Genomic DNA, 57,554 nt, shown 5'->3' with positions numbered 1-57,554 from the left:
CTGCGTGAGCTCGACGAGCTGGCCTTCGAGATCGACGAGCTGCCCGGGGTGCGCCACGCCGTGCCCGCCGACCGGCCGGACCTGCGCCCGATCATCCTCGTGACCAACAACGAGGAGAAGGCGCTGCCAGGTGCCTTCCTCCGCCGCTGCATCTTCCACTACGTCGAGTTCCCGTCCTCGCTGGAACAGCTCGACCAGATCCTTGAGCTGCACGGTATCCGCCACCCCGAGATGCGGCGGGAGGTGCTCGATGTCCTGCTGCGCCTGCGGGAGATCGATCTGGGCAAGAAGCCCGGTCTCAGCGAACTGCTCGACTGGGCTGGGTTCCTCCAGGCGGTCCAGGTGCCCGCCGGCGAGGTGGCCCAGCTCCCGTACCTCGGCGCGCTGCTCAAGCAGCGCGGCGACCAGGGTCGCGCGATCGAGCGGCTCGGCCACCCGTGACCGCCCGGCGCCCCACGCCGTCCTTCGTGTACGACGTGGCTCATTCCACGCCGTCCTTCGTGTATGAACTCGTCACGCGCCTGCGGCGGCGGGGACTGTCGCTCGGGGTTGACGACTGCGAAACGCTGCGTCAGGCGCTGGCCGCCGGATTCGGGCTCTCCTCCACCGGCGACCTGACCGAACTGTGCGTGGTGTTGTGGGCCAAGTCGGTCGGCGAGCGGGAGATCGTCCGGGCCGCGTTCGCCAACGTCGACGTCCCGGTCTGGGAGGCCAGCGCGATCACCGGGGAGGTCACGCCGACCGGCTCGACCGGCGGGGATCTGCTGTCCGATGCCGCGCTGCTGGCCGACGCACCGGAGGACCTGCGGCCGGTGGACGAACAGCCCGCGGACGGCCAGGTCCCACCCGCCGCCCAGCACGTGTCGGGCCTGACCACGCAGCCGCCCGCCACCGGCAGCTTCGACCGGTCCCTGGTGACCGTGCCGCAGTACCCGCTCAGCGAACGAGAGATCGCCCAGGTCTGGCGGCGGCTTCGCCGGCCGGTACGCACCGGCCCACCTGTCGAACTCGATGTCGCAGCCACCCTCGACCGCTACGCGCGCACCGGAATCGCCGGCGCGCCGGTCCTGATCCCGGCCAGACGCAACACCGCCCGGCTGCTGATGCTCGTGGACCGACAGGGCTCCATGACCCCGTTCCACAACTTCGTCGACCATGTCGTCGACGCGATCAGGAGTGCGGGTCGACTGGAGCTGATCACCGTCCGGTACTTCCGCAACGTCCCCGGCCGGAGCCGCGACCAGGCGCTGCTTGCCGAGCTGCCCGACCCCTTCAGCCCGGCGCTCGACCCGGTGCTGGCCCGCGTCGCGCCGCTGCCGGCGGGCCGCCTCTACCGGGACCCCGACCTCACCGAACCCCAGCCGTTCGCTGCCGCGGTCGAGCAGCTCGTCCCCGGTACGGCAGTGACGATCATCAGCGACGGGGGAGCGGCGCGGGGCGGCTTCGACACGGGCCGGCTGCTTGACACCACCGCCATGCTCAAGGCGCTGCGCGTCGCCGGGTGCACGGTCGCTTGGCTCAACCCGGTGCCGGCGGCCCGCTGGGCCGGCACGACCGCCGGGCAGATCGCCCGGCACATTGCGATGTACCCGCTCACCAGGGAAGGCATGTACCAGGCGGTGGACGTGCTGCGCGGCCACCCCGCGCGTACGGAGCAGCCGCTGTGAAGACGTGGACCGCGTCCTCCCCGGCCAGCAGCCGACTCTCTGCCGCCCGCGCCACCCTGCCGGCCGGCGCCCTGGAGCTGGCCAGCCACGCCGCGGTGCCGGTCGTGCTGGACCCCGGCTTCCTGCACCTGCTGCGGGTCAACTTCTTCCTCGACCCGCCCATCGTGCTCGGCCACCCGGTAGAGGCCGAGCTGCTGACCTCGCCACTGTTCCGGGAAGTCGGCGACGGCCTCTACGAGATCGAACCCGCGTTGCGCAACCGGCTGCTGGTGAGCCTGCAGACCCGGTTCGGCGCCGCCCGGCTGACCCGGGTGGCCACCCTGCTGGAGCAGTACACGGATCACGGCGCCCCGTGGCGGGCGTTGCCCGAGCTGGAGCACGCGCAGCGGCTGACCGCGCTGAGCATCGTCGACCCGTCGCGGGCCGACGACTGGCTCGCGCGGGCGCAGCGGCTGCCCGCCGGCGAGGGCCAGCTGGGCCGGGAGTGGTTCGTCGCCATGCGGGAGCGCCTCGAACAGCAACCGCCCGCGTCGGCCCGCCTCAACCAGGAACTCGCCGACGTCCTGGAGCGGGCGCGAGGCGGTACCGGGTCCCAGCGCGTCACCGCGGTGCACCAGCTCGGGCAGCTCGGCCTCTTGCCCGGCGCGGACGTGGCCACCATCGCCCGCACCCTCCACGAACTAGCGGACCAGGTGCCACCGCCGGTGGCGGGCCTGGTCCGCGAGGTGCTGGACACGCTGGTCCTGCTGGTGCCTCCGCCCCCGGTTGCCAGCGACGACAGCGCGGAGATGGGGCACCGTGACGATCACGTATCGCTGCTCGACCTGCTCGGTATCACGGACCCCCGCCACCCGGACCTGCGCCGGCAACGCCGGGCCCGCGACCGGTTGCGGGTGCCCATCGGCGTCGGTCCTGACGGGCAGCCGGTCGAACTGGACCTGAAGCAGTCGGCACTCGACGGCATGGGCCCGCACGGCCTGATCGTGGGGGCTACCGGGGCGGGCAAGTCGGAGCTGCTGCGCACCATCGTGCTGGGCCTGGCGGCGACCCATCCCTCCGAGCTGATCAACTTCCTCCTGGTCGACTTCCAGGGCGGTGCCACGTTCGCCCCGTTCGCGGGTCTGCCGCACACGTCGGCCATCGTCACCGATCTGGGCGACGAGCCCGATCTGCTCGACCGCCTGGCAGCCGCCATCCTCGGCGAGCTGGCGCGCCGCCAGGAACTGCTACGCCAGGCCGGCAACCTCGCATCCGTCCACGACTATGAGATGGCACGGGAGCGGGGGAGGCAGCTCGCGCCGCTGCCGAGCCTGCTGATCGTCTGCGACGAGTTCTCGGAGTTGCTGACCGCTAGACCGGACTTCGTCGACGTCTTTGTGCAAGTCGGCCGGGTTGGCCGGAGCCTCGGGGTGCACCTGCTGCTGGCCAGCCAGCGGCTGGAGGAGGGCCGGCTGCGCGGTGTGGACACGCACCTGAGCTACCGGATCGGGCTGCGTACCTTCAGCAGGCACGAGTCGCAGGTCGTGCTCGGCGTACCGGAGGCGTTCGATCTGCGCCGGCCGGGGGAGGGGTACCTGCGGTTCGGCGTAGAGCCGCTGGTCCGCTTGCGGGCGGCCTATGTGTCGGGCAGCCATCAGCCCTCGACCCCAGCGTCCTGGGAGGACGTGCTGTCGGCATCCCACCGGCCCGGTCTGCGGTCCAGCGTAGCTGAGGTGCTCGTGGACGCGCTGGCCGGTCAGGGACCGCCAGCGCACCAAGTGTGGCTGCCACCGCTGACCGTGTCACCTGCCATCGACGAGCTGGCCGGTGGGCTGGCCGTCCAGGGCAACCGTGGCCTCACCGTCAACGATCCCCAGCTGATCGGCACCCTCCAGGTGCCGATCGGGCTCGTGGACAAGCCGCGTGAGCAGCGGCTTGACGTGCTGTCGCTGGACCTCGCCGGCCCGTCCGGGCACGTGGCCGTCGTCGGCGCCCCGGAAAGCGGCAAGGCAACGGCCCTGTGCACGCTGGTCACCAGTCTCGCGCTCACCCACACCCCGGCCGAGGTGCAGGTGTACTGCCTCGACTTCGGCGATGGCCAGCTCGCGAGCCTGCGCGGGCTGCCGCACGTCGGCGGGGTCGTCACGCGCCGCGACGACATCGCCGTCCGGCGCACCGTCGCTGAGCTGCGGACCCTCTTGGACCAACGACGCCGGTCCTTCACGACCATTGGGGTCGAAAGTATGGCGGCCTACCGCGGGCATCGCGCCCGGGATCGGGTCGACGACTCATTCGGGGACGTGTTCCTGGTCGTCAGCGGCTGGGACCGGCTGCTCGCCGAGCACGGCGACCTGGAGGACGTCCTCAGCCTCATCGCCCTCGACGGCCTGCGGTACGGCATCCACCTGATCGTCGCGACGAACCGCTGGACGTACCTCCGGCCGAAGATCCGTGAGCGCTTCGGCTCCTGCCTGGAGCTGCACCTCGCCGATCCCACAGAATCGGCGATCTCCCGTCGCGCCGCGGCGAGTGTGCCGGCGGGCAAGCCAGGCCGCGGCATCACACCTGACGAACGGCACTTCCTGACCGCGCTGCCGGCGCCGCGGGACGGCGAGCCGGCCGAGCTGGTCAACGCGATCGCCGCCGCGTGGCAGGGACCGCCGGCGCCTCGGGTACGCATGCTCCCCGCCGTCGTGCCGTACGAGACGGTCGAAGGCGTGGGCGACCACCAGCACCCGTGGGCGGTGCCCATCGGCATTGCCGAGGCCGACCTGCGACCGGTGCTTGCGGACTTCGGGATCGACCCGCACTTCCTGGTGATCGGCAACCCGGATTCGGGCAAGTCCAGTTTCCTGCGGCTGCTGGCCACCACCATCACCACCCGGTTCACTCCGCAGCAGGCGCGCCTGGTCATCGTCGACTACCGCGCGAGCCTGCTGAACGTGGTGAAGACCGAGCACCTGGTGGCGTACCACACGTCGCCGGCGCGGGATTCGGGACTGCACCAGCTGGCCGAGGTGCTGAAGGAACGCCTGCCGCCCGCGGATGTCACACCCGAGCAGTTACGCCGCCGCTCCTGGTGGACGGGCCCGGAGATCTTCGTGCTGGTCGACGACTACGAACTGGTTGTTGCCCCGGGTGGGAACCCGCTAGCGCCGCTGATGGAGCTGCTGCCGCAGGCGCGGGACATCGGCCTGCATCTGATCCTGGCGCGTGGCGGTCGCGGTGCCGCTCGGGGCATGTTCGAACCAGTCATCGGGCGGGTCCAGGAGCTCGGCTCACCCGCGTTGATGCTCTCTGTCAGCCCCGACGAGGGCCCGCTGTTCGGCAAGATCCGCCCGTCGATCCAGCCGCCCGGCCGCGGCTGGCTGATCACCCGCCGCGAGGGTGCCCGACTCGTCCAGCTCGTCATGCCGCCGGAGGCCGGCTGACCCGGGTCGGTGCCCGGCCGACCCGGTTCACCCGTCGGACGAGCGCGACCGGGTCGCCGTCCGCGGCCGGGTTTGGCAGGTGGCTGTACGGCACCCCTCCGGTGTCTCCGGGGGGTTGAGCCGAGATGAGTGCATCGAGGGTGCCGGGAGCATCGGTGGGGCCTGTCCAGGCGATCGCCCTCGTCCATCATTCTCGGATGCCTTCGCCTGGCCCGGATGTCAAACTGCGGCAGTGGAGGGCTTTCGGTGTGCGAGCTGCGGGAACACGCTGAGCGTCCCGGTCCGGTTGGTGGAGCTGCCGGCGGGACCGCACTGGTCGCTCCTGGATTGTCATCACGTGAACCCGCCGCTCCTGGACCCCGGGACCTATGCAACAGACGAGGCCGCGTATGGCCGCGATCAGGTCGTCGGCACCTTCGTCCTCTCACCCGGCGACGTACGTGGGACACGCTTCATCCACGACCTTGTTCGCACGGGCTGCTGGTCCATGGTGGGGTGGAACCCGTCCGTGGCATGCGAAGACTGTGGCGCGGTGGTCGCCTCCCGGACGGATGACTGCAGGGTGGCTCAGGAGACGCGTTTCTACCCGGCGATGGTTGTCCGCGAGCCGCGCGACGATGAGCCTGGCCGCGACAAGGATCCTTTTTCGCGAGTCGCCGACTGGGACAGCGCTGCGCCCGACACCAGACAACACGGCTGGGTCCCCAAGCCGGTCCGCCCTCGTCCCGAACTCGTTGCGACTCGCTGGGGATCAGGTGTGAGAGAGCACCTCTTTCGAGATGATCCGCCAGCCTGACCAGTTGACCAATCGAAGTCTGCACGAGATCTCGCCACCCGTGTGACGAGGGGATGCCGCCGGGCTGTGGCTCACCGCCTGGCTGAATGGCCATGCGGGAAGCGGTGCCGGGCTGTTGGGCGCTGTGGCCGTTGCCGACGAGTCAGGGGATGAGCCACGTGGGTTCGACCCAGGCGGCGGCTTTGGTTGCCTGGGTCGAGTCGACGATCCGGGGGAGCGGCTGGTGGTCGAGGACGAGGCACCGCAAGCGGTTCGCCACGAGAACGCTGTCGCGTACGGACGCGGACCCGGTCTCCATGGCGAGCATCGACATCTCCCGCTACGATCCGACATCGACAGATTGCTGAGCGTTGGTGGTGCTGTCCGCAAGCCCTGAACGTTGGCAATCCGGTGCCGCTGTGCACCTGGCGCCGGCCTGAGGATCAGGCCGTCTCGACGAAGGGAATTCGGCGAAGATCTGCCGGACGATCGGCGCGGTCTGATCGGCAGGTGTGAGGCCCTTGAGGTGCTTGCCGTCGGCGGTCTTGGCGGGGTTGGGGTGGGGCCCAAGATCGCGGAAGGTGTGGCCGTAGGGCGGGCGCCCGCCCAGGTAGCGGCCATCGAGGAGAGTCTGAGCGGCCATGGCGGTGCGGACGCGGAACTGGCGTCCGGTCGAAAACGCCACGATCATCAGGGATCGCGCGAAGCTGACCGACATCCTTCAGGTTCCCGTGGAGGAGATCCTCGCGACGGTTCAGTGGTTCACCACCGATGACGCCACGATTGTCTCGCCCGCCGGCGCTGTCATCATCGCGGAAGCCGCCTGCCGAGCCCACTCGCACACCATCCTCGAGCACATGATCGAGGAGGAGGCCGAAGCCCGACACAAGTGCAACACGGCAGCCCGCACTTATCCACAAGGGCGAGGAGTCCAATCCGGAATGGGAGTATCGGTGGTATCGCAAGCATGTCCGGCCCGAGCACGAACTTCTGCGGCAATGGTGCGGCCACCGGGCTGTCGTAGCCCACGAACGCCCCACGGCCGCTGAAGCGGAGAACCACCGCTCGACCTCCTCGTCGTGCAACTCATCAAAGCCCTCGACCTCGCCGGTGACACCATGCAAGCTGAGCGACTCGCCGAGGAACACGAACGCGACCGGATCACCCCCTACCTCGCCCGACCCGTCGTCGACCGGCCGCTGTACTGGTCCGAGATGCCGGTGCGTGAAGTCCCGGTTCATCGGCGCCGCCGATGGGGGTAGACGCCCATCACTGCCTCGCGCAGCAGCCACCCGAAGCGGCCCCGTGGTGGGGCGTCCCGGTGATTGCCGGTGCCTTTCTCCTCATCGGCGCCTTGATCGCTTTCTTGTCCATGGCCGCTAGCGATCGCCGCAAATTAGCCCGCGAGGACCGGCGCCAATGGGACAGGGAAATCCGCGATGCCTACGTGGACATCGCGGCCGAGGTCAACAAAATAAGCGAATATCGAGGCCTGGTCCTCCCAGAAGGCGAACGCGGTGCCAGGTACCAGGCCGGGTCCAAGGCTAGCCAGAGAATCCGCAGTCAGGGCGACCTGCTTCGGATCATCGGAACAAGGGCGCTGGTCGAACGCGTGGAGAGGCTTGAGTACGCCAGTTCCCAGATCGTCGCGCACTGGCACGACCTGCAGGACGCCGGTAAGGTCGAATACCGTGCCCTCAACGCCGCGCGAGGCGAATTGCTCAACGCCGTCAAGAGTGAGCTCAGAGTCGAGCGATACAAGCCCTACGTGCGTCCTCCGATGTCGCGAATCACGCGATTCCGAGTGGCGACCGCAGTCAGGCTGAAAGCCTTGCGAAGGGGCTGATCGGTGCTGGAGCGGACCTGACGGATCCGTCACGTCAGCGGCTCGACCACCGATACGGCGCCGATCGACCGGCCGCGCACGGATCTGCCGCCGCCGAGCGTCACTCCTTCGGCGTGCTCGAAGCGGTCAGCGCTGGCGCCGCGGGGAGGCGGTCGGGCGGCGTCCGCCCATGTCGGAGTGAGTGCGTCGGCGTCGCGGCGTTGGGGCGGGGTTAACCGATGTCCCAGGACGCGAGGTGGGTTCCGCAGCGCAGGCATTTACAGGCGAGGGGCACCATGCTCGTCGCCATCCTTGGCCACGCGCTCGACCATCGCCGTGGCGATACCCCGACGTCGTGCCTGCGGGTCTACGAACAATTCTGCCGGGTAGCGTCTCCCGGCACCCCAGACGCTGGCGTGGAACAGGTAATGCGCGATGCCAACCATCTTGCCGTCGAGCTGTGCACAGATGCCACGGACCTGCTCTCCGTTGACCAGACGCTGCCATGTCCGTTCGTAGCCGCCGTCGTCAACCTCAGTCGCGGGCCGACCCGGCCGGCCCAGTGGGCGTGAAAGCTCCGGGTCAGCCCTTCCCACCGCCGCGTTCCCCCGCGGTTCGACTCAACGTCTCGGGCGCTCCGCTGCACCTCTTGAGGCGGCTCTGGAAGTTCGTCCTCCCCGCAGGGCGGCGTCGATGCGCGCTTATCGTCTGCAGGGCGCGCCTATCGCTAGCCCCAGTCCTCCGGTGCCTCGGCGAGTTTGCATCGGAGCGCGTCGCGGATTAACGACGCATCCTCCCCGAACGGACTGCTGAGATGCCAGTACTCGTGGCTGAGCGCGTCATCTGGTTCGAGACGGCCGATCAGGTCGGCGATGTCGTCGAGTGCGAAGTAGGTTGCGGCCGCGGCAAACGCGGCGATCTGCTTGGCGGTGCACTCGTCCAGCGGCCAAGCGGCGCCGTTGGCCATCGCGCCGTTGTGGAACCACATCAGGTAGGACAGATGCACCAGGCCAACCGGGCCCGCCGGCACCGCCCACGGTTCCATGTCGAGCGCACGGTCGACGATCGCCTCGACTCGGTCGCGGTCGAGGTATTCGCCTGCGCCCCAGCGCCAGTCGAGGGAGTGCACCCAGCGGTAGTCCGCGCCGGGCACGCGCAGGATCTCCAGGCCACGGGCGCGGGGCAGGACGTTCGTGCCGGACTCGACCAGGTGAAAATCCCGGCCGCGGACGCGCCGCTCGACCCGGCAGTGGTCGGGGTCGCTGATCCACACCATGACGCCGTCGTGCTCGAAGACCGGTTTGGTCTCGGGGTCGACCGCGAAGTAGGTGATTTCGAGATCGGCAGGATCGATGACGCGCTGCCGTTCGCGAGCCTTGTACAACCGCAGTCTGATCACGTTTCTAGTGTGCAGGCCGTCCGGCGAGGCGGTCCTGTGCCGCACTGTGGTCGGGTGAGCGGCCCGACAGAATGACATTTCGTCGATCGAGTGCAGTCTCATGCCGCTTACCGCGCTGCATCGAGCGTGATGCCCAGGGGGTGCTGCGGCGCACGCTCGACGGTCGGCGGGGTTCTCGGGACGGGAGGATGAGACGGGGCCGTGGAGTGCTCTGGATCATTCACCGCGCCGTACGAAGCTGGCCACCGAGGCCGGCAGTTCACTGGCACCGGCGGCGTCCTTCAGCCGAGCGGAGGCGAGGGCTCGATGCAGGCTGCCGTGTGGCACTGATGCTTGCCAATTCCATCGAGAGCGGGTTGTGGTCTACTCGGGCACGGGAATCCCCATGCCCGAGTAGACATCACAACAATCGTCAGCTGGTCACCGGCGGTCGGACTTGTCGACCGCCTGTGGCGCTGGTCAGACGCGCACGAACTGCCACTGTTGGTTGGTCCCGCTGTTGGCGGTCCACTGGACGACCTGCGCGCCGTCACTTGTCGCTGCGGCGTAGACGTCGGCCGCCAGTCCGCTGGCCTGGCTGACGATGGTGTAGTAGCCGTCACCGGTGGGCCGCAGGTACCACGACTGGTTGGTGCCGCCATTTGCCGACCACTGCTGCAGTTGCAGGCCCTGCGTGGTGCTGCCGCCGTTGACGTCGAGCATCTTTCCGGAGGCGGTGTAGCGCAGGGTGTAGGCGTCCTGGGTGGCGCTGATCGTCCAGGTGGGGGTGCCGCTCTGCTGGATCGCCTTGGCGCCGTCGGCGGTGGAGTTGCCGGCGATGGCGAGGGGCTTGCCGCTGTTGCGGTTGACGATGCGGTAGGTGCCTGCTGCGGGCCCGGTTCCGCCGCCTCCGCCGAGGTTCAGGTATTCGACCGAGTCGGTGAAGACGGTGCTGCCGGACTTCGCGGTCGACAGCTGTAGGTACACGCGGCTGCCGGTGGCGGGGGCGGTGAAGGACACCGGTTGGGTGACCCGTGAGCCGAGTGGGATGGTCAGGGTGTTGTTGCCGGACGCGACGACAGTGCCGGTCGGGCTGTCGAGGCGGGCGGTCCAGGTGAAGTTCACCGAGGTGTTGGTGAAGTCGTCGTTGAACACTGTGATGTTGCGGGTCACGGTGGCGTTGCGGGCGTAGCTGGGTACCGCCTGCGGCAGCGGGAAGGTGCCGTTCGAGTCCGAATTGCCGGAGGCGGACCAGTAGGGGAGGTCTACTGCGGCCACCGGGTTGAACGCCGCCTGCACGCGCTGGATCTGCGGGTTGCTCCACGGGTCGGGCAGGTTGTCCGCGCCGTAGACCGGGCGAGTGTTCTCCTCCGTGGTGAAGTCGGTGGTTCGCACGCCGGGCACGACGCTGGCCCAGGCGGACAGCAGCGTGTACGGACGTAGGTCGCTGGCGTCCTTGCCGCGCTTGGCAGCAGTCGCGGTGGCGAACCACGTGAAGCCCTGCTTGGTGCTGCAGGCAGGCCAGATGTACTCGCCTTCACCGTCCGGGCGCCCGGTATGGCGATTCAGGGCCTCGCCGTAGCGGCCGACGCCGTCCAGGTAGTGCGCGAAGATGGCGAAGTTGGGGTAGGTCATGGCCGGGTACCGGCTGGGCGAGTCCGCGCCAATGCCGGCGTCGATGCTGATCGGCCGGGTGCCGTCGTTGCCGTTCATCGCCGCGTACAGGTCCTGTTGGAACTGCTGCGAGTCGTTGCTGTTGGAACTGGGCTCGTTGATCTGGCTCCAGCGGATGATCGCCGGATGGTTGCGGTCGCGCAGGGTCAGCGCACGAGCGTGGGCCACCATGTTGGTGCGTCCGGACACGAAGTCCTGGGAACCACTGCGGATGGCGGTCTCGTCGATGACCATCAGGCCCATCTCGTCGGCCACGTCGAGCATGTACGGGCTGGCCGGTTCCATGTGCATGCGTACCACGTTGTAGTTGAGACGCTGGTAGTTGTCCACCGCCGCGGGCCAGCCGCCGTTGCCGGACGACGGCGGCAGGAAACCGGGCAGGGTGTCGTACGCGTCGCCCTTCCCGCCGTAGTTGACCCGGTCGTAGTCGGCGCCCTGCAGGCTGTCGCCACGGAAGTTCACCCGCACGCCGTTGAGGTAGTAGTACTCGCCGTTCTGCGTGCTCTCCCGGAACCCGAAGCGGTATGTGGCATCACTGGTGCGGCCGTCGTCAGCGGTGGCATGGATCGCCAGTCGGTGCAGTTGGGCCCGGTACCCGGACCGGTACGGCACATTGGGCCACCAGTACGAGGTGGCGCCGAGGTCCCACGCCACGGGGCCCACCGTGACCTTCGCCGTCGAACGGGCCGCCACCGTCACGGTCCGCTGCGGCAACTGCGGGTAGCTGAAGGAGCCCGCGCCGTCGGACGTGATCGACCCGCTCAGGGTGACGGTTCTGGTCGCGGCCGAGGAGTTGGTCACCGACACGTCGTAGCTGAGGGTGCGGTTCGCCACCGAGGTACGGACGAACGCGTCGCTGACATACACCGCCGGGTACACCCGCAGGGACGCGGACCGGTAGATGCCCTGCGGTACCGCCTCGGACCAGTCGGCGGCTATGGGGACCAGGTACTTGCCGTCGGACGACCTCAACGCACCGCGGCCCTTCACCTGCACGCTGATCGTGTGAGTGGTGCCCGGTGCGGCGTAGCTACTGATGTCGAAGTTCGACGGGGTGAACGCGGTGGTCTGGGTCGCGACCACCCGGCCGTCGACCGACAGTGTCGCCTGGTGGTTGACGGCGCCGAACTCGATCCAGGTCGACTGCGGCTGCCCCGAGTCCGGGACGGTGATGCTGCGCGAGTACACCGCCTCGTTCACGTCGGTGAAGCCCTGCTTGTACCAGCCGCCACCGGGCACCGTGATCGAGGTCGTTCCCCGGCCCGAGGGCGTGAAGCTCCACGTCCCGCTCAGATCCACCGAGGCGATCGCGCCGTTACCGGCCGCCACACCGTCAAGTCCGGCGGCCGCGACGCTCTGCTTCGCGACCGGCGCGGCCAGGGCCGACCCGGGGGTCGCCAGGGTCAGGCCGCCCAGCGTCAGGGGCAGGGCGAGCGCCACTGTCGCGGCCAGCCCTCTGGCCGACGCCGACAATCGGCCACCCCAGCGGACGTTCGTACGATGCACGGTAACCTCCTGTGACTCACCCGACAGCCTCACGACTCCGGGTCAGGGCTTCGTTGCTGACGGTAGTCGAATCGATTCGACGGCCCGCCGGCGTCGTCGGCCACCCGAAAGGGTGAACACGGCGGACACGTAGATGTGATTAACCGGCAACACGGGCACTGAGTCAAGGATTTGGACTCATCTATCTTGTGCCGAGCCTGGAATTCCATTCATTTCCCACAAAAGCCGCAGCGAAGGTAGGACGAAAGGCTCGTCGGCACCACCGTCGACGCAGCGGCCTCCGACTGATGTGCCTGCGGGATGACGGGTGCGTGTTGGTGCGGCCGAGGCGTTCGCCGTGTTGAGCAGAGCCGGGGCTGGGTGGATCTTCGCCGGGTTGGTTCCTGCACGACCGCCCCTGACCGGTGCCTCAGCATGATGCACCGTTGGCCGGGATTGAGCCGTTCGGTGCCGGCGGTCACATTGCCGTCGGGGAAATGGCAGATCCAGGTGCTGGAAGGTGCGCTCGTTGAGACTCCGACGGCCGACGCCGGAGGGATGGACCGGCTGTCGTTCTGACCAGGGCTTCTTGCGTGGTGACCTCCTCGGCTTCGGCCGAAGCCGAGGAGGTCACCACCACCGCCAGACTTGCGTGAGCTTCAGAATTGCGCCGAGCCTCATCGGCGGCCCGGTATCGGGCGAGCTTTGCGTCCCGAGCCGCGATCGTGGCCTGGGCTGCGGCCGCCTGTGGCGTTAGATGGTCCACTGGTTGGGCATCGGTCATGGCGATGATCGTCGGCTCACTCACAACCATCATCAGCGATGTGGCCGCCAGGGATCCCTCGCGGTGGCGCGGATGGCTGGAAGCCGTCTTGGTTCGCGTGTCGCGGTGCGCGGGAGCCCATCCCACGAGATCGGAGATGGGCTCCCGTGCGGTGCGGAAGGATCAGTTGACGGCGCCGATGGAGACGGCGCCGCGTCCGACGACCGCGCCGTCGTTGGTGACGACAGCGAGTTCGCCGTACAGCTCGCGCCCGGCGCTCGGGGCGGCTTGGGCGGTCACCGTCCCGGTGAGGGTGGCGGTGGCGCCGTTGGGCAGGGTGAGCGGGGTCGCCGGGGTGTCCAGCGTGCCCAGCGACGACGCCGAGACCGAGTCCCGGTAGTCGTAGGCGGTGCTGGTGTTCGGTCCGTCGACGGCGTACCCGTCGACGACGACCCGGTAGGTGCCCGCCGGCGGGTCGGCGATGGTGACCGCTTCCTCGGAGTCACCGTCGGCGGACTGACCGACCTGCACGTCGCCGTTGAACACCGTCAGATCCAGGTCGGCGCCCAGGTTGGCGGTGTTGCCGATCCGCGCGGTGAAGCTGCTGGCACCGGCCGGAACGTCCACCAGGTACTCCTGCTGGGCTCCCTCGGCGATGGTGGGCCGCTCGGCGTGCACGCTGGACAGCGGACCGCCCTGGCCGGTCACCGCGACCGGACCGAAGGTGTTGGTCAGCGTCCAGGTCGCCGGGGTCGGCTGACCGGCGGTGACCGCGGGCAGTTCGATCACGGACGGCTCGACCTGCACACCCTGCACCCGGGCCTGTAGTTGGAACGGGTTGTTCAGCGCCGGTGAGGTACGCCGTGCCTCCACCTCGATCTCCCAGACCCCGGCGATCGGGTTCTGGTAGTCGCGCTCCTGTGGCTTGCAGGCGGCGGCGTCGGAGAAGTTGGTGTAGCAGGCGGTGCTCGCCGTGCTCTCCACCGGCACGCCGTAGGGGTTGATGGCGATGAACCGGGTCTGCGACCCGGTGGCGATGCCGGACAGGTTCACCTGTAGCGCCCCCGCGCCGGACGGAACGGTGACGAAGTACGAGGTGAAGCTGTTGCGCGCCACCGAGCCCTCAGCAGAGAACGAGTAGCTGGGCTTGGTGACCGCGGTGGCGGCCACCACGACGGCGGAGACCTCGAAGTCGAGCACCGAGGTCTTCGGGTCGTCCACGGTCAGGATCGTGCCGTGCGCGCCGGTGGTCGACGGCTTGGCGGTGACCGGGATCGTGACGCTCTTGTTCAGCGGCAGCGCGACCGTTTTGGGTGCGGTGAAGGTGCCGTCGTTGCCGCGCAGGGCCAGCTTGTGGCTGATGGTGCCGGCCGGGCCGCTGGTCCGGGTGACCTTGACCGGGTAGGTGCGGCTCTGGCCGACCCGCTGTCCGCCCTCGGCCGGGATGCAGCGGTTGTAGACGCCGGCGCCGCGGTTGGGGTTCGGGACGAACCGGTTCAGGTCGCGGTCGTAGCGGGTGAGGTTCTCCGACAGTTCGGTGCAGACCGGGGCGTCGGAGATGTACGAACGGGTCTCGACGGTCTTGGCGAGCAGCTTCCACGCGCCGGGGACGTTGAACATGCCGTAGCCCTGCGCGTACGTCGCCACGTCCGCGATGGGCTTGGCGGAGGTATAGATGGCCCGGCGCAGCGCGGCCGGGGTGACACCCTTGTCGGTGGCCTTGGCGGCGGAGAGCAGCAGCGCGGCGGCGCCGGCGGCCTGTGGGGAGGCCATCGACGTGCCGTTGAGCATCTGGTAACCCGGCGGCAGCGCGTAGCCGGCCTCGGCAACGGGGTTGCCCGGCTGCCAGGTCGGCGCGGTGGAGATCGCCGATCCGGGGGCGGTGATGTTCGGCTTGAAGCCACCATCCTCGCGCGGGCCGCGGGAGGAGAAGTTGAACAGCGCGTTCTTCTTCGTGACCACCGAGCCGTAGTTGGCCAGCCAGGTGTCCTTGCTGATGTTCGCGGCGACGCTGACGACGTTCTCGGCGACCGAGGGATCGCCGACGGTGTTCAGGCCCGGTCCGGAGTTGCCGGCAGAGATGAACATCTGCACGCCGTAGGTGGTGATCAGGTCGTTGTAAAGCTGCGCGCGGGCGTTCGCGCCGTCGTTGAGCGTCGGCAGGCCGCCGATGGACATGTTGACCACATCCACGTGCCGGTTGATGACCAGGTCGGCCATGCCGGTGGTCAGCGCCGCGGCCGTGCAGCCGCCACCCCAGGAGCAGGCCCGGGCGGAGACGAGCTTCGCACCGGGGGCGGCACCGTCGAAGGCGGTGTTGCCGAGCATGTCGTTGGCGGCGGTGATGCCGGCGACGTGGGTGCCGTGGGTGGCCTCGATGATGCCGATGTTGACGTAGTCGGCGTACGGGCCGGGCTTGCCGTCGCTCGGGTCGATGTCGACGTCCTCGCGGTACTCCACCACGAAGGGCATCTGGTCCCGCACCGCAGTGGCGGGGTTGTCGGTGCCGAAGTGCCCCACGTCGAAGCGCTCCCGGTACGGGCGCATCAGCGTCTCGTCGGTGAAGCTGTTGTCCTGGTCGACGTCGACCCAGATGTCGTGGGTCTGCGGGTTGTACAGCACGCCCCACGCGTCGGTGGTGTCCCCGTCGCGGTTGACGTCACCCGCCGGGTCGCTGGCGGCGGTGATCGACTCGCGGAACAGGTTGAACGTGTAGGTCCCCGCCGGCGCGGTCCACGTCGCGCCGCCCGCGCTGAAGGAGGGGCCGGTCACCGCGGTGACCATCCGCCGCCAGGTGCCGTCGTTCTCGGTCACGGGGTCGGTGGCGGTGACCCAGTCGACGATCTTCCGCTCACCTGTCGTGGTCTTCTGCAGCGCCGGCTGGTCCAGGTCGATGCCGGAGTCCATGATGCCGATGGTCACCCCGCGGCCGTCCCACTGCGGGTGAGCGGCTTTGAAGGACTCCGCGCCGGTCTCGTTGGTCGGCATGTACGGGTTCACGGCGCTGGTGCCCGCGCCCGGACCACTGAGCGTCGCGCCCTGCCTGGCGGCCTTCGCGCCGGAGATCGTGGTGCCGGCGGTCGGGTCCGGCAGCTGGATGACCTCGTCCAGGTCGATGGCGGCGACGCCTGGCAGCGAGGCGGCCTTGAGTACCTTGCTGGTGGGCACGGTGGCCAGGACGTAGCCGATCTGGTCGAAGCGCCGGTTGACCGCGCCGCCGAGGGCCTCGACGCCGTCGACGACAGCGTTGCTCTGGCCCTTCTCGGCGGCGACGATCAGGGTGACCGTCGGCGCGTGCTTCGCCTCGGCCTGGGCGAGCAGCTTGGCGTCGTGCGAGCCCAACGCCTCGGCGGGGGTGGCCTGCGGAATGTCGGGGGTGGAGGGAGCGGCGCTCGCGGTGGCGGTACCGCCCGTCACGGTCATGGCGCCGGCGGCCAGGACCGATGCGAAGAGCGCGGCGGAGGTACGCCTGCTCAAGTTGCGGGGTCTACTCACGTTCTCTTTCCTCCAGAGAACAGGGCCCTGAGATGACAGGGCGCGTGTGAGCGAATCCTTCGTGGTGTTGGTAGTCGATGTCGATAGATGGTTCGACGTTGTGATCTCTCCGTGACATCGTCAGTGGGCCCTTCATCTTTGAGGGCGAGGTTGGCCGCCACGGCCTCGAAGGACGGGTTCCCTGACCAAAATCGGCCATGGCCACGCCGCGGGAAATCCGGCGTCGGATCGCCGCTCATCGACCGCCGTGTGCCAGCAGGGTGGCGCGGATGTCATTCCGAGCGAACGGAGTCGGTGACGTCGACCGGACCGACTTCGCCGGCCGGGCTGACGCCGCAAAGCTCCGCCAGCAGGCCGCCTGCGGAGACCGCATGCCGTCGGCGTTGCCGCCTGTCGCTTATGCTGCCCTATCGGCACTCGTTCCGGTTTTCATTACCGCGTCCCGGTGGGCTCCGCTCCTCCCGCCACGGGCTGATCCGCACTGCCCCGCATCGGCAAAGAGGCGGGGTCGGGAGTTGGCGCGGCGACGTACATGCGCAACGACGCATAATGGTCCGACGGGCAGCGAGGCGACGTATCGGAAGCGGTAGGCCGGCGGCGCCCGAAATCACGGGAGGATGGCGGCCACGGTGAACCAGGCGATGCCGAATGTGACCCGGAACACCCGACAGCGGGCAGAGGTGCTGGCGCTGTTGCGCGAGGTGGAGGGCTTCCACTCGGCGCAACAACTGCACCAGATGCTGCTGGCGCGTAAGGCGGGCGTCGGCCTGACCACCGTCTATCGAACGTTGCAGCTGCTTGTGGACGCCGGTGAGATCGACTCGACTCGACTGCCGGGCGGCGAACAGCTCTTCCGCCGGTGCAGCCAGAGCAAACACCACCATCACCTGGTCTGCCGCGACTGCGGACGCACGGTCGAGGTGGCCGGTCCGGCCGTGGAACGGTGGGCCGACCAGGTTGCCGCCCAGCACGGGTTCGTCGACGTCGGCCACACCTTGGAAATCTTCGGCACGTGTGCCGAGTGCGTTCGCTGAGCGATCGACGGGTCGTCTCCTGAGGCCAGGGCGGGAAGTTTGGAAGAACCCGGCCCTGGTCGGTCCGTGGTAGCCGAGCGCCTCGACGTGGCCTCTCATCCATCAGGCGGGTCCGCGGCGGGGTGTGTACCTGCGGTTGCCTCGCGGTCTTCGGTGTCCGTCGCGGTGCGGGCCGAGACGGCGCCCGGCTGGGTCGCCGAGCTCGACGGCGGGCACGTGCCGGAAACCGAGGAGTACGGCATCTCCAGCATCGTTTTCCGCGACCATCGGCCCCTGCACCCGCAGCGACTGTGGGACCTGCTGGCCGGCGGGCTGGATGTGTTCGGTGTGGTGCGGTCGAAGGGATTCCTGTGACTGGCCAGCCGCCCGGACGTGCAGGCACTGTGGTCGCAGGCCGGCCCTGCGGGCCGCCCTGACCGCCTGCCTGCTCACCGACAGCGAGCTCGTGGAAGACCGTCAGGTGCCAGACCTGCTCGTGCCGGGCGGGCCCCCACCAGGTGCGGCGCTGGTCGGTCCAGTCGACCGGCACCCCGATGGTTACGTGCTCTGCGGTCCGCGGCGGGCGTACTTCTGGCGGAACCTCTCGACTCGGCCCGCGGTGTCGAGTAGGCGTTGCCTGCCCGTCCAGAAGGGGTGGCTGGCGGAGGAGATCTGGACGTCGATGACGGGGTAGGTGTTGCCGTCGGTCCAATCGATGGTTTGGTCACTGGTGGCGGTGGAGCGGGTGAGGAAGGCGAAGTCGGCGCCCTTGTCGCGGTAGACGACGGATCGGTAGTCGGGGTGGATTCCGGGCTTCATTCGGATTGCGCTCCTTGGGTGGCGGTGTCGGCCAGCTCCTCGGTGTGGAGGGGGAAGCAGCCGGCGAACGGGTCGTGGTAGGTGCGCCAGGTCTCTTCGCCGTCGGCGAGTTCGGCGTCGGTGAGCAGGCAGCGGGTGACGGTGCGGTGCAGCTCGACGGGGTCGACGTCGAGGCCGATGAAGACCAGGTGCTGGTGGCGGTCGCCGTAGTAGGGGTCCCACTCCAGGGCGGCGGCGAGGCGGCGTTGGTCTTCGACGTGCTCCCAGCGGTCCTCGGGCAGGCTCACCAGCCAGTGGCCGAGCGAGCCCATGGCCAGACCGCCGCCGGCGAACTCCCAGGCCACCACGGTGTCGGGTTGGCTGGCCAGCCAGAGGTGGCCTCGGGAGCGGATCATCTCGGCGTTGACCTGCTCCAGGACGTCGTGCAGGCGTTGCGGGTGGAACGGGCGGCGAGCGCGGAAGACGGTGGAGACCACACCACAGTCGGATTCCGGCTCGTGTGTGCCCAGCGTGTAGCCCTGCAGGCCACGGGCGAGCAGCCCGGGGGTCTCCGGTCGGTGCCGATGGGTGTGGCGCAGCTGGCGGGTCAGCGTGCTGGCGTCGACGAGGTCACCGTCGACGCGGATGTGCACCGCCCAGGGCGCAATCCGTTGCAGCAGGACCGACAGCCGGCTGGTGTCGAAGTCGCCTTCTCGGGACTGCCCCCAGAGCACCAGGGTGTCGGCGTACTCGATCTGGCGGACCACGACGTCGGCGAGCGCGCGGTCGTCGTCCTCTGCTGCCTGGATGCCGAGTGCGGTGAGGTCGTCGGTGCTGGCGAGGCCGTCGAGCAGGTGTTCGGCGTCCAGGACGGTGACGTAGGAGTCGATGTGGATGAGCTCGGTGATCGGTGCGCCGTCGACGAGGCAGTGGGCGCAGGCGGCGGCGACCGCCTCCGGTTCCACCACTTCGGGCAGCATCAGCACCAGGTCGCTGCCGGGATGGCTGCGGGCGAGTCGGACGAGGGTGGGCAGCACGTCTTCACGCAGCGTGCAGGAGCTGCAGCCGTGCCGCAGGTCGACCTGCTCGTCCTCGATGATGCCTGCGCTGGAACGCACCACGCGGCGCACGACGCCGTCGCGGATCCCGGTGAGGTCGTGCCGCACCAGCAGCAGTGACTCGTCGGCGGCGAGCAGCGCCCGGGCGAGGGCGAAGGTCGCCGCTGGCCAGAACCCGGACACCACCGTCAACGAGGGGCGGGTATCCGCGTCCGTTGTCACGACGTGGGTCGGGGCCTGTGGTGACGACGACATCGCACTCCTCTCGAGGCTTACTGAAAACGATTGTCATTTTAGGCACACGAGGGCTGGCGAGGCGAATGGCGGTCCGGGGGCGCGACGGACTCCGGTTGAGGTCATTGGGAACGACCCGGGGTGGATCTGGCCGAACGGGTGATGTAAAACTGAAAACCGTTGTCGTTATCGTCAACCTAGGCAAGGAGCGTTCACTGTGTCCCGACGTTGTGACGTCACCGGCGCGAAGCCGAGCTTCGGCAACGCCGTGTCCCACTCCCACCGGCGCACCCGCCGCCGGTGGAACCCGAACCTGCAGAACCGCCGCTACTGGCTGCCGTCGCAACGGCGATGGGTCAGCCTCACCCTGACGACGAAGGCGCTGAAGACCGTGGACCGTAAGGGCATCGAGAAGGTCGTCGCCGAGCTGCGCGCTCGGGGGGTGAAGCTCTGATGGCCCGCCAGACCGACGTGCGACCGATCGTGCGGCTGCGCAGCACCGCCGGCACCGGTTACACGTACGTCACCCGCAAGAACCGCCGCAACGACCCGGACCGGCTGGTCCTGCGCAAGTACGACCCGGTCGTACGCCGGCACGTCGAGTTCCGTGAGGCCCGCTGATGGCCAAGAAGAGCCTGGTCAATCGGCAGGCGCGCCGCGAGGAACTGGTAGCCCGGCACGCCGAGGGGCGGGCGGAGCTGAAGCGGGTGGTCGCCCATCCGGATACCGACCCAGGGGTACGCGGCGAGGCGGTGCGCCGGCTCAGCCGGCTGCCGCGGGATTCCAGCCCGGTGCGGCTGCGTTCGCGCGACCAGGTCGACGGCCGCCCGCGCGGGGTGCTGACCCGGTTCGGGTTGTCCCGGGTGCGGTTCCGGGAGCTGGCGCTGCGTGGCGAGATGCCCGGGGTGCGCAAGGCGTCGTGGTGATGTCACCACAGCTACCACCGCGCGCGGGTACGCGCGGTGCTGAAAGGGGAGGTATGAATGCGATTCTGAGGGCTCGCGGGTTCGCGGCCCTGGTTGCCGGGGCGGTGGTGGTAGTCGGCACGGTGCTGGCGCCGAACGCTGCGTCGGCGGCCGAGAAGGTGGTGTTGTCCAAGGGGCACACCGATGCGGTCGACGTGCACTACGAGGGTGGTGCGCTGTCGTTGCAGGTGCACGACGACACGGTCAGCCCTTCCGTGACGCGGGATCCGGCCGATGTGACGTTCCAGGTTCTGCCGGAGGCGGCGATGGCCGTTCCGGATGATCCTCGGTTCGCCTTCCTCGGGCCGGCGGGCAGTCAGGTCTGGTTGCTGCCGTTGACCCAGGATCCGGATCTGCTCTGGCCGGGTTGGAACACCACGACGCTCGGCTCGGGGGTGTTCGAGGGGGACAAGGTGCGACTGAGCCTGGTCGATGTGCAGGGGCCGGGCACCGTCACGCTGTTCACGCAGGACTCGTTCGGCGGTCCGATCATCAAGTTCCGCTCCGACGACGGCCTGCCTGACGCCATCGATGTGCCGGTGCACACCCACGCCCACTCGAACTGGGCGTTCAGCGCGCTGGGCACCTACACCCTGACGTTCCAGGCCGACGCGACCTTGACCAACGGCACGACGGTCAGCACCGGGCCGGTCGACTACTCGTTCGTCGTCGGCGAACTGTCCGACGGGGGGCCGCAGGTCGGCCTGTCTATCAGCGGCCTGGCCGACGAGTACCAGCCCAACGACACGGTGACGCTCAACGCGGTGCAGACGCCGCAGACCGAGCTGGACCACTACCACTGGTTCAGCAGGTGCCCCGGCACGGACGACTGGGCCATCATCGCGGGTGAGGTGGGTGCGAGCTACTCGTTCACCGCCATCAGGGAGCTGAACGCCTGCGAGTACGTGGTCAAGCTGTACGGCGACGCCCACGACGTGGTGGCGACCAGCGAACCGGTTGCCCTCTGGGTGGCGTTCCCGCCGCAGGAGCCGGGCACCTCACAGACGATCACCGCGTCGATCGACGAGACGCAGGGTTCTCTGGTGATCAGCGTCAACCCGGACGACCGTGCGGTGGTGCTGCCACCCGCGCAGCTCACCGCCGGTGGTGACCGGTGGGAGAGCAATGGTGAACTCCGCCCGGTCACGGTGACCGACACCCGCCCCAGCCGACCGGGATGGAGTGCGTCCGGGCAGATCCCGGCGGACTTCGCCGGGCCGGACGGCGTCACGTTCAGCTCCGGCTACCTCGGCTGGAACCCTCGCGTGATCGCCCAGGGCTCCGGGCAGGGCGTGGTCGCTGGTCCGGAGATTGCGCCGTACGTCGTCGGAGCCGGCGGCGGCCTCGGCAACAGCGCGGTGCTGGGAGCGGCGCCGGGCGGTGCCGGGCGGGGCACCGCCCAACTGGGCGCGGGCCTGCGGCTGAGCCTGCCCACCGAGACGGCCGCGGGGACCTATACCGCGACCCTCACCCTCACCGCGATCTGATCGCCCGAACCCGTCCGGTGGCCCGGCGCTGAACCGGGTCACCAGATGGTCCCGGGGTGGGCGGGCCGTTGCCGCGACCCGCCCACCCCTCGCATCCAGGAACGGAATTCATCCCCGCCATGCGCCTGCTCGCCGCCATCGCCATCGCCACCGGCATCGCCCTGCTCGCCGCGGCACCGCCTACGCCGACTCCTCCTGCGCCGTCGGCACCGCCCGCCGTGACGTGGGGAGTGGCACCGTCGAGTGCGAAGGGCCCGAACGGCCGGCCAGCATTCACCTACAAGCTCGACCCCGGCGCCACCCTGACCGACTACGTCGCGGTCACCAACCACTCGGCGCGCCCGCTCACCCTGAACCTCTACGCCAGCGACGCAGTCACCACCGCACAGGGCGGGTTCGACCTGCTGGCCGGTGGTCAGAAGTCCACTGACGCCGGGGCCTGGGTCCGCTTCACCGGCGCCACCGTGACCATTCCGTCCACGTCCCGCCTGGACATCCCGTTCACGCTCACGGTGCCGAGCAACGCCACGCCCGGGGACCACGCCGGGGGGATCGTCGCCTCGCTCGCCGCCACGACGGCGGACACGCAGGGCAACCAGGTCGCCGTCGACCACCGGGTCGGCGCACGGATCTACCTGCGGGTGACCGGCGAGCTGCGACCTGCGCTGACCGTCGAGGACCTCCGGGTACGCCACACCGGCTCGCTCAACCCCCTCGCCGGCGGCACGCTCACCGCCACCTTCACCGTTCGCAACACCGGCAACGTCCGGCTCACCGGGCAGCCCACGCTCGCCGCGTCCGGCCCGTTCGGCCTCGGCCGGCGCTCGACCGACGGGGAGGCCCTGACGGAGATCCTGCCCGGCGGCGAACTGACCACCACCGTACGTATGACGGGCGTGCCGCCACTGTTCCGGTTGACCGCGAGCGCCGCCGTCACACCCGCCGCCGTGGGCGACCAGGCTCTCGACCCGCAGCCGCCGAGCGGCACGGCGCGTACCGCTGTCTGGGCGGTGCCCTGGCCACAGACGGGCCTGCTGGTCCTGCTCGCCCTCGTCGGCTGGGCGCTGATCGCCGCCCGTCGGCGCCAAACCCGGGAGATCGCCCGGGCGGTCGCCGCCGCTCGGGAGAAAGGTCGTGCCGAGGCCAGCCGGGAGACCGAACGGACCACGGACGGCCGAGAGGCCGCGGTCGCCGTCGCGCTCGGTGCGAATCCGCGGCCCAGCGGTGACAGCGGGCCGCCGGATCGCCCGGTGTCGGACGCCGATCGTCGCAGCCCGGGCCACCACAACCGACAGCCGAACATCGACCGCAGGGTGCGGGACGAGCGATGACGCGGCTCTGCCGAACAGCGGACGCCGCGCCGGCCCTCTCGATCGTGTCGGGCGGCCCCAACGCCGCGAGGCACGTCGTCACAGAGCGACACGACACCGATGAACTACTACGAAGCCGTCTGGGGAGCAGGCAATGAGGATGAGAACCATGCGCGCCGGCGCCGCCGGTCTTGCGCTAGCCGTACTGGCGTTGGCCGCTGGGGGTGCGCCGGCGGCCGCAGAACCGGCGGAGGTCACCGCGGCCGGTGCGGACCTGGTGTCCGTCGCGCTGAAGGGTGACTCGATGTCGCTGCGGCTGCGCGACGCCGCGCAGGTGTCCCGCGACGCGGCCGGACACGACCCGGCCGAGGTGGTGCTTGGCCCGGATGGCGGGCTGGCCGGCCGAGTGCCGGCAGACAAGAGCTTCGCCTTCCTCGGTTCGCCGGGGCACGCCGTGTGGTCACTGTCCGCCGGCGACAGCGGGTTCCCCACGCTGGACACCACCGAGGTACGCCCCGGCGTCGTCACCGACGACACGGTGGCCCTCACCGTGCGTTCGGTCGAGGGCCCGGGAACGTTCACGGCGTACACCCTGTCCGGCCTCGGCACGGCGACCCCGCTCTTCGGCAGCGGCCCGGCGCTGAAGCGAACGGTGCGGCTGCCGGTGGCGACACGTGCCGGCGGCGTGGTCTGGGCCTTCGACGCGGCCGGCGACTACCAGCTGACCCTGACCGGCTCGGCCAGCCTGCGCTCCGGCCAGAAGGTCAGCGCAGAAGCGACGTACCGGGTGCGTGTCCCGGCCATCAGCCCGGCCGACCAGGCGCCGCTACCGGCTCCGGCCAAGCAGGCGCCGCGGCCCGGCGGGCAGTCGGCAGCACGCGCACTCGCCGCGCCGGCCGCCGCGCCGGGACCCGCCGCAGCCCCACCGGCGGCAGCGAAGGCGGCGGCCACCACCGCCACGGGTGCCCGTCAGGTGATTGCCGACGGGCACGTCGACATGGGCCCGCAACTGTCCGGGGACAACTGGACGATCCGGATCAAGGACGATCGGACCAGCCCTCCGGTCTGGCGGGAAACCGACGACGTGGTTCTGCAGGTCAAGGACAACGCGAAGATCACGGTGCCGGCCGGCGCCGACTTCCTCGGCAGGCAGGGCGACGCCGTGTGGTTGCTGCCGCAGTCGCAGCAGGCGGGCATCGTCTGGCCCGGCTGGAACACCCAGCACGAGTCCGTCGTCTCGGGGGTCAAGGGCAACGTCACGTGGATCCTGAAGGGCGTCGACGGGCCCGGCCGGTTCGCCCTCTTCCTGACCGGCTCGTTCGGCAAGGCCGACGTTCTGTTCGACTCGGCCAAGGCGTTCCCGCAGCAACTGAGCGTCCCGCTGAACACTCACGCGCACGGCAACTGGGCGTTCAGCAAGCCCGGCCGGTACCGCCTCAGCGTGCAGATGAACGGCACCACCAGCGCCGGCAAGGCGGTCACCGACACGAAGACGCTCACCCTCGCCGTCGGCGACAGCACCGACCCGAACAGCGGCTTCGGCTCCGGCAGTGGCAGCGGTGCCGACGGTGGTGGGAACGGTGACGGCGGTGTGGACCAGAGCGGCGGGGGACCGCTGCCCCGCACCGGTGCCGGCTGGGTGCTGACGGCCGGAGCGGTCGGCATCGTCCTCGTGGCGGTCGGGGTTCTGCTCGTGGTGTTGGGCCGTCGTCGCCGCGCTGGTCTTGCCACCGCCATGAGCGGCGGTGGTTCCACCTCCGCGCTCGTGCCGTGATGTCGGGGGAGGAGAGGGTGCGGATGCCGTGTGTCGGAACCGGCGTGGCTGGGGCCGCCGCTCGCCGGCCGAATCCACGGCTGTGGCTGGTGTTGCCCCTGCTGATCGCCCTGCTGAGTGCGGGCTGTCGGTCGGAGGTGGCATTGACCGCCGACGACGATCGGGTCCAGGTCATCACGACCACCGGAATCCTTCGAGATCTGGCGAGCAACGTCGGTGGTGGGCGGGTGGCTGTCAGTTCCCTGGTGCCGGACAGCGCCGACCCGCACAGCTATGAGCCGTCGCTGCGGGACGTCCGGGATGTCGTCTACGCCGACGTCGCGTTCAGCAACTACCTGCTTCTGGAGGAGCAGTCCGTCGTCAAAGCGCTGGACGCGAACCTGCGCGACGGTGTACCGAACATCTCGCTGGCCGAGGGCGCGGTGAAGTACGCCGCGGAGATCATCCCTCTGGTCGAGGACCTGTCGCTGGACACCATCTGGTTGGGCATGAGGGTGCGCGGCGCCGGTGGGGTGCAGGGGGCGAACCGTTCCTCCGACGTGCTGCTCAGCGCGACCGCCGTGGACGGTCCGGGGCGGATGCTCGGGTACCTGACCGAGTCGTTCGGCAACCCATCGTTCTCCGTCGACTCCGGCGACGGGTTCGACGCCACCAACGGGTACCGGGACGATACCGCCACGCTGCCACCCGACGCGCACACGCACATGAGCTGGGCGTTCACCAGGCCCGGTATCTACCGGCTGAGCATGCGGGCGCAACTGGCGGTCACCCCCGAAACCGCCCCCGTCCCAATGGGCGAGCAGGCTTTCACCTTCGCCGTCGGGGTGGACCCGCACTCGGTGCCAGGCATGGCGGGCGCGGAGGTGCTGAACTCCGGCCACGCCGACGTCACCGTCGACCTCGACGAGCAGCGGCTCTACCTGTTCGCCGACCCGGAGAGCGGCGGCGAGGCCAACCAGCGGGTGTACGACCCGGCCAGCACCGTGATCGAGGTGCCGAACAAGGCGCTGCTGGAGGTACCCGGTGACCGCAGATTCCGGTTCCTCGGCCGACCCGGCACCCAGGTCTACCAGCTTCCGCAGGCGGTGCTCGGCAAGCACGTGCACGGCGAGATCGACCCGCACCTGTGGCAGAACGTCCGCAACGCCATCTCCTACACCGAGCTCATCCGGGACACCCTGATCAGCGTCGACCCGCAGGGCGCGACGGACTACCGCACGAACGCCTCGGCCTACATCCGGGAACTGGAGACGCTCGACACCCAGGTCCGCGAGACCATCGCCCGCATCCCGCCGTCACGACGGCACCTGGTCAGCACCCACGACGCGTTCGGCTACCTGGGCCAGGCGTACGGGGTCCAGATCTCCGGCTTCGTCACCCCGAACCCCGCCACCGAGCCGAGCCTCGCCGACCGCCGCCGGCTCACCGAGACGATCCGCAACCTGAAGATCCCCGCCGTCTTCATGGAGCCCAACCTGGCGGCCCGATCCACCACCCTCACCGAGGTGGCCCGCGAAGAAGGGCTGCGGATATGCGGGATCTACGGCGACACCTTCGACCGGGACGTCACCACCTACGCGGACATGATGCGGTTCAACGCCGAATCGCTGCTCGACTGCCTGACCACGGACAAGTGATGGAGGAGCCAGTGACGGCAGGACGGGCGCGACGCCGCCCCGGTACGACCAGCGCGATCCTGCGATGCGCGGTGGCCACGGTGATCGTGCTGACCACGACGCAGACCCCGGCACGGGCCGAGGAGCCAACACCGGGCCTCGGCCAGTCGATCGCCGCCGACCAGCCCCTGGCCACCGGCCGAGCGGAACTCGCCACCGGACACGTCGACATCGGCCCCCGCTACGTCGCCAACCAGTGGACACTGCTGATCCACGACGGCACGCAGGCGCGACCGGTATGGCGTAACACCGACGAGACCGTGCTCCGGGTCTCTGACGCCGCGCTGCAGACCGTTCCCGACGACCCGGCGTACGCCTTCCTCGGCGTCGACGCCGGCAAGCGGGTGTACGTGGTGCCGCAGGTTCAGAACCAGAACGTCGTCTGGCTCGGCTGGAACACCCAGGACCCCCGGGTGATGCAGACCATCTACCGTGGCGTCACCCTGACCCTGCTCGGCGTACGGGGACCGGGGAACCTCACTACCTACCTGCAGTCGGGCAACTTCACCGCGCTCCAGCCGCTGTGGCGTTCCGCCGACTCCACAGCGCAGCCTTTCTGGGCCGAGGTCAACACCCACACCCACGCCAACTGGGTGTTCACCGCACCCGGCGTCTACCTGGTCGCGGTCCGGGTGTCGGCCGACCTGGTCAACGGTGAGACGGTTTCGGCGACCCGTACGCTGCGCTTCGCGGTGGGCAGCACCACCAGCGCCGACGAGGCGTTCGCCGCCACCGCGGACATCCCCACAGCAGCGGGGCAGGCACCATCCGACGAGGACCGGGCCGCAGACGACGACCCAGCGGGCGCGTCCACGACACTGCTGCTCATCGCGCTGGCCGGCGCGGCCGCACTGCTCGCCGTCGGACTGGTGCTCCCGCTGCTCCGCGGACGCGGCGCGAAGCGCCGGGCCGAACAGGAACGCGCCGCCGCCGGGTCGGAGGACCAGCGGTGAGAGCACTGGACATCGACGGGTTGGACGTGGACCTCGGCGGCCGTCCGGTCCTGCGGAACATCCAGCTGCACCTGGACCGCGGTGAACTGGTCGGGCTGCTCGGGCCCAACGGCGCCGGGAAGACCACCCTGCTCCGCGCCATCCTGTCCCTGACCCGCACCCGCGGTGGCACCGTGACAGTGGAGGGCAAGCCCTCGCGTCCCGGCCGGTCCGAAATCGGTTACGTCCCCCAGCGCCACGAGTTCACCTGGGACTTCCCGATCTCTGTCGAACAAGCCGTGCTGAGCGGCCGGACCGGCCGCATCGGCTTGCTGCGCCGACCGGGCGTGACCGACTGGAGGGCGGTGGGCGACGCACTGGACCGGGTGCAGCTGACCGGGTTGCGCCGCCGGCCGGTCGGTGAGCTGTCCGGCGGGCAACGTCAACGCGTCCTGGTCGCCCGAGCCCTCGCGCTCGCGCCGCGCATCCTGCTGCTGGACGAACCGTTCACCGGACTCGACATGCCCACACAGGAACTGCTGGGCGACCTGTTCACCAGCCTGGCGGGAGAGGACCGTGCGGTGCTGATGACGACCCATGATCTCGTGGCGGCGGTGGATTCCTGCACCCGTCTGGTCCTGCTCAACGGCCGGATCATCGCCGACGGACAACCGGTGGACCTACAGGACGCCGAGCTGTGGACGGAGACCTTCGGGGTGAGTGAAACCTCCCCGCTGCTGAAGCTCGTGAGGGCGACCTGATGTCGATCACCGATTTCCTCACCGACCTGCTCAACCCCGACCTCGCGTTCCTGCCCAAGGCGCTGGCGATCGCGGTCATGTCCAGCGTCGTCTGCGGCGTCGTTGGCTGCTACGTCGTTTTGCGCGGCATGGCGTTCATCGGCGACGCCGTGGCACACGCGGTCTTCCCGGGCATCGCGGTCGCCTTCGTCCTGCAGGGCAGCCTGGTGCTCGGTGGCGCCGTCGCCGGTGTCGCCACCGCCCTGCTGATCGCGATCTTCTCGCAGAACCGGCGGGTCAAGGAGGACTCGATCATCGGCGTCTTCCTGGTCGGCGCGTTCGCCCTCGGCATCGTGATCATTTCGCAGGCCCCCGGCTATGCCGGATCGCTGCAACAGTTTCTCTTCGGCTCGATCACCGGTATCCCGGACCGGGACCTGTACGTCGTCGGGGGCGGCGGCCTGGTCATCCTCGGCCTGGTGCTCGCCCTGCACAAGGAATTCGTCGCGGTCTGCCTGGACCGGGAGATGTCGCGCGCCATGGGGCTATCGGTCTTCTGGCTCGACATCGTGCTCTACGTCCTGGTCACTCTGGCCGTGGTGATCTCCCTGCAGACCATCGGCAACATCCTCGTCCTGGCCCTGCTGATCACCCCCGCGGCGGCAGCCCGGCTGCTCACCGACCGGCTCGGCGTCATGATGCTGCTCGCCCCGCTGATCGGCGGCGTCTCGGCGACCGTCGGGCTCTACCTGTCCTGGAGCTACGACACACCGGTGGGCGGCACCATCGTCCTGGTCGCCACCGCGGTCTTCCTGGCCGCCTGGCTGTTCGCCCCGCGGCACGGCCTCCTGACTCGACGATGGCGACGCCCCGGCGGGCGGGAACTCGACGACGCGCATCCGAGCCCTCGTCCAGCCCTGTCGCCAGCTAAGTAAAACGACTATCATTTTCGTTAAGCGTCGGTCCACTCGGGACCCTGGCGTGGAGAGGAGTCTCTTCGTGCGTAGCACCATCCGTCATCTGCTGGCGTCGGGTGTCCTGGGCGTGGCATTGGTCGCCACGGCCCTGCCCGCCCAGGCCGCCACCACGTCTGCCGTGGTGTTCAACACCGGGCATCTCGACCTCGTCGACGTGGCCTACGAGGCCGGCACGCTGGAGGTCGGCGTCCACGACGAGGACAACGACATCGAGTACGGCGCCGACGAGGTCAAGCTGGTCGTCAAGCGCCAGGCCGAGGTCACCGTCCCCGCCGACCCCGCCTACGCCTTCCTCGGCACCCCAGGCGTGTCCACGGTGTGGGTCCTGCCGCAGATCCAGAACACCGACCTGATCTGGCCGGGCGTCGCCGCCGAGGAGATCGAGACCGGCGTCTTCGCGGGCGACGCACTGACGCTGTCTGTGCAGTCGGTTACCGGCCCCGGCCAGCTCGCGATCTACACCGAAGACGCCGTCGGCCAGCCAACCATCCTGGCTGACAGCGGCGACGGCCTCCCGGACGACATCACGGTGACCGCAGGCGACCACACGCACGCCAACTGGGCGTTCGACAAGGCCGGCACCTACTGCGTGACAGTGCGCGCCACCGGCACCCTGGCCGCCACCGGCCAGCAGGTGACCTCCGTCCCCGCGACGCTGCGCTTCGCGGTCAAGGCGTGAACGCCATGCGTACCCGCGACCGGCTTCTCACCGGTCTCCTCGTGACCGCCGTACTGCTCGTCGGCACCGCTACGCCCGTCGCCGCGGCACCGGTTGTGCTCTCCAGCGGCCACGTCGACGTGATCGACGTCGACTACGCCGCCGGTGCGCTCACCGTCAACGTCCTGGACGGCACCGGCACCACCAGCGTCGAGCGCAACCCCGCCGACGTGCTCTTCCGGGTGCCGAACACCGCCGAGATCACCGTGCCCGGTGGCTCGGCCTGGTCCTTCCTCGGCACCGGCGGTCAGGCGTGGGTCCTGCCGCAGTCCAGCACCGCCGGGCTGCTCTGGGCCGGGTGGAACACCACCGAGGTGCCCAGCGGCATCTTCCAGAACAACCGGGTCGCCTTCAAACTCACCAGCGTCTCCGGCCCCGCTGGCTTCAGCATCTACACCGTCTCCGGCGGCACCCCCACCGTGCTCTTCGACAGTGGCAACGGCCTGCCCGACAGCCTCAACGTCAACTACAACACCCACGCCCACGCCAACTGGGGCTTCGACGCCGCCGGCACCTACGCCGTCACCTTCGACGTCACCGGCACACTCGCCTCCACCGGCGCCACCGTCAGCTCTGGCGCCAAGACCTTCACCTTCGAAGTCCTTCCCTGACCTGTCCCACCGCACCTGATCTGCGAACATCCTGTCGCTATCCGCCCTGGTAGGACGCGGGTGCCGCAGCGGATCCGATCGGCGCGGCGCCTACCTCTCGTGGGCGCCGCGCCGACCGGTGCCACCAGCTCCGATCTCTGTCGTGGATCAGGTCTCGGTGACGAGGCTGCCACGCCGGTACGGGGGTGACGCGGACCGAGGGACGGGAGTGGCATTCCGTCCGGCGCTAGCCGCAATACCCGGCAGCGTGCCGAGGTGAGGGCGCTGCCGGTGCAGCAGGAGAAGGCAATGGCTTTGCGTCGTGGTCGGCGGGTTTGCTGGATTGTCGACGCATACATTGACGACCACCGTCACATATGCGCAGTCATATATGTGGCGGCCAGATTTCCAGTCGCTCGTCTACGGCCTCTTGGCGGGCGTTAAAACATCGGTTACGTTGAAGCAGGCTGTCGTCACGAAGGGTTTTCGGCGAGAGGGGTGGCGGCGTCCGTGGCGCCACGACTCACCTGAGGAGTCGCATTGCCCCTTTATCTGGCTCCGCAAATTGATCCGACACTGCGGTCGGCGCTCGACGAAACCGTCCTGTTGACACAGTTGGCCGACGCGATGGGATCTCCACTCGGCGTGATTCTGCCACAGCAGGTGGTGGACAACGTCGCCGCATTCCGTTCAATTCTTTCCGACCACCGCCTCGCCGGCCAGATCTATTACGCGCACAAGGCGAACCGATCCAGCGCCTTGGTGCGTGAACTCGCCACCACCGACGCGGGCATCGACGTGGCGTCGCTCGCCGAGCTGCAGCACGCGCTCGGTGCCGGTTTCGTACCGCAGCGCATCATGGCGACCGGGCCGAAGAACGAGGAGTTCCTCTGGCTGTGCGCCCGCACCGGAGTCACCGTCAGCGCTGATTCGGTCGGCGAGTTGGCGGCGCTCGCCACACTGGTAACGGATTGGTCGTTGCCGCCCGTACGGGTGATGCCACGCCTGTCGGGCTTCACCTCAACAGGTGTGCGGCTCGGCAGTCGCCGCAGCCGCTTCGGCGTGTCGGCCGCCGCGGCGAGCGAGGTTCTCGACGCGATCGAGAAACACGCCGACGCCCTGGATCTGGTCGGAGTGGCGTTTCATCTCGACACGATCGGGCTGCCGGAAAAGGCTGTCGCGTTGGAGGGCTGCCTCGGCGTGCTGGACGAGTGCCGTCGACGCGGTCTGCGGCCGTGGTCGGTGGACATCGGCGGTGGGTTCGGCGTGAACTACCTCGCCGACGGCACGCAGTGGGAGCGGTACACCTCCGCGCTGACCGAGGCGGTGCTCGGCAAGCGGGCCCCACTGACCTGGAATGGGCACGGTTACGGGTTGCGCGCCGAAGGTGAGCGCGTTCGCGGTTCGCTGAACCTGTACCCCGCTCACCGGCCCGTCGCCGGTCCCGCGTACCTCGATCGGCTGCTGCGAACAACGGCCCCCGAGCAGCGCCGCCCACTCGGCACACTGCTGTTGGACAACATGTACGAACTGCACGTCGAGCCGGGTCGGGCCTTGCTCGACCAGTGCGGCCTGGTCCTGGCCCGCGTTCTCGAGGTACGTGACGAAGCCAACGGAGACACGATCGTGCGTCTGGACTGCAACGCACGTGATGTCAGCCTTGAGGAACACGGCGTACTGATGGACCCGGTCGTCGTGCACCGGACGACCCCGGCCGCTCCCGGACCCGCAGGGGTCTACCTGTTCGGCAACCTCTGTCTCGAAGCGGATCTCATCACCCGACGCAAGGTGTTCCTGCCGTCCCGGCCCCGCACCGGCGACCTGCTCGCCTTCGTCAACACCGCCGGCTACCTCATGGACTTCAGCGCCACGCACGCGCTGCGTCAGCCGATCGGGCGCAAGGTCGCGCTGTACCGCGACGGCGGCGCGTGGCGATGGTGCCTCGACGAGCAGTACTGGCCCGTTCACCATCGTGCGGAGGCGCCATGAGGTTCGAGAGCATGACCGATGCCATCGGCAACACCCCGCTGGTGCGTATCGACCCCGCCGTGCACGGTCTGCGCAACATCGACCTGTACGCCAAGATGGAGCTGCTCAACCCGTTCGGCTCGCTCAAGGACCGCGCAGCCTGGAACATGGCCCGACCCCGACTCGCCCAGGCCGTTGAGCGCCGCGACACCGTTGTCGAGTTGTCGAGCGGCAACACGGCCAAGGCCCTCGCCGTCATCGCCGGGATGCACGGGCTCACCTTCAAGAGCGTCACCAACCGCATGAAGGTCGCCGAGATCAAGGACCTGCTGTTGCTGCTCGGCGCGGAGATCGACGAGCTGCCCGGCCAGGCCGAGTGCCTCGACCCCACCGACACCGACGACCCGCTGACCAGGATGTACCACCGACTCGCCGAATCGGGCGGTGGTTACCTGCACACCGACCAGTACTTCAACGAACTCAACGTCGACGCGCACCTGAACGGCACCGGCCCGGAGATCGTCAAGGACCTCGACGGCCGAGCCCCGGACTACTTCATCGCCTGCGTCGGAACGGCAGGCTCCTCCACCGGGGTAGCGGTCGCGCTGCGCCAGCACAATCCCGACGTGCGCGTCGTCGGGCTGGTGGCGCACAAGTCCGACTTCATCCCGGGGATCCGCACCATCGACGAGGTGCACGAGGTCGGCCTCTTCGACCCCGACGTCTACGACACTGTCGAGACGATCACCGCCGACGACGCCATCGATGGTCTGCTGACTCTCGTACGCCGCTGCGGCACGCTCGCCGGGCCGACCGGTGGCGGCGCCTACCAGGGCGCCGTACGCCATCTTCGCGCCATCGACGCGCATCTCACCGAACGGCGCACGGCGGTCTTCATCGTCTGTGACCGCGTCGAGAGCTACATGAGCTACGTGCGGGAGCGGCGCCCCGAGCTGTTCGGCCGGCCACCGCGGCGCAACTCGCTGCGCACCGTGACCGACGCGGAGGTGCGGCAGGCGGCCACAGTGGATGTGGCGGAGGCCGAGCGATGGATTGCCGAACGCCGTGGGCTGGTGGTCGACCTGCGCAGTCCGTTCGCCTACCAGGCGCTGCACATTGCTGGCTCGATCAACATCGTCGACGAGCTCTTCGCCGAGTTGCTGCATGGGGGGCTGCCGTTCGGTCGACGCCAGCCGTTGCTGCTGGTCTGCCCGGTGGGGGAGAAGTCCGCCCGCTACGCCGCTCTGCTGACCCGGATGGGTCATCCGGATGTGCGCTCGCTCGACGGCGGGATCATCGCGTGGCGCGACGCCGGCGCCGAACTCGTGCGCGACTGACATGGACGTTCTCGACGAGCTGCGTCCGTGGCAGGAGACGTTGCGCGGGCAGTTCCCTCTCATCACCGCCAACCCCGACGTGGCGTACCTGGACAGCGCCGCCACCTCGCAGAAGCCGCAGGCGGTCCTCGACGCCGTCCTGGCGTACCTGACGACTGGCAACGCCAATGCCGCCCGGGGCACATACCCGTGGGCGAACCGGACCACCAGCCGCATCGAGCAGGCCCGCGACCGGCTGCGCGGCTTCCTCGACGATCCGGCGCCGCAGCGTTCGGGCGTGCACTTCGTCAGCGGCACCACCGAGGGACTGCGCGCCATCGCCCGTGACTGGCTCGCCCCGCAGCTGCGTGAGGGCGACGAGATCATCGTGCCGTTCGCCGATCACGCCGCCAACAACGCACCCTGGCTGGAAGTCGCGGAGCTGCTGCGTCACCGGGGGGTTTCCGTCGGCATACGGGGAATGCCCTACGACGCCGCCCGCGACTACGACACCGACCGGCTGGCGTCGATGATCAACGATCGGACGCGCCTGATCGCCGCGACCCACGTGCACCACGTCTACGGCAATGACATGAACGTGCACAGGCTGCGCGAGGTAGCCGGGCCGAACGTCCCGATCTGCCTGGACGCCGCTCAGGGCGTGGGGCACCTGCCGCTGTCCACCGCGGCGACCGACGTGGACTTCGTGGTGTTCTCCGGGCACAAGGCGATGGCGCTGCCGGGCACCGGGGCGGTCTGGGCGCGTAATCAGCGCGGTCCGACCTACGCGCCGGCCGGTTGGCACGGCTCACCCAACACCAGTGGCATCATCAGCCTGGTCGCCGCGCTGGACTGGCTCGACGCCGCCGGCCTGGATCGCGTCGCCCGGTGGAACACCGCTCTCGGCGCGCGGCTCACCGACGGGTTGCACGCGCTGTCCAACGTCGAGGTGTTGGGATGTCAGAGCAGCCTGGGCGTCGGCAGCCGGGTGCAGCAGCGCCAGGGCATCGTGGCTTTTCGCCACCGTCTGATCGGCTCGAACGACCTCGGGTTCATTCTGGCCGCGCACGGGCTTCTGGTGCGCGCGGACGGTCACTGTCAGGGCGACCAGGGCGAGAAGACGGCATCCGTACGGGTGAGCCTGCACGTCTACAACACCGCCGAGGAGGTGGACCGGCTCCTGTCGGTCCTGACGGAGTTCGAGCGGGATTGACCGACACGACCGCGATATGCGGGTTCTTCCAACTCGGGCCGCCTACCCTGTCGGAAATGGCTTCCGTTATCGTGTGGCCGCCCCGTCCCCGCGTCGTCCCGGAGTGCACCCATGGCAACGACCGCCCGCGCCCCCGGCGCCGTGCTCGACCGCACGCAGGCCGTCCGGTGGCGCGAGGCATGGTCTCAGGTCATGGAAGGATTCGTGCCGCAGCTCGCCAGTCTCGAGGAGACGCTGTGCCGTGTCGCCGAGGCTGTTCGCGGCCGAGCGCCCGCCCGGGTGCTCGATCTGGGTGGCGGACCGGGCCTGCTCGCCGAGCGGATGGCTCGGCGGTGGACCGATGCCGCGATCACCCTCATGGACATCGATCCAGTGCTGCTCGCGCTGGCGCGCGGGGCCCTGCCGGGCGAGGTGCGCGCGCTGGAGGGAGATCTGTCCACGCCGCGCTGGGTGGATCGCGCGGGTGGCGGCTATCACCTGGTCACGGTGGTCATGACCCTGCACTACCTGCCACCGGCTCGGGCGCGTGCGTTCTATGACGACGCCCGTCGTTGCCTGGCGCCCGGCGGGCTGCTCATCGTCGCGGACCTCATGCCCGACGAGGGGCTCCCGTCCCTGATGAGCGCCTTGAACCCGGCCCCGGATGAAGCCGCCGCGGAGCTGGCCTGGGCGCAGTGGTGGAACGACATCGGGCAGCTGGACGAGCTGCGCCCACTGCTCGCGCAGCGGGCGGCGATCTTCGAGAACCGCCTGCCGGCCGAGTTCACCGCTCCGGGCTCCTGGCATGCCGCCGCCGCCCGTGAGGCCGGCTTCGACGAGGCCGGGATCCTCTGGCGATGTGGCAGGCATGCGGCGTTGGCGGCCGTGGCCTGAGGGTCAACAGCCCGGTCCCCGGGCGCCGCGGGGCGACACATGCACGTGTGGTCATCTCGCTATTAGACGATACTTAGTGAAAACGACTACCGTTCCGGATCTCAGGAATGGAGTGTTTTCGTGAAGCATGCGCAACGCACGATCATCGCCGCGGCGACCGCCGCCGCGCTCGTTCTTCTTGGCGGTTGTGGCTCGGGTGACGACGCGGCCGAGGGCGGTAGCAACGCCTCGGCCGGCACCGGGCTCGCCGTGGTCGCCACCACCCCCGAGGTGGCCGACTTCGTCCGCGCCATCGGCGGCAGCGACGTCACCGTCACACAGATCATCAAGCCGAACGTGGACCCGCACGACTACGAGCCCACTCCCGCCGATATCCAGGCGATCGGTAAGGCCACCATCGTGGTCAAGAACGGTGTCGGACTTGAGGAGTGGCTCGACCAGACCATCGGGTCGGCCGGCTTCAAGGGCGCCGTCGTCGACTCCAGCCAGGGCGTCACCCTGCGCGAGGGCGGCCACGAGGAGGGCGAGGCCGGCCACGAGGAGGGCCAGAGCGCGCACGAGGGCGAGGAGCACGACCCGCACATCTGGCACAACCCGCTGAACGCCAAGACGATGGTCGCCAACATCGAGAAAGGCCTCGCCGCGGCCGACCCCGCGCACGCCACCGCCTTCGCTGGCAATCTGAAGAACTACACGGCGGAACTCGACAAGCTCGACACGGACAACGAGGCCGCCTTCGCCAAGATCCCTGCCGATCAGCGCAAGCTCGTGACCAACCACGACGCCTTCGGCTACTACGTCGACCGGTACAGGTTGCAGTTCGTCGGCTCGGTCATCCCCAGCCTCGACACCTCCGCCGAGCTGAGCGCGAAGCAGCTCACCGACCTCGTCGCGAAGATCAAGGCCACCGGTGCGAAGGCCATCTTCGCGGAGACGTCGCTGCCACCCAAGAGCGCCGAGGCAATCGCCAACCAGGCCGGCGTCAAGGTCATCGGCGGTGAGGACGCCCTCTACGGCGACAGCATCGGCGCCGAAGGCACACCCCAGGGCACCTACCTCGGTGCCGAGCGGCACAACACCCAGGTCATCGTCACGGCTCTGGGCGGCTGACATGGGCGATGCCGCGGTGGCCGTCGCCGCCCTTCGCTACACCGAGGTGAGCGTCGGCTACCACGGCACGCCCGTGCTCACCGACGTCAACCTCGAACTGACCCCGGGGCAGCGCCTGGCCCTGATCGGGCCGAACGGCGCGGGCAAGTCCACCCTGATCAGGTCGATCCTCGGCCTGGTCCCGGTCCTCGCCGGCACGTCCACCGTGCTCGGGCGTACACCGGCCCAGGCCCGAGCCCTCACCGGATACGTTCCCCAGACCGACTCCCTCGATGCCGACTTCCCCGTGACCGCCGCCCAGGTCGTCATGATGGGCCGCTACCGGCGCATCGGCTGGTGGCGCCCCACCCGCAGCGCCGACCGTCGTTTGGTCCACGAGGCGCTCGACCGACTTGGCCTCGCCGGTCACGCGAGGACCCACTTCGGCGTGCTCTCCGGTGGCCAGCGCCAGCGGGTACTGCTGGCCCGCGCCATCGCCGCCGAGCCACGGCTGCTACTCCTCGACGAGCCGTTCAACGGCGTCGACGCGGTGAGCCAGGAAGCCATTCTGTCCGTCCTTCGCGAACTCAGCGCGGTCGGGACCACCCTGGTGCTGAGCACCCACGATCTGACGGTTGCGCACGAGCTCGCCGACACGGTCTGCGTGCTCAACGGCCGGCAGTGGGCGGTCGGCCCGCCCGATGAGACGTTGACGGCCGATACGCTGCGCCGCGCGTACGGCGGACACGCCATCGAGCTGAGAGACGGCCGGACAGTGCTGGTGGAACCGTGATCGAGCCATTCACCGTACCGTTCATGGGGCGCGCCCTGGCCGAGCTCGCGCTGCTCGCCCTCATCTGCGGACCGGTCAGCGTCTTCGTCTTCACCCGCCGCCTGTCGTTCGTCTCCGACGCGCTCACGCACACCGTGTTCCCCGGCGTCGTCATCGGGTTCCTGGCCGGCGGCATCGAGGGCATCGTCGTGGGGGCGCTGGTCGCCGGCGTCGTCACCGCGGTGGTGCTGACCCTGCTCAGCCGGGGCGGGGCGCTGTCCGACGATGCCTCCACCGCCGTGGTGCTCACCGCCATGTTCTCGATCGGCGTGGTGCTCGTGTCGCGGCGCTCCTCCTACACCTCGGATCTGACGTCGTTCCTCTTCGGACGCGTCCTGACGGTGACGCCGCGTCAGATCGCGGAGACCGCCGTGCTGGCGGTCGTCATCCTCGGGCTGCTGCTGATCAGCGCCCGCGCTCTGATCTTCCGGACCTTCGACCCGGCCGGAGCGGCCGCCGCCGGCTTCCGGATCGCCTGGCTCGATTTGCTGCTCAACATCATCGTCGCGCTCGTCGTCGTCGCCGCGGTACGCGCCGTCGGCACCATCCTCGTGGTGGCGCTGCTCATCGTGCCGGCCGCGACTGCCCGCATGCTCGCCACACGCCTGCCGCTGATGGCGATGATCGGCACCGGCCTCATCCTTGTCGCCGCATACGGCGGCCTGCTGGCCAGCTGGACCGCGTCGGTCGACTACGGCATCTCTCTGACCTCGGCCTCCGCCGTCGTCCTGCTGCTCGTGCTCGCCTACCTGCTGCTGCTCCCACTGGGCGCGCTGCGGTCGAGGCACAACCACGGGCGGATCGCCCCCGACGCAAGGAGATCGCCCCATGAACTGGTGGGATGACGCGCTACACCGAGCCACAGCCGAGGTGCTGCTCGCCGGCGCGCTCGCCGGACTCGTCGGCGTTCACGTCGTACTCCGCCGACTGTCCTTCTTCACCATGGCCCTGACCCACGCCACCTTTCCCGGGGTCGTGGCCGCCTCCATCATCGGCGTCAACATCGTCGTCGGCGGCGTGGTCGCGGGCGCGATCGTCGCGCTGGGTGTCGCCGCGCTCAGCCGCCGACAGAGCCAGAACACCGCCGCCGCGACCGGCGTCATGCTCTCCGGAGGCTTCGCGCTCGGCGCCGGGCTCGTCGCTACCCAGAACGGCTTCAGCCGAGACCTGACATCGTTCCTCGTCGGATCGATTCTCACCGTCAGCCCGCAGGACCTCGTGACCACCGCGGTCGTGCTCGTCGTCGTCGCGGCCGTCCTGCTGGCCTGCGCCCGTCCACTGCGCTACACCGGCTTCGACCGGGCCAGCGCGCAGGCGGCCGGCTTCGCCACCGGTGTCTGGGACGTCGTGCTGCTGCTCGCCATCCAGGTGGCGGTCGTGACGATCGTCCCGGCCATCGGCACGATCCTCGCCCTCGCCCTCATCGTGGCGCCGGCAGCGGCGGCGCGCCAGTGGTCGCACCGGTTGAGCATCATCACCGCCCTGGCCGTCACGCTCGGCGCTCTCAGCGGGCTCGGCGGCCTGTACGCGTCCAGCCGCTGGGACATCGCCGCCGGCGCGAGCATCACCCTGACCGCCACCGCGGTCCTGGCGCTGTCGACAGCGCTGTCCCAGCTGGTCAGATCCAGGCCCACGGCGACCGCCCGCCTGCGGGCGTTTCCGGCATGAGCACCGCACACCTCGACGAGACGAGGCGTGCCCTGGACCGCGCGGTGGTCGTGCTGCGCGCCATGGCGTACGAGCACCGGATACGCATTCTCGTGCTGCTGCAGGACGGTGAACAGACGCCGGCGTCGCTGGCGGAGGCCATGTCCACGGATTCGACGATCATTGCCCGCCACCTGCGGTATCTCAAGGAGGCCCGGTTGATCCGACGCAAGCGTCGCGGGCGGGAGGTCACCTACACGCTGCAGGGAGAGGCCACCAGGCGACTCATCGCGGAAGTGCTGCACCACGCCGAGCACTCGGCCTGAACAGCGCGCGGGAGTTTCTACGGCCGGCTTCACCGTTGTGCGCCGAGCACGTCGCCCTGGTCATCCGAACGCGCCTCGGTTGCCACAAACCTACGGAGACCCGCGACCGAGATTGCTAGGCGTCACGGCGCAGCGTGAACCAGAACGTCGGCACCGGGTTGGTGCCCGGTGTGACGTCGATCAGTTCCCAGCCGGGGAACCTGGCGCGAAGCTCGTCGGCGGTGACGCCCGCCGCCCACGACGTGACCTCGGGGATCGGATTGCCGAGCGGCTCGGGACCGTACCCGAACATCAGCAACCGTGCTCCGGGAGCGGCGCGGTGGGTGAGCCCGGCGGCGTAGGCGTCGCGGCGGTGCAGCGGGACCCCGCAGTAGCAGCTCAGGTCGAAGAACAGGTCGAAGGGGCCCGGCACGTCCAGCTCGTCGAGGCGGGTGGCGTCTCCGTGCAGCACCCGTACCGCCACTCCCGCCGCCGCGGCCTTCTCCCTGGCCTGGTCGACGGCGCTGTCGATCAGGTCGACGGCCGCCACCTCCCAGCCGTGGCGTGCGAGGTAGGTGGCGTTGGTTCCCGTGCCGCAGCCGAGCTCGAGGGCGCGGCCGGGCGGCAGCGCGCCGTGCCCCTCTACCAGGTCGACCAGCTCGGGCGGAGTCACGCCGGTGTCCCATGGTGGCTTGCCGGAGCGGTAGTAGCGCTCCAGTGCGCGGTGGACGGACTCCTCTTCCGGATCTCGCCGCGTTGGGGCCAGGTCCGGTTCCGGCTTCTGGGTGGCGTTGGGCTGGTCCATCGTCTCCTCCAAGAATCTAGAGTTGAACTCTAGTGACTTACTCTAAAGGTAGGCTCCCACTATGGACAAGGTCAAGCGACCGGACAAGCGGGCCGAGCGCTCACGCCGTACCCGGGAGAAGGTCGTCGAGGCGGCTCGCGAGCTGTTCGTCGCGCAGGGTTACGGGGCGACGAGCCTGCAGGAGGTCGCGGACCGGGCGGGCGTGGCCGTCCAGACGGTCTACTTCGTCTTCCGCAACAAGCGCACGCTGTTCAAGGACGTCGTCGACACGTCCATCGCCGGGGACACCGAGCCGGTCGCCACGATGGATCGGGAGTGGTTTCGCGCCGCGTGCGCCGAGCCCACCGCGGCCGGGCAATTGCGCGCGCACGTCCATGGCACCCGCGAGATCCTGGCCCGGGTCGCCCCGATCATGCCGCTGATCGCGGCCGCCGCAGCCACCGACCCGGAGATCGCGGCACAGTGGCCGGACGGCTCCGACCCGCGTTACACAGTGCAGTACGCAGCGGCCGAAGCCCTGGTCGGCAAGCCCGACACCCGTCCCGGCCTCTCCATCGAGATGGCGGCGGACCTGCTGTTCGGCCTGCTCAGCCCGCAGCTCTACCTGATCTTCGTCCGCGACCGCGGCTGGTCACCGGACACGTGGGAAGAGTGGGCCCGCACCGCCTTGACCTCCCAACTCTGCGCCGACCCCGGCTAGGGCCTGTGTCGAAGTCGGTTACCGCCATTCGTTGATGGCGGCGAGGTGGATGGTGGCTTCGTAGCCGGCGGGTATGTCGAAGCGGGTGGCCGGCCCGGTTGCGTTTGAGCCGGTTGATGCCGCACCTCACAGCGTGTCGCTGCTGACACCGACCGTCAGGGTCAGGTGATGGTGACGGTGGTGCTGTGCCAGCCGGTCGCGCCGTCGGGGAAGGGCGTGGCGCGCTTGTCGGTCTGGGTGGCGCCGGTGGCATCGGTGGCCCGTACCCGCAGGGTGTGGCTGCCGGGGGTGGCGTCCCAGCGGTAGGTCCACTGCCGCCACAGGTCCGGTGATGGGCCGTCGGCGAGGCGGGCCTGCCGCCACGGGCCGTCGTCGATCTGCACCTCGACGGCGGTGATCCCGCGACGTTGCGCCCAGGCGAGGCCGGCGATCATGACGGGGCCGGCCCGCCGTTGAGCGAAGGGTTTCGGGGGTGTCGATACGGGATGCGGTCTTGACGGGCGCGTCGGCGACCCACCCGCGTTGCACCCAGTAGGGATCGAACGCGTCGAAGGTGGTCACCTTCATGGAGGTGAGCCATTTGCAGGCGCCGACGTAGCCGTAGAGGCCGGGGACCAGCATGCGGACGGGGAAGCCGTGTTCCAGTGGCAGTGCTTCGCCGTTCATGGCCACGGCCAGGAGCGCGTCGCGGCCGTCGAGGATCGCGTCGATCGGGGTGCCGATGGTCATGCCCTCCACCGAGCGGCTGACGAGCTGGTTCTGCCCGGCGTGGATGCCCGCCTCGCGTAGCAGCGGCGCGAGCAGGATCCCGGCCCAGCGTGCGGTGCCGATATACGGGCCGCCGACCTCGTTGGAGACACAGTTGAGGGTGATGTCGCGCTCCACGAGACCGCGGGCGATGAGGTCGTCGAACGTCCAGGTGCGGGGCCGGTCGACTGCTCCGTCCAGGGTCAGCCGCCAGGTTTCCAGGTCGACCTGCGGAACGGTGAGGGCGGTGTCGACCCGGTAGAAGTCCCGGTTGGGGGTGTGGAACGCCGAGACCCCGTCCACGCCAATGGAGACGCCGTCGGGTAGCGGCGGCGCGGGTTGCGCCGGCGACGGTAGGCGGACGTTGGCGCGGGAACGGGCGCCTGCCGCGTTGCGACGACCGACGGCCTGACCGAGGGTTGCCGTGGCGCCGGCGGTGAGCCCTGCCCCTGCCGCCGTGGCCAGAAACTGGCGGCGGTTGAGCAGCCGCGGCCGACCCGAGCCGGGGACCACGACCGTCCGGGCGGCGCGCACCACCACCAGCATCACGGCCATCCCGATGCCGGCGCCCGCCAGGACCGGCAGGACGTCCAACGGCGTCGCCGCCGGGCGGGACAGGACGGCGACGACGCCGGCAGCGGCGAACGCGGCGAGGCCGGCCAGACCGTAGCGGCGTCGTCGTAACGCTGCCGCGCCGAGCAGGACGGCGGTCAGGGCCAGCAGGGTGTAGACGCCGGCGAGGAGGGCGACCTTGTCGTTGGTGCCGAAGGTGCGGATGGCGAATGCCTTGGCCGGTTGCGGCGCCGCGTCGACAGCGACACTGCCGACTGCCAGCACCGGATCGGCGCCCGGATTGACCAGCGCCGCGACGAGATGCGCCACGCCGAGGGCAACCCCGGCGGTCAGCACGCCGACGACGAGGCCGCGGGCGGCGGTCATGCCCCGGGACGGCCCCGGCCGGCGAGTCGCCGGCCGGGGCTCGGTGGTGGTGGGCACCATCAGCTCTTGGGCATCAGAACGGTGTCAACGATGTACACGGTGGCGTTGGCCGTCGAGACGTTCCCACAGACCACCATCGAGGTGCCGTTGACGGTGAACGACGTGCCACTACCGGTCACCGTGATGTCGTCGCCCTGCAGTGTCTTGTGGGTGCCGGCCAGGGTTTCCGGGGACAGCTGGGTCGTGACCACGTGGTAGGTCAGGATCTTCTTCAGCATCGCGTCGTCGGCCAGGACCTTGTCCAGGTCGGCCTTCGGAATCTTGGCGAACGCGTCGTTGGTCGGCGCGAACACCGTCAGGCCCGGTGTGCCGTTGAGCGAGTCCACCAGGTTGGCCTTCTTCACCGCCGTCACCAGCGTCGACAGCAACGGATTACCGGACGCGGCGGTGGCCACCGGCACCTTCGCCATCGCCTCGAAACTCCCCGGGTTGGACGGATCGGCCGGCACGGCCGCGCACCCCGGGCCGAACTGACCCGACATCATCATCGACGGCGAGGCCGAGGCCATTGGCGCGCTGGCCGACATGCTCGGCTCGCCGCTCGCACCGCTGGCGGTCCCCTCGGTGTCGGTGCTGCCACAGGCGGACAGGGCCAGCGCAGCGATCACGCCGACAGTGGCAAACAGGCGCCGCTTCATACGAACTCCTCAGATGCTTGTACTCGATTGCTGTCATGAGGCATTCGAGGCCGACCCGCAGACGGATGGGTACAAGATCGGAGTCTTTTGCTGTCGCTGGTCGCGGCGACCGCCGGCCACTGGGCGGGAGGCGCCAACCCTGAGGAAGGCGGCGGGCTGGGCTGGCGATCGCGATCCAACGCCACACCTACGGTTGTTCGCCGATGTGGGCCGCCTACCACTGGCCGGGGTGGCACCCTGGGTCCGTGGACCGGGCAGGGAGTTGGGGGGAGGCTGGCATCGGGATTTCGGTGAACGGCCTCTGATGCGTACCGCGTTGATCGTAGTGGCCGCGCTGGTGGCGGCGGTGGTCGTGGACCTGGTCTTCGGCATGCTCGTCCGCCGCGTGGCCCGTGGCCGTTACCGGTGGCTGCTGGAGCCGTTGCGGCATGCCTGCCGCCGTCCGGCGGCGGCGGTCCTGCTGGTCGGGGCGTTGTACTACGCGCTGCCGTTGGGTCCGGCTGGTTGGCAGCCTCATGTGCGGCACGTCGTTCTGGTGGCCCTGGTCGTGTCCGGGGCATGGTTGGTGATCAGGGCGTTGCACGTCGCCGAGGCGGTCGCGTTCAGCCGACTGCCGGGCGACGCGGTCGCCAGCCGGCGGGTCCGGCGGGCGCGCACCCAGATCCGTCCCGTGCGGCGGCTCACCGTCGCCGTGGTCACCATCGTCGCCGTCGGTCTGATCCTGATCACCTTCCGGCCGGTACGTCTCTTCGGCGTCTCCGTGTTGACGTCGGCGGGAGTGGTCGGCGCGTTGATCGGTCTGTCGGCCCGTACCGCGCTCGGCAACGCGTTCGCCGGTGTCCAGGTCGCTTTCGCCGACGGTCTGCACGTCGGCGACGTGCTGGTGGTGGACGGTGAATGGGGCCGAGTTGAGGAGGTGAAGCTGACCAACGTGGTGATCCGGCTCTGGGACGAGCGGATGCTCATCCTGCCGACCACGTACTTCACCGAGCGGCCGTTTCAGAACTGGACCCGGAACGAGTCCCGGGTGGTCGGCAAGATCCAGATTCATGTCGACCACACCGCCGACCTGGACGACCTGCGCCGGGAGGCGCGCCGGCTGGTCGAGTCGTCACCGCTGTGGGATCGCGGCCAGTGGGTGCTCCAGATGGTCGACTCCACCCCGCAGGCGGTGGTCATCCAGGTGCAGGCCTCGGCCGCCGACGGCGCCAGCGCCTGGGACCTGCGCTGTGACCTGCGCGAGGGACTCGTCGCCTACCTGCGTGACAATCATCCGCAGTGGCTGCCCCGCACCCGCAGTCAGTATCAGCCCTGAACGGGCGAGCCGGATGGCCCGCCCGCGTCCTCTCGGCGAATCGCCTCGGGCCCGGTGTGAAAGGCCAGCCACGTCTCGCTGATCCTGGTGATCAGCCTGACCGCTACCGCAGCGAGGGTGTGGCCTAGGTGCCGATCCGGCGGGGCTGGAGCTGTCCCGACCCTGGCCCGGTCAACTGCCAGAACTCCTGCGGCAACTGGTCGACAAAGTCCCCGTACTCCTTTGCGCTGGCAGCCTCCCGGAGGGTATCCAGTACGGCTCGCGCTCCGTCGGTGGCCACCTGGCGATCCACCCCGGCCTGGGACTGCACCCGTTCCAGGAATTCGGTGAGCCCGAACCGTTCCGGATCTTCGGTGGGCCTGGACACCAGGTCTCGTAGCTCCCCGGGGAGCTGGGAGGCAAGGTCCCTTGCCTGGCCACCAGTGATCCGTTTTGCCATGGTCTCGAGCGTGGCGCGGGTGATCGGTTCGGCCTGCCCCGGCGGAACGTTGGGTCGTGCCGCCACAGACTGAATGAACTCGCTGTAGTTCACCTCGGATCCCCCCTCGAACGCGGAATGCGGCGGGTACCCGCCCCCACCCGGGTGAAACGGCGCCCGCCCTCAGCGTGGTGGGGAATGACGGTGGGTGATACGTGGGGTCACCCGCAACTGGTACAGGCCGGCGCTGGTGATCGCGTAGAAGACGGGCAGGAGAAGGAAGATGACCAGGCCGATCAAGGGGGCCACCAGGTAGCCGACGATTCCTGCCAGGACGTAGAGGACGACCCCGGCACCGGCCCGGACCCGCTCGACGCGGAAGAAGCCGTCCTTGACCTGTTCCTTCAGCAGGTCGGGGTTCCGGGCCAGGTAGTGGTAGAACGCCAGCCACGTCGCGCACAGCAACGCGCCGATCAGCGCGTAGAGGGCGATGGCCACCCGCTGGTCCGTGTGGTTGTGTTCCCGCAGAGCGTGCGACACGACGATCGTCGGGAACGGCAGCAGCGCCGTGCTGAACAGCACGAACAGGTTCATCCAGTGCAGGCCACGATCGACCTGCTGAATGCGGTTGAACGCCGCCTTGTGGTTGAGCCAGACGACGGCCACGTACGCGTAGGACGCGAGATAGGCGACGTAGGACGGCCACTGACTGAGCAAGCCGGACAGGAGGCGGCCGGGAGGTACGTCCGGCACCCGGAGGTCCAGGACCAGCAGCGTGATGATGATGGCGAAGATGGCATCGCTGAACGCCACGGCACGGCTGGTGTCCGATCGGGTGCCCAGGTTCGTGTCTGGCCCGCTCACCGAGTGCGCCTACCCGGGGTCGTCTCGGGCAAACAGCTGGGCAGCTCGATTGCGAATGCATGGTGCCCGCAGATCGATGCCTTCGGATACGCCGCATCCGGCCACCGGGGGGCGCCGCGGTGGCCGGATGCGGGTGGTGGTCAGGGTTTGAGGACGACCTTCTCGCAGTGGTCCTGCTTGTTCTTGAAGATCTCGAAGCCGTGTTCTGCCTGGTCGAGCGGCAGGGTGTGGGTGATGACCCGGGTCGGATCGATCTCCCCGCGTTCGATGCGCTGCAGCAGTGGCTTCATGTAGCGCTGCACGTGGCATTGACCGGTACGCAGGGTCAGCGCCCGGTTCATCCACGCTCCGGCCGGGAACTTGTCGAGGAAGCCGCCGTACACGCCGATCACCGACACGATGCCGCCGCTGCGGCACGACAGGATCGCCTGCCGCAGCGCGTGTGGGCGCTCGGTCTCCGAGCGGACTGCCTGCTTGATCCGGTCGTAGGCGTGCACGTGCGCGCTGCCGTGGCTGGCCTCCATGCCGACCGCGTCGATGCACTTGTCCGGTCCCCGCCCACCGGTCAGTTCCAGCAGCCGGGACCGCACGTCCACCTCCTCGAAGTTCACCGGCGTGTGGCCCGCGCGTTCGGCCATCTGTAGCCGGTAGGGCTCCTTGTCGATGGCGATGACCTTCGCGGCGCCGAGCGCCCGGGCGCTGTCCATCGCGAACTGGCCGACCGGGCCGGCGCCCCACACCGCCACCACGTCGGTGGACTGGATGTCGCACATCTCGGCACCCATGTAGCCGGTGGGCAGGATGTCGGAGAGGAACAGCACCTGCTCGTCGGTCAGGTCGGACTCGATCTTCAGCGGGCCGACGTCGGCGAACGGCACCCGCGCGTACTGCGCCTGACCGCCCGCGAAGCCGCCGGTCAGATGCGAATAGCCGAAGATTCCGGCGACCGGATGACCGAACAACTTCTCCGCGATCCCGGCGTTGGGATTGGAATTCTCGTAGGGCCAGCGGCCGTTCCGGCGGGAGCACGCGCTGCGCCGAGGAGCACCCCGACCGGCCCGTACAGCGCCACCGCGACGCCCTCGACGAACCGGGCGGCCCACGCAGCCTAGAAGACCACCCCGATGGGGTGCAGCGGATTCAGAGGTAGGACCTCTTGACCGGGTTCGACCAGCTGAGCGGCCGAGCCGAGCATCAACGGCCGTCCCGTGCCGCTCGCGAATACAACGCCCCGATCACCCGCAGCTCGTCGTTCTCGTGGTGGCGCTCCGCGACCAACTGCAGCAGGCGGGTCCACACCTGGGCCTGACGCCATTCCGCGAACCGCCGGTAGACGGTCGGCCAGGACACCCCGAAGCTCTCGGGGATCTGCCGCCACGTGCGGCCGGTGCGGGCGACGTACACGATCGCCGCCAGCACCTGCCGGTCGTCCGCGCGGCGCCGACCGCCACCCTGCGGCCGGTGGACGACAGTGACCGGCACTATCTGCCGGAACAGCTCCCACAGCCCATCCGGTACGAGATGGTGGACGAGTTCCGCTCTGGTCTGCCTGAGCGAAGTCATGTTGTCTTGGCCCGTTGCGTGACGGCGATGCAGCAGAGGACGATGGCCGCGGTCAGCGGCACCATGGCGCTGAGGTGCTCGCCCAGCAGGAGGACCGCCCACACCAGGGTCAGCAGCGGCTGGGCGAGTTGGAGCTGGCTCGCTCGCGCTACCCCGATGAGGCCCATGCCGCGATACCAGACCACGAACCCGCCGAACTGCGAGATGGCCGCGATGTACGCCATACCGCCGATGGCCTCGGCCGTCAGGCGCACCGGCTCCTGCGGAAGCGCGACCGCGCACACGGCGAGGCTTACCGGTGCCGCGAGGACGACACCCCACGCGATGACCTGCCAGCCGGGCATGTGCGCAGAGAGTCGCCCGCCCTCCGCGTAGCCGGCTGCGCAGACCAGCAGCGCGCCGAACAGGTAGAGGTCGGCGATCGTGGGCCGGCCGTGGTTCTGCGAGATGGTGAACGCGATGACCGTGGCCGCTCCGATCGAAGCCGCCGCCCAGAACAGCTTCGACGGGCGGTGTCCGGTGCGCAGCGCGGAGATCGTCGCGGTGGCCATGGGCAGCGCTCCGATGACGACTGCCGAGTGGGCGGTGGTCGAGGTCTGCAGAGCGAACGTGGTGAGCAGCGGAAAGCCGATCACGCAGCCGGCTGCCACCACGGCGAGGGCCGGCCAGTCGCCGGCGGCCGGCAGGGGCGCGCGGGTGGCGAGGAGAGCGGTGAGCGCGATGACCGCGGCGAGGACACCGCGAACCCCGGTGGCACTCCACGGCCCGAATCCGTCGAGCGCCCAGTGGGTCGCCGGAAAGCTGAACGAGAAGCTCAGTACGCCGAGCGCGGCGAAAACCGTCCCGCTTGCGAGTGGTGATATCCGGACGACGGTGATAGCGCTATTCTCCGTACTCATGTCAAACAGTAGCAGTTCCCGTGATCTGGCGGAGTCCATCGCCCAGGAAATAGCGCTACTGCCGGAGGGCACCCGCATCGCGACCCACCGCGAACTGGTGCGGCGCTTCGCCGCGAGCGGCACCACCGTCTCCGCGGCGCTGGCGCTGCTCGCCCAACGCGGACTCATCGCACCCCGCCCCGGTGCCGGGACGTACCGCACGGCGGCCCGCCCCGTAGCCCGCACCGGGGACACGTCCTGGCAGGAGGCGGCCCTTGACCCCGTCGGGGCGGAAGGAGCCTCGATCGGTGTCCTGCGTGACTTCCAGGCGCCCGCGCTGCTGCAGACGCTGTCGACGTCCGGGCCGGACATCGTCGATCTCAACGGCGGTTACCTCCATCCCGGGCTGCAGCCGCTGGCCACCCTGGCCACGGCGATGTCACGCGCGGCCCGACGCACGGAGGCGTGGGACCGCCCGCCTGCCGGTGGGCTGCCCGAGCTGCGGGACTGGTTCGCCGCCGACATCGGCGGCGGCCTCGGTCGTCATGACATCCTGGTGTGCGCGGCGGGGCAGAGCGCGCTGGCCGTCGCGTTGCGCGCGCTCGCTCAGCCGGGAGATCCGGTCGTCCTGGAGTCGCCGACCTACCCGGGCGCCATCGCCGCCGCCCACGCCGCGGGCCTGCGGACGGTTCCGGTCCCCATGGACGCCGACGGTCTGCGCTCGGATCATCTCGACCGGGCCCTCGCTCGTACCCGTGCGCGGGTCATCATCGTCCAGCCGCTGTTCCAGAACCCCACCGGGGCGAGCCTCTCGATGGCCCGGCAGGAGGAGATCCGCGCCATCGCCCGCCGCCACGCCGCCTTCGTCATCGAGGATGACTTCGCCCGGCACATGGCGCATGCCGACGCCGCCACCGCGCCGCCGCCGATGGTCGCCGACGACCCGGACGGCACCGTCGTCCACATCAGATCGCTGACCAAGGTGACCTCGCCGAACCTGCGCGTCGCCGCGATCGCGGCCCGAGGCCCCGTCCTGGCCCGACTGCGAGCCGCCCATGTCATCGACATGCTGTTCGTGCCCGCTCCGCTGCAGCTGACCGCCCTTGAGGTGGTGACCGCCCCCGGCTGGAGGCGAGCCCTCAAAGCCCTCAGCGTCGCCCTGGCACACCGTCGCGAGGTGGCCACCGAGGCCGTTCTGGCGGCCTTCGGCGACCACGCTCTCGCCCGGCGCCCCCGCGGCAGTTACCACCTGTGGGTGTCGCTTCCGGCGCACCTCGACGAGCATCAACTGGTCCCCGTCGCTCTCGCCAAGGGTGTCGCCATCACACCCGGGACAAACTTCTCCGCCACCGGCAACAGCCTCCGTCATGTCCGGCTCAGCTATGTCGCGGCGCCGTCCGCCTCCGACGTCGACGACGCCATCCGTCGGCTCGCGCCGTTGCTCATCGAACGCTGATCCCCAGCCGCCCGGCGATGGCCTCCGCGAAGCGCGTCGGCCCGTGGTCGGTGAACGGCAGGTTCAGCGACGGCTCGCACAACTCCAGTTCCAACACGATGGGCGCGCCGTCGAAGCCGCGGATCACATCGACCCGGGCGTACACCAGCGGACGGTCCAGCCCGAGCTGCGCGCCGGCCGCCGCCAGCGCCGCCGAGGCCACAGCACGTTCGTCCTCCTCGGCGCTCCGGGGCGTGCGGCTCTCGAAGGTGGGGACGTTGACAGTGCCGTCCGGCATGAGCATCGGGCTCTTGCGGATGGCATGGCTGTAGACGCCGCCGAAATAGATCAGGTCCGTCTCACCGTCCCGGTCGACCGATTCGAGGTACGGCTGGAGCAGCGCGACCAGGTCCTCGGAGTGCAGCCGTGCGACGTGGGCGGCAGCGGTGGCCGCGTGGGAACGGGAGAATCGCCTGACGTCCTTCGAGTAGGCGCCCACAGTGGGCTTGACGACGAACTCCGCGGCTTCGGGATGACCGTCGAGGAACTGCCGCACCGCCGCCGACGGGCCACTACCCGGCCGGACGAACACGCTCGGTACCACCGGCACGCCGCGGGCGGCGAGATCCGCCATGTACAGCTTGTCGAGGCTCCACCGCACCACCGGCAGCGGGTTGTGGAGATCCGTCACCGCCGCGACGCGCTCACACCAGGCGAGGAAGGCCGGCAGGCGGTCCACGTACGACCACGGGGATCGCAGCAGCGCCGCGTCGAACCCCGACCAGTCGACGGTCTGATCCTCCCAGTCACACACCTCGGCGACGATTCCGGCGGCGCGGCAGGCATCAAGCAGCAACGCCATGTCGTAGTCGATCGGAAGGCTGGCCTGATCGGTGACCAGAGCGAGTCTGCTCATTGTCGGAACCCCTTCACCATGGGAGCGATTCGCCGAGGTGGAAATAACCGCCGGTGGGCCCGTCGGCGCCGAGCAGGGCCATGTCGACGCTCGTCCTCGCGCCGACGTCGACCGCCAGGTCGCCCGCGCCGTCGTTCAGGTCCGTCTTGGTGTAGCCCGGATGCACCGAGTTGACCTTGATCGGCGTGTCGCGCAGCTCGTACGCCAGGTGCACCGTCCAGGAGTTCACCGCGCTCTTCGAGGCGCTGTAGGCGGGCAGCGACTTGAAGGCGTCGCTGTAGACGTATGAGGTCCTGTCGTTCTGTTTGGTCAGCGACCCCAACAGACTGGAGACGTTGACAATGCGGCCCGCCGCGGATCGGCGGATGAGAGGCAGGAAAGCGGCGGTGACCTCGACGACACCGAACAGGTTGGTGTCGAACGTCTGACGCCACTGCTCCATGGGCTGCTCGGAAGGGCGCTTGCCGTACTGCTCGACGCGGATGCCCGCGTTGTTGACAAGGATGTCCAGCCGGCCGTACCTCCGGCCGACGTCGTCGGCGGCCGCGGCGATGGTGTCCGGCGCGGTGACGTCCAGGACGAGCGGCGCGACGTCGAGGCCCATGCCGCGCAGGCTCGCCGTGGCTTCCGTCACCGCCTCCCGGCGGCGGCCGGCGACCAGGGTGTGGACGCCGTTCTCCGCGAGCTGCCGAGCGATCTCACGGCCAATGCCGCGGTTGGCGCCGGTGACGAGCGCCACCTTCGAGGGGATCGGGGACAAGGCTTACTCCTCACTACCAGATCAGGGACAGGAACTTGGCGATCGGTGGGCCGAAGTGGGCGACATCCACCAGGAAGGCGTCATGCCCCTCGTCCGACTCCAGCGCCTTGAACCGCACCTCGGTTCCGCCCTTGCGGAGACCGTCTGCGATCTGGCGTTGCTGATGCAGCGGGAACAGCGTGTCGGTCTCCACCCCGATCACCAGCGCCGCGTCCAGGCTCAGCCGCGCCAGCGCCGCGTCCGGAGTGCCAGCGCACGATTCGCCGAGATCGAACAGGTCGATGCACCTGCTGAGGTAGAGGTAGCTGTTGGGATCGAAGTGGTGTGCGAAGCGGTCCGCGTGTGCCTGGAGATAGCCCTCGACCCGGAACTCGGGGTCGAAGGGGTGGCTCTCCGTCCGGCGTTCCCCGGTGAGCCGGGCACGGCCGAAGCGCTGATCCCACTCCCGGGCCGAGCGGTAGGTCATCATGCCGAGCTTGCGCGCGAGGCGCATCCCGGACCGCGGGTAGTGCAGGACGTCATCGCGATAGCGCCCGTGCGACCACTGGGGGTCGGACCGAATCGCCTCGCGCTGCAGTGAGCGGACGGCGATGGCGTAGGGCAGTGCGTGCACCGCCCCGGAGATGTTGATGAGGTTGCGCGCCAGACCGGGATGGCGAATCAGGAGGGAGAGGGCGCTCATCCCGCCCATTGACGCCCCGACGACGCAGGCGAGAGTGTCGAACTCCAGGGCGCGGACCAGCGCCGCGGCCGCATCGGCGATGTCCTCGATGGACAACTGCGGGAACGTCATCCCGTAGGGCTCGCCGGTGGCGGGGTCGACCGAGGCCGGCCCGGTGGAACCCTTGCAGCTGCCCAGGGCGTTCACGCAGAGCACGTACCACCTGTCTGTGTCGATCGGCCGGCCCGGCCCCACCATGTGCTCCCACCAGCCGGGAGTGGGATCTTCGTCGTGCGCCGCGACGTGCGCGTCGGGGGACATACCGGTGAGGACCAGCACGACGTTGTCGCGCGCCTCGTTCAAGCGCCCCACGGCCTCGTACGCGACCCGCGCTCCGTCGAGCACTCCGCCGCGCTTCATGGTGAAGCCGTCGGGCAGTGTGATGAAGCGTGTGGCCGGCGGAATGAACTCCCTCATCCGCGGTGCCGATCAGGCGCTGCCGAGGCCGGCGTCCTGGGCGGCGAGCCACTCGTCATCGGACTCCTCGTTCATGCCGTCGAACAGGAAGGTGGACAGGTAGCGCTCACCGGTGTCGGGAAGCATCGCGAGCAGCACCGAACCCTCCGGCGCCGTCTCGGCGGTCCGCAGCGCCGTGGCCAGGGTCGCGCCGGCCGATATGCCGGCGAAGATGCCCTCCTCGGCGGCGAGGCGGCGTGCGGTGTCGCGCGCCACGACCTCCTCCATCGTCACGAGCTCGTCGATGACGGTCTGATCGAGGACGCTGGGCACGAAGTTGGGGGCCAGACCCTGGATCTGGTGCACGTTCCATTCCTTGCCGGCGAGGACGGCGGCGTTCTCGGGTTCCAGAACGACGACGCGTACGTCGGGGCGTGCCAGTTTCAGCATCTGGCCGACGCCGGTCAGCGTGCCGGTGGTGCCGAAGCCCGTGACGAAGTAGTCCAGACGCTTGCCCGCGAAGTCGCCGAGGATCTCGGCAGCGGTGGTCTCTCGGTGGTACGCCGGGTTGGCCGGGTTGTCGAACTGCCGGGCCCGGAACCAGCCATGCTTCTCGGCCAGTTCGTCGGCGATCTGGTTGCCGCCGCTGCTGCCGAGCGCGCCGGGGAAGAGGATCACCTTCCCGCCGTACGCGCGGATGAGCTTGCGCCGTTCCCTGGAGTAGGTGTCGCCCATTACCGCCACGAACCGGTAGCCGCGGGCGGCAGCCACCATCGCGAAGGCGATGCCGACGTTGCCCGAGGTGCACTCCACGATGGTGTCGCCGGGTTTGAGCAATCCCTTGGCCTCGGCGTTCAGGATCACGCCCAGGGCGAGGCGGTCCTTGACCGACCCACCGGGGTTGAACGACTCGACCTTCACGTAGACCTCGGTGTGCGCCGGGGCCATCCGGTGGAGCCGGACGATCGGGGTGCGGCCGATCGTGTCGAGGATGCTGTCATAGAGAGGCATTGCGCGAACCGTCCTTCGGCGTCAGGCCGCGGCGAACGCGGGGGAGACCATGTCAAGGATCACGGCGAGGGCCTGCTCGATCTGCTCCTCGTCCGCCGGGGCGTTGAACTCGGCAAGCTCGACGCCGATCAGGCGTTCCCTCGGGATGGCGTCGAAGATCGCCCGGATCTGCGCGGGTAGCAGGCCATCGGCCACCGTGTAGTCCGCGGGGACCGCACCCGGGTCCATGACATCCCAGTCGATGTGCACCCACACCCGTGCGTCACCGATGGCGGCCAGGACGTTCTCCGCCGTCGTCTGGCTCGGGGGGATGACGCGCACTCCAGCGGTGTCGATGAGCTTCCGCTCGCCCGGGTCGACGTCGCGGGTGCCGACCAGGACCGCCTGCTCGGGCTTCAGCCCGGCGCCGTGACCGCTGTCCCACAGGCCACATGCGCCAGACAACACCATGCCGCCGAGATAGCCGCTTCCCGTCGTGTCCGGGGTGTTGAAGTCGCCGTGCGCATCGATGTAGAGCACGACGGCGTCAGGAAACCGCCGGGCGACGACCGGCAGCGTGGCGAGACTGACCGAGCACGTGTTGTTCAGCAGAACCGGAAGGTTCCCGCCGTCAAGGCTCGTGGTGACCGCTCGCGCCATCGCGTCCAGCGTCTGGCGGGCCTGGGGCAGGCTCTGAGTCCAGTCGTCGTTCACCGCTGGGGCGGGCGTCCCGATGTACTGCGCGGAGAGGCCGTAGCGCTCCGCCAGGGCCTGCGCGGTACGAGCAGCGCCCTCGATCATTCGCGCCGCTCGGTCCGCCACCCGTCCCTGGGAGACGATGAGGTCGATCATCAAGAAGCATCCTTCCTGGTCGGATCATGGTCGTGACCGCCGGAGAGCGAGGCGGTGTCGTGCTGGCCCGACGCGAATGGGCACCGATCTGCCCGCTCGTCGGCAGCCTCGGCGAGGCTGTACTGAAGCCACTCGAGCGCACCGCTGCCGTAGGAACTCAGGTGTGGCGAGTGGGGAGTGCCGTCGTAGCGGTCGATGCGGTCGCGGATGTTGGCGCGTACCTTGCGGCCGCTGGGCGTGTCACCGGCAAAGATGTCGAACCGCGCCCGGGGATTGATGACGATGACGAAGTGGGCGCCGAGATTGCGGCTGCGCCGTTTCCGGTACGCCGGGCTGCTCATGTTGCAGAAGAGGGGCATGCCGTTGAAACACATCGACCACTCGGGTGAGTCGGGTTCCGTCGCCACCTCGTCAGGCCAGGGGGCGGGGTCGAGGTTGTGGAGGTCGTTGAGGATCCGCCAGCCGAAGGCGTGGTAGTCCTCGACGGTCCGCGCCTGCACCACATCCGCCGCGAACGCCACCACCAGGGGGCTCGCGGTGTCGAGGCGGCCGTCCCAGCGGTCGGCGCGATCGACATAGCGCGTGAGCCCTTCGGCAAGGCGCCGGATGCCCTTCTCGTCGGCGCTGTCGACGAAGATGAAATTGACGATCCCTTTTTTGAATGCGTTCCGCGAGAAAATGCAGGGAAATTCGGGATCATTGAGCCGGAAACTGAGATCGTCGAATGCGGAGCGCTGCCAGCCTTGAGTCAACTCGGCGGCGTGCTCCTGTGTCAACAGTATTTCTTCCCCGTTGGAGTTGTCCAATCTGGACGCTCCTTTCCCCGTAAATGGCCCCGGCGCACGCCATACCGGCGGACCCGATTCTGCGCATGCGGAATCGACACCTGCGGCGAGTGATCTAAGGCCGTCGCAAAGGCAATGAGAAGCAACAGGATCAAGCGGAAGCGACTGGTGGAGGTCTTCAGGCCGACGCCGTCGTCGGTTCGGTGCCAGGTCAGCTCGGGTTGTCGACCGAGTGTGCGGCACCGCATGCGACACAATCGTTGGGCCGCGTCCACCAGGGGCGATTAACCGACCCCCCGGTTGCGAGCGATTTCAGGACCGTTTCGTCGTTGCCTTCGACAGAAGAAATCTTGGCTCATCTGACCCGGGCCGTCAACCCGTCCGGGTGCCGTCGGGCGTGTTTATTTTGGTGGCCGGGACGCGATGTCCGATTCCTTCAGACATCGGTGCCGGTCAGCGTGGTGGAGCTTCGAGGCGGGCGTTCACCGCAGCCCATAAGGGTTATCTCGTGCAGGGCGGCAACCGGTGTGCCGGGGATGTAATCCTGATTAGTCGGGTACGGCAGTCGCGCTCGGGCAGGCGGGAGGCGACGGCCGTCAATTGACGATGTCCTGGCCGGCAGTCGGCGAGCAGGTCGCCGTCGATCCCCACCCGACGGCACGGTGGTCGGTGTGTCGCCAGCACCGTCGGGTGGGGATCGACGGGAGGTACCCACCGTGCGGCGCACCGGAGGGTGGGGCGATGCTCGGCACCGAGGGCACGCCCGCCATCGAGACGGGAACCGGTTGTCTTGTCACCGCGGTGCGGCCGACCCGCGCTGCGGCGCGTGGTCGTCGACTCCCAGCCGGGCGCCGCAAGCCCACCCTCGTGGTCCGCGCGGCCGGCGAACTCGCCGCCACCGGCGACTCCGCTGATGATCGTCGCGCGGACCTACGAGCAGGTCGACTACCTCATCGACCACCTGGTCCGGGACGTGTCAGGTCCGGTCCCCGGTCCAGGCCGCTTCGAGGATCGCGGTCAGGCTGGCGGTGTCGGTCGGGCCTGGATGGTTCTGGATCAGGCGGGTGACGCCACTTGCCATCTCCGCGAAGCGCGGGAGGTCGGCGCGTGCCACGCCGATGTCCGCCAGGGTGGGTGGGATGCCGATGTCGGCAAGGAGCCCGTCGAGCCAGGTGAGGAACGTATCAGTGGCCTCGCCATCCGAGGCGTCGGTCACGTCGAGCCCGCACACCCCGGCGAGGATGGCCAGCCGGTCGCTGATGGCATCCTTGGCCGCGTGCAGCGCGTAGGGAAGGAGCAGACCGACGCCCAGACCGTGCGGTGTGTGCGTGGCTGCGCCGATGGGGTACTGGAGAGCGTGCGGGGCCGCGTTGCCCGCGTGGGAAAACGCGAGCCCGGCGAGCATGGACCCGTAGGACATGTCCGCGCGCGCGTCCGTGTCGCCTCCGTCCCGGACCGCGCGACGCAAGCTACGGGCGATCCGCTCCGCGGCCAGGAGCGCGTAGTGGTCGGTGATCGGGTTGCGGCCGAGGAAGACCTGCTCCACCGGGTCGCGTGGTCCGTGGGGCCGGGGTCGCGCCGTGTAGCTCTCCACGGCGTGGCAGAACGCGTCGATGCCGGAGTGGGCGGTGACGGTCGCCGGGCAGGTGTAGGTGAGTTCGGGGTCGACGATGGCGAAGTCGGGCACGATGTGGACGCTGGAGACCCCCACCTTCAGCTCGCGGTCCGGGTCGGTCAACACCGAGACGGGTGTGAGCTCGGAGCCGGTTCCCGACGTCGTCGGGA

At 69.4% G+C, this 57,554-nt stretch carries 51 protein-coding genes and 1 pseudogene (2 of these 52 cut by a window edge); 30 read left to right on the top strand and 22 right to left on the bottom strand.

Annotated elements, in window-relative coordinates:
* The 3 genes in view from ACQPWW_RS22535 to eccCb are tightly spaced (at most 59 nt apart) and all read left to right on the top strand, a layout consistent with a single transcriptional unit that may run on beyond the window.
* On the top strand, positions 1 to 441 hold the end of the coding sequence (locus ACQPWW_RS22535) for an AAA family ATPase (protein WP_433125328.1). The gene continues 513 nt to the left of window position 1, outside the view; 441 of the gene's 954 nt are visible here — the last part of the coding sequence; the start codon falls outside the window, past its left edge; the stop codon is at positions 439 to 441.
* A 59-nt stretch (positions 442 to 500) separates the two neighbouring features.
* Entirely contained in the window at positions 501 to 1,667 is a 1,167-nt protein-coding gene (locus ACQPWW_RS22530; RefSeq protein WP_433125326.1) for a VWA domain-containing protein, read from the top strand.
* Positions 1,664 to 5,077, top strand: coding sequence for a type VII secretion protein EccCb (eccCb, locus tag ACQPWW_RS22525; RefSeq protein ID WP_433125324.1), 3,414 nt, complete (start codon positions 1,664 to 1,666; stop codon positions 5,075 to 5,077). The genes ACQPWW_RS22530 and eccCb overlap by 4 nt, the downstream gene beginning before the upstream one ends.
* Before the next feature lie 1,115 nt (positions 5,078 to 6,192).
* On the opposite strand, the gene ACQPWW_RS22520 is transcribed toward eccCb, so the two are convergent.
* Entirely contained in the window at positions 6,193 to 6,570 is a 378-nt protein-coding gene (locus ACQPWW_RS22520; RefSeq protein WP_433125323.1) for a hypothetical protein, read from the bottom strand.
* 603 nt (positions 6,571 to 7,173) lie between these two features.
* On the opposite strand from ACQPWW_RS22520, the gene ACQPWW_RS22515 reads away from it, so the two are divergent.
* Positions 7,174 to 7,698, top strand: a complete 525-nt coding sequence (locus ACQPWW_RS22515) for a hypothetical protein (protein WP_433125321.1) — start codon at positions 7,174 to 7,176, stop codon at positions 7,696 to 7,698.
* A 257-nt stretch (positions 7,699 to 7,955) separates the two neighbouring features.
* Here ACQPWW_RS22515 and ACQPWW_RS22510 read toward each other — a convergent pair whose 3' ends face one another.
* The 4 genes from ACQPWW_RS22510 to ACQPWW_RS22495 all read right to left on the bottom strand — a co-directional run bounded on the left by ACQPWW_RS22510 (position 7,956) and on the right by ACQPWW_RS22495 (position 16,472).
* Positions 7,956 to 8,123, bottom strand: coding sequence for a GNAT family N-acetyltransferase (locus ACQPWW_RS22510; protein ID WP_433134490.1), 168 nt, complete (start codon positions 8,121 to 8,123; stop codon positions 7,956 to 7,958).
* Positions 8,124 to 8,404: 281 nt separating this feature from the next.
* The gene (locus ACQPWW_RS22505) at positions 8,405 to 9,076 is read right to left on the bottom strand and encodes a hypothetical protein (RefSeq protein ID WP_433125320.1); all 672 of its coding nucleotides are present in this window, start codon (positions 9,074 to 9,076) and stop codon (positions 8,405 to 8,407) included.
* A 459-nt stretch (positions 9,077 to 9,535) separates the two neighbouring features.
* Positions 9,536 to 12,235, bottom strand: coding sequence for an RICIN domain-containing protein (locus ACQPWW_RS22500; RefSeq protein ID WP_433125318.1), 2,700 nt, complete (start codon positions 12,233 to 12,235; stop codon positions 9,536 to 9,538).
* 925 nt (positions 12,236 to 13,160) lie between these two features.
* Positions 13,161 to 16,472 carry a S8 family serine peptidase gene (locus ACQPWW_RS22495; protein WP_433125317.1) on the bottom strand — a complete coding sequence of 1,104 codons (3,312 nt, stop codon included), beginning with the start codon at positions 16,470 to 16,472 and terminating at the stop codon, positions 13,161 to 13,163.
* Between the two features lie 617 nt (positions 16,473 to 17,089).
* Here ACQPWW_RS22495 and ACQPWW_RS22490 point away from each other — a divergent pair.
* Positions 17,090 to 17,506 carry a Fur family transcriptional regulator gene (locus tag ACQPWW_RS22490; protein WP_203118058.1) on the top strand — a complete coding sequence of 139 codons (417 nt, stop codon included), beginning with the start codon at positions 17,090 to 17,092 and terminating at the stop codon, positions 17,504 to 17,506.
* A 168-nt stretch (positions 17,507 to 17,674) separates the two neighbouring features.
* A pseudogene (locus ACQPWW_RS22485) lies at positions 17,675 to 17,923 on the top strand (GTP-binding protein); the annotation flags it as partial.
* Positions 17,924 to 18,043: 120 nt separating this feature from the next.
* Here ACQPWW_RS22485 and ACQPWW_RS22480 read toward each other — a convergent pair.
* Together ACQPWW_RS22480 and ACQPWW_RS22475 are read right to left on the bottom strand one after the other, a co-directional pair.
* Positions 18,044 to 18,304 (bottom strand): type B 50S ribosomal protein L31, encoded by a 261-nt coding sequence (locus ACQPWW_RS22480; protein ID WP_433125315.1) that lies wholly within the window; start codon positions 18,302 to 18,304, stop codon positions 18,044 to 18,046.
* Positions 18,301 to 19,596: a CobW family GTP-binding protein gene (locus tag ACQPWW_RS22475; protein WP_433125312.1), complete on the bottom strand. Its 1,296-nt coding sequence runs from the start codon at positions 19,594 to 19,596 to the stop codon at positions 18,301 to 18,303. The genes ACQPWW_RS22480 and ACQPWW_RS22475 overlap by 4 nt, the downstream gene beginning before the upstream one ends.
* Positions 19,597 to 19,792: 196 nt before the next feature.
* On the opposite strand from ACQPWW_RS22475, the gene rpmB reads away from it, so the two are divergent.
* The 21 genes from rpmB to ACQPWW_RS22370 all read left to right on the top strand — a co-directional run bounded on the left by rpmB (position 19,793) and on the right by ACQPWW_RS22370 (position 40,008).
* Positions 19,793 to 20,029, top strand: coding sequence for a 50S ribosomal protein L28 (gene rpmB, locus ACQPWW_RS22470; protein WP_433125311.1), 237 nt, complete (start codon positions 19,793 to 19,795; stop codon positions 20,027 to 20,029).
* A complete protein-coding gene (gene rpmG / locus ACQPWW_RS22465) occupies positions 20,029 to 20,196 on the top strand; it encodes a 50S ribosomal protein L33 (RefSeq protein ID WP_013287204.1) in 168 nt (55 codons plus the stop codon). Before rpmB ends, rpmG begins: the two co-directional genes overlap by 1 nt.
* Entirely contained in the window at positions 20,196 to 20,501 is a 306-nt protein-coding gene (rpsN, locus tag ACQPWW_RS22460) for a 30S ribosomal protein S14 (RefSeq protein WP_433125309.1), read from the top strand. Before rpmG ends, rpsN begins: the two co-directional genes overlap by 1 nt.
* Positions 20,502 to 20,554: 53 nt before the next feature.
* The gene (locus ACQPWW_RS22455) at positions 20,555 to 22,027 is read left to right on the top strand and encodes a choice-of-anchor M domain-containing protein (protein WP_433125307.1); all 1,473 of its coding nucleotides are present in this window, start codon (positions 20,555 to 20,557) and stop codon (positions 22,025 to 22,027) included.
* A gap of 119 nt (positions 22,028 to 22,146) precedes the next feature.
* Positions 22,147 to 23,358 carry a WxL protein peptidoglycan domain-containing protein gene (locus tag ACQPWW_RS22450; protein WP_433125306.1) on the top strand — a complete coding sequence of 404 codons (1,212 nt, stop codon included), beginning with the start codon at positions 22,147 to 22,149 and terminating at the stop codon, positions 23,356 to 23,358.
* A 148-nt stretch (positions 23,359 to 23,506) separates the two neighbouring features.
* Positions 23,507 to 25,111 carry a TIGR03773 family transporter-associated surface protein gene (locus tag ACQPWW_RS22445; RefSeq protein ID WP_433134488.1) on the top strand — a complete coding sequence of 535 codons (1,605 nt, stop codon included), beginning with the start codon at positions 23,507 to 23,509 and terminating at the stop codon, positions 25,109 to 25,111.
* 23 nt (positions 25,112 to 25,134) lie between these two features.
* The gene (locus tag ACQPWW_RS22440) at positions 25,135 to 26,748 is read left to right on the top strand and encodes an anchored repeat ABC transporter, substrate-binding protein (protein WP_433125304.1); all 1,614 of its coding nucleotides are present in this window, start codon (positions 25,135 to 25,137) and stop codon (positions 26,746 to 26,748) included.
* A complete protein-coding gene (locus ACQPWW_RS22435) occupies positions 26,748 to 27,740 on the top strand; it encodes a choice-of-anchor M domain-containing protein (protein WP_433125302.1) in 993 nt (330 codons plus the stop codon). Before ACQPWW_RS22440 ends, ACQPWW_RS22435 begins: the two co-directional genes overlap by 1 nt.
* 26 nt (positions 27,741 to 27,766) lie before the next feature.
* Complete coding sequence (locus ACQPWW_RS22430) at positions 27,767 to 28,480, top strand: anchored repeat-type ABC transporter ATP-binding subunit (RefSeq protein WP_433134486.1); 714 nt, start codon at positions 27,767 to 27,769, stop codon at positions 28,478 to 28,480.
* Positions 28,480 to 29,394, top strand: a complete 915-nt coding sequence (locus tag ACQPWW_RS22425; protein ID WP_433125300.1) for an anchored repeat-type ABC transporter permease subunit — start codon at positions 28,480 to 28,482, stop codon at positions 29,392 to 29,394. The genes ACQPWW_RS22430 and ACQPWW_RS22425 overlap by 1 nt, the downstream gene beginning before the upstream one ends.
* A gap of 64 nt (positions 29,395 to 29,458) precedes the next feature.
* Entirely contained in the window at positions 29,459 to 30,115 is a 657-nt protein-coding gene (locus ACQPWW_RS22420) for a choice-of-anchor M domain-containing protein (protein WP_433125298.1), read from the top strand.
* Entirely contained in the window at positions 30,112 to 30,765 is a 654-nt protein-coding gene (locus ACQPWW_RS22415; RefSeq protein ID WP_433125296.1) for a choice-of-anchor M domain-containing protein, read from the top strand. Before ACQPWW_RS22420 ends, ACQPWW_RS22415 begins: the two co-directional genes overlap by 4 nt.
* A 519-nt stretch (positions 30,766 to 31,284) precedes the next feature.
* Positions 31,285 to 32,733, top strand: a complete 1,449-nt coding sequence (locus ACQPWW_RS22410) for a Y4yA family PLP-dependent enzyme (RefSeq protein ID WP_433125294.1) — start codon at positions 31,285 to 31,287, stop codon at positions 32,731 to 32,733.
* Positions 32,734 to 32,744: 11 nt separating this feature from the next.
* Entirely contained in the window at positions 32,745 to 34,049 is a 1,305-nt protein-coding gene (locus tag ACQPWW_RS22405; protein WP_433125293.1) for a pyridoxal-phosphate dependent enzyme, read from the top strand.
* A gap of 1 nt (position 34,050) precedes the next feature.
* Positions 34,051 to 35,241: an aminotransferase class V-fold PLP-dependent enzyme gene (locus ACQPWW_RS22400; protein ID WP_433125291.1), complete on the top strand. Its 1,191-nt coding sequence runs from the start codon at positions 34,051 to 34,053 to the stop codon at positions 35,239 to 35,241.
* Between the two features lie 111 nt (positions 35,242 to 35,352).
* Entirely contained in the window at positions 35,353 to 36,114 is a 762-nt protein-coding gene (locus ACQPWW_RS22395) for a class I SAM-dependent methyltransferase (RefSeq protein ID WP_433125290.1), read from the top strand.
* Positions 36,115 to 36,234: 120 nt separating this feature from the next.
* Entirely contained in the window at positions 36,235 to 37,224 is a 990-nt protein-coding gene (locus ACQPWW_RS22390; RefSeq protein WP_433125288.1) for a metal ABC transporter substrate-binding protein, read from the top strand.
* A 1-nt stretch (position 37,225) separates the two neighbouring features.
* Positions 37,226 to 37,996 carry a metal ABC transporter ATP-binding protein gene (locus ACQPWW_RS22385; protein ID WP_433125286.1) on the top strand — a complete coding sequence of 257 codons (771 nt, stop codon included), beginning with the start codon at positions 37,226 to 37,228 and terminating at the stop codon, positions 37,994 to 37,996.
* On the top strand, positions 37,993 to 38,880 hold the full coding sequence (locus tag ACQPWW_RS22380; RefSeq protein ID WP_433125284.1) for a metal ABC transporter permease: 888 nt from the start codon (positions 37,993 to 37,995) through the stop codon (positions 38,878 to 38,880). Before ACQPWW_RS22385 ends, ACQPWW_RS22380 begins: the two co-directional genes overlap by 4 nt.
* Positions 38,864 to 39,703, top strand: coding sequence for a metal ABC transporter permease (locus tag ACQPWW_RS22375; protein WP_433125282.1), 840 nt, complete (start codon positions 38,864 to 38,866; stop codon positions 39,701 to 39,703). The genes ACQPWW_RS22380 and ACQPWW_RS22375 overlap by 17 nt, the downstream gene beginning before the upstream one ends.
* The gene (locus tag ACQPWW_RS22370) at positions 39,700 to 40,008 is read left to right on the top strand and encodes an ArsR/SmtB family transcription factor (protein ID WP_433125280.1); all 309 of its coding nucleotides are present in this window, start codon (positions 39,700 to 39,702) and stop codon (positions 40,006 to 40,008) included. Before ACQPWW_RS22375 ends, ACQPWW_RS22370 begins: the two co-directional genes overlap by 4 nt.
* A gap of 115 nt (positions 40,009 to 40,123) precedes the next feature.
* On the opposite strand, the gene ACQPWW_RS22365 is transcribed toward ACQPWW_RS22370, so the two are convergent.
* Positions 40,124 to 40,792, bottom strand: a complete 669-nt coding sequence (locus ACQPWW_RS22365) for a class I SAM-dependent methyltransferase (RefSeq protein WP_433125279.1) — start codon at positions 40,790 to 40,792, stop codon at positions 40,124 to 40,126.
* A gap of 61 nt (positions 40,793 to 40,853) precedes the next feature.
* Here ACQPWW_RS22365 and ACQPWW_RS22360 point away from each other — a divergent pair, with 61 nt between their 5' ends.
* Complete coding sequence (locus tag ACQPWW_RS22360) at positions 40,854 to 41,492, top strand: TetR/AcrR family transcriptional regulator (RefSeq protein WP_433125277.1); 639 nt, start codon at positions 40,854 to 40,856, stop codon at positions 41,490 to 41,492.
* A 126-nt stretch (positions 41,493 to 41,618) separates the two neighbouring features.
* Here ACQPWW_RS22360 and ACQPWW_RS22355 read toward each other — a convergent pair whose 3' ends face one another.
* Both ACQPWW_RS22355 and ACQPWW_RS22350 read right to left on the bottom strand, forming a co-directional pair.
* Positions 41,619 to 43,235 (bottom strand): molybdopterin-dependent oxidoreductase, encoded by a 1,617-nt coding sequence (locus ACQPWW_RS22355; RefSeq protein WP_433125275.1) that lies wholly within the window; start codon positions 43,233 to 43,235, stop codon positions 41,619 to 41,621.
* 2 nt (positions 43,236 to 43,237) lie between these two features.
* Entirely contained in the window at positions 43,238 to 43,876 is a 639-nt protein-coding gene (locus tag ACQPWW_RS22350; RefSeq protein ID WP_433125273.1) for a fasciclin domain-containing protein, read from the bottom strand.
* A 304-nt stretch (positions 43,877 to 44,180) separates the two neighbouring features.
* On the opposite strand from ACQPWW_RS22350, the gene ACQPWW_RS22345 reads away from it, so the two are divergent.
* Positions 44,181 to 45,191 (top strand): mechanosensitive ion channel family protein, encoded by a 1,011-nt coding sequence (locus tag ACQPWW_RS22345; protein ID WP_433125271.1) that lies wholly within the window; start codon positions 44,181 to 44,183, stop codon positions 45,189 to 45,191.
* Between the two features lie 124 nt (positions 45,192 to 45,315).
* Here ACQPWW_RS22345 and ACQPWW_RS22340 read toward each other — a convergent pair whose 3' ends face one another.
* The 5 genes from ACQPWW_RS22340 to ACQPWW_RS22320 all read right to left on the bottom strand — a co-directional run bounded on the left by ACQPWW_RS22340 (position 45,316) and on the right by ACQPWW_RS22320 (position 48,935).
* Positions 45,316 to 45,723: a DUF2267 domain-containing protein gene (locus tag ACQPWW_RS22340; RefSeq protein WP_433125270.1), complete on the bottom strand. Its 408-nt coding sequence runs from the start codon at positions 45,721 to 45,723 to the stop codon at positions 45,316 to 45,318.
* A gap of 69 nt (positions 45,724 to 45,792) precedes the next feature.
* Entirely contained in the window at positions 45,793 to 46,473 is a 681-nt protein-coding gene (locus ACQPWW_RS22335; protein WP_433125268.1) for a TMEM175 family protein, read from the bottom strand.
* 140 nt (positions 46,474 to 46,613) lie between these two features.
* Positions 46,614 to 47,435 carry a zinc-binding dehydrogenase gene (locus ACQPWW_RS22330; RefSeq protein ID WP_433125266.1) on the bottom strand — a complete coding sequence of 274 codons (822 nt, stop codon included), beginning with the start codon at positions 47,433 to 47,435 and terminating at the stop codon, positions 46,614 to 46,616.
* A gap of 232 nt (positions 47,436 to 47,667) precedes the next feature.
* Entirely contained in the window at positions 47,668 to 48,036 is a 369-nt protein-coding gene (locus ACQPWW_RS22325) for a transposase (RefSeq protein WP_433125265.1), read from the bottom strand.
* Entirely contained in the window at positions 48,033 to 48,935 is a 903-nt protein-coding gene (locus ACQPWW_RS22320; RefSeq protein WP_433125264.1) for a DMT family transporter, read from the bottom strand. Before ACQPWW_RS22320 ends, ACQPWW_RS22325 begins: the two co-directional genes overlap by 4 nt.
* Between ACQPWW_RS22320 and ACQPWW_RS22315 the strand changes: the two genes are divergently transcribed.
* On the top strand, positions 48,934 to 50,370 hold the full coding sequence (locus ACQPWW_RS22315; protein ID WP_433125263.1) for a PLP-dependent aminotransferase family protein: 1,437 nt from the start codon (positions 48,934 to 48,936) through the stop codon (positions 50,368 to 50,370). The genes ACQPWW_RS22320 and ACQPWW_RS22315 overlap by 2 nt on opposite strands.
* On the opposite strand, the gene ACQPWW_RS22310 is transcribed toward ACQPWW_RS22315, so the two are convergent.
* The 7 genes from ACQPWW_RS22310 to ACQPWW_RS22280 all read right to left on the bottom strand — a co-directional run.
* Entirely contained in the window at positions 50,357 to 51,265 is a 909-nt protein-coding gene (locus tag ACQPWW_RS22310) for an ATP-grasp domain-containing protein (RefSeq protein WP_433125262.1), read from the bottom strand. The genes ACQPWW_RS22315 and ACQPWW_RS22310 overlap by 14 nt on opposite strands.
* Positions 51,266 to 51,278: 13 nt before the next feature.
* On the bottom strand, positions 51,279 to 52,025 hold the full coding sequence (locus ACQPWW_RS22305) for an SDR family oxidoreductase (RefSeq protein WP_433125260.1): 747 nt from the start codon (positions 52,023 to 52,025) through the stop codon (positions 51,279 to 51,281).
* Positions 52,026 to 52,038: 13 nt separating this feature from the next.
* Positions 52,039 to 53,163 (bottom strand): homoserine O-acetyltransferase MetX, encoded by a 1,125-nt coding sequence (gene metX, locus ACQPWW_RS22300; protein ID WP_433125258.1) that lies wholly within the window; start codon positions 53,161 to 53,163, stop codon positions 52,039 to 52,041.
* 12 nt (positions 53,164 to 53,175) lie between these two features.
* On the bottom strand, positions 53,176 to 54,153 hold the full coding sequence (gene cysK / locus ACQPWW_RS22295; RefSeq protein WP_433125257.1) for a cysteine synthase A: 978 nt from the start codon (positions 54,151 to 54,153) through the stop codon (positions 53,176 to 53,178).
* Between the two features lie 21 nt (positions 54,154 to 54,174).
* Entirely contained in the window at positions 54,175 to 54,984 is an 810-nt protein-coding gene (locus ACQPWW_RS22290; protein WP_433125256.1) for an arginase family protein, read from the bottom strand.
* Complete coding sequence (locus ACQPWW_RS22285) at positions 54,984 to 55,790, bottom strand: YqcI/YcgG family protein (RefSeq protein WP_433125254.1); 807 nt, start codon at positions 55,788 to 55,790, stop codon at positions 54,984 to 54,986. The genes ACQPWW_RS22290 and ACQPWW_RS22285 overlap by 1 nt, the downstream gene beginning before the upstream one ends.
* A 955-nt stretch (positions 55,791 to 56,745) precedes the next feature.
* Positions 56,746 to 57,554, bottom strand: the 3' portion of a protein-coding gene (locus tag ACQPWW_RS22280) for an iron-containing alcohol dehydrogenase (protein ID WP_433125253.1). 400 nt of this gene lie beyond the right edge of the window; only the last 809 of its 1,209 coding nucleotides appear in the window; the start codon falls outside the window, past its right edge — the gene reads right to left on this strand; its stop codon occupies positions 56,746 to 56,748.

Source organism: Micromonospora sp. CA-240977, from assembly GCF_050942285.1.
Classification (GTDB): Bacteria; Actinomycetota; Actinomycetes; order Mycobacteriales; family Micromonosporaceae; genus Micromonospora.
Note: the sequence above shows the minus strand (reverse complement) of the source record. Positions and strands in the feature narration are given on the sequence as shown.

Excerpts from the sequence above, each read along its gene's own strand:
- ACQPWW_RS22520 (WP_433125323.1), bottom strand. The coding sequence starts at position 6,570 with ATGTCGGTCAGCTTCGCGCGATCCCTGATGATCGTGGCGTTTTCGACC.
- ACQPWW_RS22510 (WP_433134490.1), bottom strand. The coding sequence starts at position 8,123 with ATGGTTGGCATCGCGCATTACCTGTTCCACGCCAGCGTCTGGGGTGCC.
- ACQPWW_RS22490 (WP_203118058.1), top strand. The coding sequence starts at position 17,090 with ATGGCGGCCACGGTGAACCAGGCGATGCCGAATGTGACCCGGAACACC.
- ACQPWW_RS22480 (WP_433125315.1), bottom strand. The coding sequence starts at position 18,304 with ATGAAGCCCGGAATCCACCCCGACTACCGATCCGTCGTCTACCGCGAC.
- ACQPWW_RS22475 (WP_433125312.1), bottom strand. The coding sequence starts at position 19,596 with ATGTCGTCGTCACCACAGGCCCCGACCCACGTCGTGACAACGGACGCG.
- rpmG (WP_013287204.1), top strand. The coding sequence starts at position 20,029 with ATGGCCCGCCAGACCGACGTGCGACCGATCGTGCGGCTGCGCAGCACC.
- rpsN (WP_433125309.1), top strand. The coding sequence starts at position 20,196 with ATGGCCAAGAAGAGCCTGGTCAATCGGCAGGCGCGCCGCGAGGAACTG.
- ACQPWW_RS22455 (WP_433125307.1), top strand. The coding sequence starts at position 20,555 with ATGAATGCGATTCTGAGGGCTCGCGGGTTCGCGGCCCTGGTTGCCGGG.
- ACQPWW_RS22450 (WP_433125306.1), top strand. The coding sequence starts at position 22,147 with ATGCGCCTGCTCGCCGCCATCGCCATCGCCACCGGCATCGCCCTGCTC.
- ACQPWW_RS22445 (WP_433134488.1), top strand. The coding sequence starts at position 23,507 with ATGCGCGCCGGCGCCGCCGGTCTTGCGCTAGCCGTACTGGCGTTGGCC.
- ACQPWW_RS22440 (WP_433125304.1), top strand. The coding sequence starts at position 25,135 with ATGCCGTGTGTCGGAACCGGCGTGGCTGGGGCCGCCGCTCGCCGGCCG.
- ACQPWW_RS22435 (WP_433125302.1), top strand. The coding sequence starts at position 26,748 with ATGGAGGAGCCAGTGACGGCAGGACGGGCGCGACGCCGCCCCGGTACG.
- ACQPWW_RS22425 (WP_433125300.1), top strand. The coding sequence starts at position 28,480 with ATGTCGATCACCGATTTCCTCACCGACCTGCTCAACCCCGACCTCGCG.
- ACQPWW_RS22405 (WP_433125293.1), top strand. The coding sequence starts at position 32,745 with ATGACCGATGCCATCGGCAACACCCCGCTGGTGCGTATCGACCCCGCC.
- ACQPWW_RS22400 (WP_433125291.1), top strand. The coding sequence starts at position 34,051 with ATGGACGTTCTCGACGAGCTGCGTCCGTGGCAGGAGACGTTGCGCGGG.
- ACQPWW_RS22395 (WP_433125290.1), top strand. The coding sequence starts at position 35,353 with ATGGCAACGACCGCCCGCGCCCCCGGCGCCGTGCTCGACCGCACGCAG.
- ACQPWW_RS22385 (WP_433125286.1), top strand. The coding sequence starts at position 37,226 with ATGGGCGATGCCGCGGTGGCCGTCGCCGCCCTTCGCTACACCGAGGTG.
- ACQPWW_RS22375 (WP_433125282.1), top strand. The coding sequence starts at position 38,864 with ATGAACTGGTGGGATGACGCGCTACACCGAGCCACAGCCGAGGTGCTG.
- ACQPWW_RS22370 (WP_433125280.1), top strand. The coding sequence starts at position 39,700 with ATGAGCACCGCACACCTCGACGAGACGAGGCGTGCCCTGGACCGCGCG.
- ACQPWW_RS22365 (WP_433125279.1), bottom strand. The coding sequence starts at position 40,792 with ATGGACCAGCCCAACGCCACCCAGAAGCCGGAACCGGACCTGGCCCCA.
- ACQPWW_RS22360 (WP_433125277.1), top strand. The coding sequence starts at position 40,854 with ATGGACAAGGTCAAGCGACCGGACAAGCGGGCCGAGCGCTCACGCCGT.
- ACQPWW_RS22350 (WP_433125273.1), bottom strand. The coding sequence starts at position 43,876 with ATGAAGCGGCGCCTGTTTGCCACTGTCGGCGTGATCGCTGCGCTGGCC.
- ACQPWW_RS22345 (WP_433125271.1), top strand. The coding sequence starts at position 44,181 with ATGCGTACCGCGTTGATCGTAGTGGCCGCGCTGGTGGCGGCGGTGGTC.
- ACQPWW_RS22325 (WP_433125265.1), bottom strand. The coding sequence starts at position 48,036 with ATGACTTCGCTCAGGCAGACCAGAGCGGAACTCGTCCACCATCTCGTA.
- ACQPWW_RS22315 (WP_433125263.1), top strand. The coding sequence starts at position 48,934 with ATGTCAAACAGTAGCAGTTCCCGTGATCTGGCGGAGTCCATCGCCCAG.
- ACQPWW_RS22320 (WP_433125264.1), bottom strand. The coding sequence starts at position 48,935 with ATGAGTACGGAGAATAGCGCTATCACCGTCGTCCGGATATCACCACTC.
- ACQPWW_RS22310 (WP_433125262.1), bottom strand. The coding sequence starts at position 51,265 with ATGAGCAGACTCGCTCTGGTCACCGATCAGGCCAGCCTTCCGATCGAC.
- metX (WP_433125258.1), bottom strand. The coding sequence starts at position 53,163 with ATGAGGGAGTTCATTCCGCCGGCCACACGCTTCATCACACTGCCCGAC.
- cysK (WP_433125257.1), bottom strand. The coding sequence starts at position 54,153 with ATGCCTCTCTATGACAGCATCCTCGACACGATCGGCCGCACCCCGATC.
- ACQPWW_RS22290 (WP_433125256.1), bottom strand. The coding sequence starts at position 54,984 with ATGATCGACCTCATCGTCTCCCAGGGACGGGTGGCGGACCGAGCGGCG.